Consider the following 57671-nt stretch of genomic DNA (forward strand, 5'->3'; position numbering starts at 1 on the left):
AATTACGACGTATGCGACATATGAATTTACAAAATTATCGATGGATACACCGTATAGCGTTATTATGACGGATTATATTATACGTTCAATTGGTATGTCATTCATTATGATGCCAATTATGACAGCTGGTATGAACGCGCTACCGATGAAATTAATTTCTCACGGTACAGCAACGCAAAATACGTCAAGACAAGTAGCTGGTTCAATCGGAACAGCGATTTTAATCACACTTATGACGCAACAAACAACTGCTCACGTAGCAGATTACGGCAACATGTTAACAACATCAAACCCAATTTTAGTTGATAAAGTACACGGCATGGGTCAAAGCTTAGCGGCCTTAGCTGGATCAGCTCAAGCAGGAGACGGGATGAGCACACAACTATTATATGGACAAATTTCAAAGCTATCTGCAATTAACGGTATTAACGATGCCTTCTTAATTGCAACGATACTTGCAGGGATTGCTTGGGTGTTATCGTTCTTCTTACCATCAGGCAATAAACCAAATAGAAAAGCAGGGAATTAATTTCCCTGCTTTTTTGCCTTTTTAAAGAGTGAGATATAAAAAATGATAACCAGTTACGGAGCACAGCCCTGTTATAAACAAAATTGTCCCCATAGAACAAATACTCGATATTTGCCTGCCGCTTATAATAGCTAATAGTCCAGCTAAAGAGAAGAAGCACCAATATAAAGTTCCCGAAATTGGAACCATCCCCTCTAAATCTATTCCAGAACCTATACAAACAATAGGAACAACGATGAGTAATATGCTAGTGAAACCAGCTATAATGGTAAGTAATTTACGATGTTTCATGCCAGCAATAATTAAAAAAATGCCGACGATGAATTCGCATAACATTAAAGTAAGAGCCAAAATCATCCAAGTTAATATTCCAAACACTTCTGTATTACCTCCGATTTGTGGGTTTCAAAAAATGTTATATATAGAATGAATCACCTACAGACATGAGTACCCAGAAAATAACCCCTAATATTCCAATGGTAAAAATAATGAATCCCGTATTACGTATACTTTTAATTTTGGCTTGTACTCCACTTACCCCTGCTAATAATCCAGTTAAAGAAAATAGGGTCCAGTAAAGAGCAGTTGGAATCGGGAAAATTGTATCGATATGAATCCCTACACTTAAAAGAACAAAAGGTAGTGTGACAAAGGATAGGCTAAGTAGCCCCATTAAACCAACGAGTAATTTCCGATATTTAATCCCCGTTACTATTAAAAAAATACCACCAGCAATCCCGCATAGTAAGAGAAGTGGCGTGAAAAGCATCCAAATAATACTGAACATATGTAAACTCCTTTATGTGAATTAAGTTATATTTTACTACATGAGGTTTATTTTGGATATTATTAATGAGTATATATAAATTGAAGGAAATGGGTAATAACGATACGGATTATCAAAAACGCTAACCGCAGAAGAGTTTGAAGTTATGATAAAAGAGTAAAGAGAGGTATCGCGATGATACCTCTTTTTAACTCAAGAATGCCAACATGTTATTCATAATATGAAATAACATAGCTGGAATAATGGACTTTGTTTTTTTACATAAAATGGCCATTAATAATCCCATAAAGAAAGTAATTACCATTACCCCAAGTGAGTATGTATGAGCGATACCGAAGAAGAAACTTGTTACGATGGCTGCAATCCAAAATGGAAAGCGTTCTGAGAAGAAGCGAAGTATAAAACCACGGAAAATAAGTTCTTCAAAAATGGGTGTGAGTATTGCAAAGCTGAGAAGTAATAATATTTGATATTGCTTAAAGACGTCTAAGCTTAGTGCGGAAGATTGCTGCTTTGTTGCGTCTTGGAACACATAATTTAACAAGATGTAATTGAGTATGATGTTGATAACGAAGAAAAGAAGTAAGTATACGTATGTGCGCCATTCTTTCAGTGTTTTAAAGTTAAAAGATTTTAGTAGTAATTTTTTTGCGGGTTCGAATTTAAAAATGAAGAATAACAATACAGCTAGTTGTAATACGGTACTTGCAGTATTTGCAATAGATTCATACAGGGCAACTTGTTTTTTATCTGTAAGACCTGCTGTATAAATTGTTAATGGCATTGCGAGGAACACAGTAATAAGTCCAGTTCCAAAAAAGGCGAATAAAACAGAGCTAATAAATTGTCCCCATGACATCGAGTGTTTTTGTTCATTAGAAAGCTGTGTAGCGGGTTGCATTTGTAAAATCACCTCTTTTATATTTGTATATTTAATTATAAAGTAAAATGTTTTTGAATGTAACATTTAAATATTACATATAAAGTGAAACTTTAATCATTGGGGAGGTTCATCCCCCACTGATTATCAGCCCTCACCAATCGGGCTTTTACGGGCAGTTGATTCTCCACCTAACTTCCTCGTCTTTGCTGAATTTCGAGGTGGGGGTCTTACTGCCCGTTAATGCGGGATAAAGGTTTATTTTCCATAAAATAATAAAAGAGGTATCACCCTGTAGTGATGCCTCTTTCTCATTGATAACTATGTTCTGCCTTGTTATTCAATTTTGCTTGCTCTATTTGCAATTCACGCTCTACCAATCGATCTAATTGCTGAATAGCTTTAAGTGCTTTTTCATAAGAAATCGTTCTATAATGATGAGCTCCGCCTGGTTCTTCATCTGCTTCGTCTGCCCATTTAATAATATTTTGAAGAGATGTTCTTTCAATTTCTTGTTCTACTAAGAAAGAATCTGTATGAAGAAGAATTGCGATAGAAATTTCTTTTGCTAGTTTTGGATGTTCTCCCAATCTAATAAGCAATTTATGTGCTCTTTCAGCACCTTTAATTGCATGGATATCATTCTTTTTATATAAGTCATAGTCCCATTCGCCGCCTGTGTACCACGTATGATGTCCGATATCATGAAGGAAACCGGCTTTTGTCGCAGCATCGACTGAGGCGTGATGCTTTTTGGCTAGGTGAAACGCATGGTAAGCGACAGCGATCGCGTGGACCATTCCAGAACGGTTTACGTATTTTTGTGTAATGTGATGTTTAAAAACTTGTTCAAGCGTAATACGGTGCATAAAACATTCACTCCTTTTATCTAATGATGTATACGAAGAAAAATCGATCGGTTTAAATGTATTTTGAACATTGTACTCCATCATAGTTCGTTAGTAAAGTAGAAATGTTTAGGAGAAGAAAAATTTTTTTCGTAAAAAAATCACCTTAGCTTATGCGAAGGTGATTTTCAAATTGCTTATTTTTTTAATCCTTGCTCTAGTGTTTCTAACATTTCGTGCTTTTCATTTTCATCAGCGTTTTTCCAAATGACTTCAAATAAAACGCCAAGACCTGGAAGCATTTTTTCTTCACCGCTTTGAATTGCATCGACAATTGTTTCTTGTAATTGATCTTGTGAATTACCAGATACATTCGCTAATACGGCACCGCGTAAATTAAAACTCATTGCTTTCACCTCTTCTTCAGAATTGAAACTGACGTTAGTTTTTGTTCTTTTTTATGTAAATATGTATGAAAAATAGGCTATAATGATAAGACAAGAAGAGAGGGAAATACATATTATGAAAAACATTGATTCAGTACAAAATCCGCGTGTAAAGCAGTGGAAAAAGCTGCAAACGAAAAAAGAACGCGATAAAAAAGGTTTATTTTTTGTAGAAGGATTTCACTTAGTCGAGGAAGCTCTGAAGGCAGGAATTGTAACAGAACTTATCGTTTCAGATCAGACAGACCTTCCGAAAGATTGGACAGTTAATGATGTGGAAATGTATATCGTGCCTGAGGCGATTGTAAAAATACTTCGTGAAACAGAAACGACGCAAGGTGTATTTGCTGTTTGTGAGAAGCATGAGAAAGAAGTAGCTCTTACTGATGGGAAATTCCTTTTATTAGATGGCCTGCAAGACCCAGGTAATTTAGGAACAATTATTCGTACAGCTGATGCAGCTGGTATTCACGCCGTTGTGCTTGGAGAAGGTTGTGTTGATGTTTACAATAGTAAAGTACTCCGCTCTACACAAGGTTCTATTTTCCACTTACCAATTGTAAAAGGGAACTTAGAAGAATGGGTAGACAAGTTAAAAGAAAATAACGTTCCTGTATATGGAACAGCTCTTGAAAATGGAGTTCCGTATGGTGAAGTAACACCGGCTGGTAGTTTTGCATTAATTGTAGGAAATGAAGGAAGCGGCGTAAGCCAAGAAATTCTTGCAAAAACGGATCAAAACTTGTATATTCCGATTTACGGCGGGGCAGAATCATTAAATGTTGCGGTTGCAGCAGGGATTTTAACGTATTATTTGCAAAGCCCGGTTGCGAACAAATAAAAAACTTCTTATAATAAGTTGAAGTACATTATATTAAAAGTTAAATAACGAAAAACGTTGATAGAGAAGAGTAGCTTACAAAATCGCCATATAGGGAGAGAATGCCGTAGACTGAAAGCATTCTTATGGTAGACGGAAGTGAATTCACCTCTGGAGTTGACGCCAGGACCATATATATGTAAAGGCGTTCCGGTCAGAATTGATCGTTATAACTAATGAGTGGGCAGACTTGTTCTGTCAATTTAGGGTGGTACCGCGAATTTACCTCGTCCCTTTTTGGGAGCGAGGTTTTTTTATTTTTAAAATTAGGAGGGTTCCAAAATGGAAGCACGTTTAAAAGAGCTAAAGCAAAAAGCGTTAGAGCTTATTGAAGAAGCGAAAGAGCTAAAGGGCTTAAACGACGTACGCGTAGCGTATTTAGGAAAAAAAGGTCCAATTACAGAAGTATTACGCGGCATGGGAAAATTATCAGCAGAAGAGCGTCCACGTATGGGAGCATTAGTAAATGAAGTACGTGAAGCGATTCAAACACGTCTAGAAGACAAAATTGGTAACTTAGAAAAAGCAGTAATTGAAGCGAAATTAGCTACGGAAACAATTGATGTTACATTACCAGGTCGTCCTGTTGAAACAGGTTGTCACCATCCGTTAACAGCTGTTGTTGAACAAATTGAAGATGTATTCATCGGTATGGGTTATGAAGTAGCTGAAGGAACAGAAGTAGAAAAAGACTACTACAACTTCGAAGCACTAAACTTACCGAAAGATCACCCAGCACGTGACATGCAAGATACATTCTACATTACAGAAGAAACGTTACTACGTACACATACATCTTCTGTGCAAGCACGTACGATGGAAAATAATAAAGAAAAAGGCCCAATCAAAATTATCTGTCCTGGTAAAGTGTATCGCCGCGATGATGATGATGCGACGCATTCACATCAGTTCATGCAAATTGAAGGTCTTGTAATTGATAAAAACATTCGTATGAGTGACTTAAAAGGTACACTGCAAGTATTTGTGAAAAAGATGTTCGGTGAAGATCGTGAAATCCGTCTTCGTCCAAGTTTCTTCCCATTCACAGAGCCATCTGTAGAGATGGATATTTCTTGTATGATGTGTCATGGCAAAGGTTGCGGCACTTGTAAAGGAACTGGTTGGATTGAAATTTTAGGCGCAGGTATGGTTCACCCGAACGTACTTGAAATGGCTGGTTATGATTCAAAAGAATATCAAGGTTTCGCATTCGGTATGGGCGCAGAGCGTATCGCAATGTTGAAATACGGCGTAGATGACATTCGTCATTTCTATACAAATGATGTACGTTTCCTACAACAATTCAAACGAGCGTAAGGGAAGGAGAGGATAAATATGTTCGTATCATATCGTTGGTTACAAGAGTATGTAGATATTAAAGATGTAACAGCACAAGAACTAGCAGACAAAATCACGAAAAGTGGTATTGAAGTAGAAGGTGTTGAAGTATTAAATAAAGGTGTAAAAGGTGTTGTAGTTGGTCACGTATTAGAATGTGAAAAACACCCAGAAGCTGATAAATTAAGCAAATGCTTAATCGATATCGGTGAAGAAGAGCCAGTTCAAATTATTTGTGGAGCTGCTAACATTGCAAAAGGTTTAAAAGTACCAGTTGCAAAAGTTGGTGCTGTACTTCCTGGTAACTTCAAAATTAAAAAAGCAAAACTACGTGGTGAAGCTTCTCACGGTATGGTTTGTGCTCTTCAAGAGCTTGGCATTGATGGAAAGTTAGTTTCAAAAGAATATGCAGATGGTATCTTCATCTTCCCAAGTGACGCTGAAGTTGGTGCAGATGCACTTGAAATTTTAAACTTACACGATGAAGTACTTGAGCTTGGCTTAACACCAAACCGTGCAGATTGCTTAAACATGTTAGGTGTTGCATATGAAGTGGCTGCTATTTACGGCCGCGAAGTAAAACTTCCAGCTATCGAATTACAAGAAACAGCAGAAAAAACTTCTGATTATATTTCTGTAAGTGTAGAAGCGAAAGAAGAAAACCCATTATACATTGCAAAAATGGTTAAAAACGTAAAGATTGGTCCATCACCAATGTGGATGCAAACTCGCCTTATGGCAGCTGGTATTCGCCCAATTAGCAACGTAGTTGATATTACAAACTACATTTTAATGGAATACGGTCAACCGTTACATGCATTCGATTACGATAAATTAGGTTCAAAAGAAATCGTTGTTCGTCTTGCAAAAGAAGGCGAAAAAATTGAAACGTTAGATGATCAAGAGCGTACATTACAAAGCCACCACCTTGTGATTACAAACGGAACAAAAGCTTTAGCTGTTGCTGGTGTAATGGGCGGAGCGGATTCTGAAGTTACAAATGAGACAGTAAACGTTCTAATTGAGTCTGCATACTTTGCAGGTCAAACAGTGCGTCGTACATCAAAAGACTTAGGTCTTCGTAGTGAATCAAGTGCACGTTTCGAAAAAGGAATCGACCCAACACGTACATTTGAAGCAATTCAACACGCAGCTGCTTTAATGGCGAAATATGCTGGCGGTGAAGCGCTTGAAGGTGTAGTAGAAGCTGACAACTTACAAGTACAAGAGCGTACAGTATCTGTTACTGCTGAAAAAGTAAACCGTGTATTAGGTACAAATATTTCTGCGAGTGAAATGGGTACAATGTTTACAAACTTGAAATTCCCATTCACAGAAGTAGAAGGAACATTCCATGTAAATGTACCAGCACGTCGTCCTGATATTACAATTTCAGAAGACTTAGTAGAAGAAGTGGGCCGTCTATACGGTTATGACCACATTCCAGTTACATTACCTTCTGGAACGATGACTCGTGGTAAATTAACATCAGCACAAACGAAACGTCGTAAAGTACGTCGCTTCTTAGAGGGTGCTGGTTTATATGAAGCAATCACGTATTCATTAACAAGCGCTGACAAAGCGAAACAATACATGGTTGAGCCAAACGAAAAAGCACCTGTAAACCTTGCGCTTCCAATGAGCGAAGAGCGTAGCCAACTTCGTTTAAGCTTAGTGCCACAATTGCTAGAAGCAGTTTCATACAATGTTGCTCGTAAAAACGACAGCGTTGCTTTATACGAAGTAGGTTCTATCTTCTTACCAACAGAAGCAGGAGAACTTCCGAAAGAAGAACAGCACCTTGCAGGTGTTATGACAGGTCTTGCTCTTCACCATGCATGGCAAGGTGAGAAGAAAGTAGTAGACTTCTTCGTTATGAAAGGTGTACTAGAAGGACTATTTGACGTACTTGGCGTTTCAAACCAAATCACATATGCACCAGCAAAACGTGAAGGTATGCACCCAGGCCGTACAGCTGACATCGTATTAGATGGCGAAGTAATTGGCTTCATCGGTCAATTGCACCCAGAAGCAGAAAAACAATTAGATGTGAAAAATACATTCGTATTTGAACTATCTCTTGTAAAAGTATTCGGTGCAGACGCTGAAGAAACTTACTACTCAGCAATTCCGCGTTTCCCATCTATGACACGTGACATGGCTGTTGTGGTAACAAAAGAAACAAAAGCTGGTGAAATGAAGCAAGTCATTGCTGAAGCTGGCGGAGAACTTCTGAAAGACGTAACACTATTCGACTTATACGAAGGTGAAAAAATGGAAGAAGGCAAGAAATCACTTGCATTTTCTATGACTTACTTCGATGCAGAACGTACGTTAACAGATGAAGAAGTAACAGAAGCGCATAACCGTGTATTAACAACGGTAGAAGAGAAATTTGGTGCGGAGTTACGTAAGTAATTAGAAAATTGCCGGATTCATTCCGGCAATTTTTTTTATTGCACAATCGTCGAAAGATGTCGGTAAGTCGATATATTACAAAAATCGCTTATATATTTTCTGGCATCTTGCATCTTTCTCTCGAATGTAGTACATTAATTTTAGTTTAACAAAATGAAAGACGATGATAAGGAAAAGTAGTATATACTATAATCCAAAGCGAGTCAGGGGCGGTGAGAGCCTGATGAGGCGGTATATGTGAAGAACACCTTGGAGTTGCTAACCGAAATTGAATTTTGTATTCAAGAGTAGACTTAGACGGGAAGCCGGCCTGTTACAAACCGGGAAGTATGTATTACATACGAGTTAAAGTTGGTCTTTATGACAAATTGGGTGGTACCGCGAAGTTTAACCTTTCGTCCCTTTATGGATGAAAGGTTTTTTTGTATTTAAATATATCAGCAAAGGAGAATTTCACTATGGAAAACACATTAGTAAAAAGTCTGTATAGAGATACAGAAAAGTATGCAGGTCAAACAGTACAAGTATCAGGGTGGATTCGTAACTTACGTGATTCAAAAGCATTTGGTTTCATCGAATTAAACGACGGTAGCTTCTTCAAAAGCGTTCAAATCGTTTTCGATACAGAATTAGAGAACTTTAAAGAAATTGCAAAGCTTCCACTTAGCTCTTCAGTGAAAGTAGAAGGTAAAGTAATTGCAACGCCTGGAGCGAAGCAACCATTTGAAATTAAAGCAGAAAAAATTGATATCGAGGGCTTATCAGATTCTGATTACCCACTTCAAAAGAAGCGTCATACGTTTGAATACTTACGTACAATCGCTCACTTACGTCCAAGAACAAATGCATTCTCTGCAACGTTCCGCGTACGTTCTATCGCAGCATTTGCGATTCACCAGTTCTTCCAAGAGCGTGGATTCGTACATGTTCACACACCAATCATCACTGGTAGTGATACAGAAGGTGCTGGCGAAATGTTCCGCGTAACAACGCAAGATTTAAACAACGTACCAAAAGGTGAAGACGGACAAGTTGATGAATCAAAAGACTTCTTCGGTAAAGAAACAAACTTAACAGTAAGTGGACAGCTGAACGCTGAAGCGTATGCATTAGCATTCCGTGATGTATATACATTCGGACCTACATTCCGTGCGGAAAACTCAAACACAACTCGCCACGCTGCTGAGTTCTGGATGGTTGAGCCTGAGATTGCATTCGCTGAGTTAGGCGATGTAATGGATCTTACAGAAGATATGCTGAAATATGCAATGAAATATGTATTAGAGCATGCACCAGAAGAAATGGACTTCTTCAACAGTTTCGTTGATAAAACAGTTCTAGAGCGTATGAACAACGTGATTAACTCTGACTTCGGTCGCATCACATATACAGAAGCAATTAAAGTACTTCAAGAATCAGGTGCTGACTTCAAATACCCAGTAGAATGGGGTATTGACTTACAAACAGAGCATGAAAGATACTTATCAGAAGAAATCTTCAAACGCCCTGTATTCGTAACTGACTACCCGAAAGACATTAAAGCGTTCTACATGCGTATGAATGAAGATGGAAAAACAGTAGCTGCTACTGACCTTCTAGTTCCTGGCATCGGCGAATTAATCGGCGGAAGTCAACGTGAAGAAAGAATGGACGTTTTAGTAGACAGAATTAAAGAATTAGGTATGAACGAAGAGGACTACTGGTGGTACTTAGAACTTAGAAAATACGGCGGTACAAAACACGCTGGATTCGGTCTAGGTTTCGAGCGCTTCCTAATGTACATCACTGGTATGGCTAACATCCGTGACGTAATTCCATTCCCAAGAACTCCAGGTTCTTCTGAGTTCTAAAATATGAAAAAAGCGAGAGGATTTCCTCTCGCTTTTTTGTTTGCATAGTTTATGACCCCGTAGCAAAAAGTAACGCGAAGGGGTGAGTATAAAATGAGTAAAAAAGTGAAAAAAGATCATTCAAGGTCAAGCCTTGGTTCTCCAGAAGTAGAAGGACAAGGAACGACGACACATGAAACAGGTTCTCATAAAGTACCTTCATCTAATAAGAAGCAGAAACGAAGCTAACATAACAAAGGAGAGTCTTAAGGGCTCTCCTTTGTTATGTGTTACATCTTATTATCGTTAATTTCTTTTGTAATCTTATTTATGTCTTTGTCTAATCGATCTAAATAGAAAAACCACAGTAAACTTATGAACACGTAATAGATGGCCATCACGCCAAGATTATCAGATATATTTTCAAATGTAGATTTAGTAGTGAAAAAAGCTCCCCAAATGGTAGAAATTGTGAGGTAAGAAAGAGGACCTACGATGTGTACGAAAGCATAAAGTACCTTTTTTATTTTTACAGCGTTCATATGAAAAACCTCCTTTTTCTAATCATACATTCAAGTTCCTCACAGAAGTGTTGTAGTTTTGCTGGATTATGTATTAACAAGCGGGCATCGTGTTTCCCGATAAACCTGCGGATCCGAAAGTTTAATAAAAAAGATCGACCATAACGCTCTATTAAATCGTTGAACTCTCGTTGTTCACTTAGTAGCTGAATGTTTTCCCTAATTTCGAACTGTCTTTCATGTGGATCACCTAGTAAAATATTTAGAATCATTTGTAGAAGTAGTAATGGGAATCTACTCCTATATTGGAATAATATGTACATTGTAATTGTAACAAAACTATAAGGACAATAGTAGGGTGAAACAAAAAACAGGAGTTTGTAGGCTCCTGTTTTTGTCGATACTATTTTAATAAGCGAAACGCCTTCTCCGTATTAGCGAAATGCAGTTTCACAAACTCGGGTAATCGTTCTTTACCAAGCTTTTGAATTAATTTAGCTGCAGCGATATCAACTTGTTTACCAGCACCTTTTGGAAGTGGCATACCAGCTTTTTTACTTAGTTCGTCAAACTGTTTTACGAATGAGTAGCGAGCTAAAATAGAAGCAGCGGCTACTGCTAAATGGACACTTTCGCCTTTCGTTGCGAAGTAAACATTCTCACGCTGTACCTGTTTTTGTTTTGCTAAATATTTATAGTATGTATCAGGTTGTGTGAATTGATCGATTAAGACGCCTTCAGGTTTTGTAGGTGCCATTTTAGCTAATAAGTTTGTAATAGCTTTATTGTGTAGTAAAGCTTTTAACTTACCTTGATTGTTTCCTTTATCAAATAGCTCGTTATATTTTTCATTATGAAGGACAAGAGAGCTGTAAGGAACAACGTGTAGAAGTTGTTTCGCAATGGCAGTAATTTGATCGTCATTTAAGTTTTTAGAGTCTTTTACACCAAGTTCTTTTAGCAGTGGGATTTGCTTTGCATCCACATATACAGCAACGACTGTCATCGGTCCAAAGAAATCTCCCGTACCAACTTCATCAGACCCTACAATAGACATTGTACCGATGGAAGCGGGCGGCGCATAAGGATGGGAATCGACAGATTTTTTTACAGCTGTTTTCGGTGTTTGAGAGACAGTTTGCCAACGAGAAGCTTCTGCTTCAGCGCGGCCTCCTTGGAACATTACTTTTCCAGATTTATACGCTGTAATTGTGCAAGATGGTACCTTTGCCATGAAGATTCCGCCTTGTGGAATTTTTGGGCTAAGCGAATGTTTATATTGTTGTTTCATGTCTTCAATTACTGTAGAATTTGTTTGAATTACGATAGAATTTGACATAATGGTCGCCCCTTTTTTTATATTGTTATTTTTATCATATCGGATTGTTCTTTCTGTTTCCATATTATGAAGGTTCATGGTATGATAAACTTTAGGATTCTGTACGTGATTGGAGGCCGGTGAGTTGTCACAACAAAAGGGAAAGAAAAGTCGAATTAATGTAGAAATCTATGGTCAGCAATATTCAGTTGTTGGCGATGAAAGTACAAGTCATATCCGCATGGTAGCAGCGATTGTGGATGATAAAATGCGCGAACTCAATGCCAAGAATCCTTCGCTTGACACGAGTAGACTAGCGGTATTGACGGCGGTAAACGTCATACACGATTACATAAAATTAAAAGAAGAACATGAGAAATTGAAAGAAAGTATGACAAAAAAAGGAATGGAATAACATGATTGATATTATTATCATTTTACTGCTTGTTATGGGATTTTTCCTCGGCTTACGCAGAGGGTTTATTCTGCAACTTGTAAAGTTAACAAGCTTTATTATCGCATACCTTGTTGCATACTGGTACTGTAAAGATTTAGCGCCAGCACTTGCGAAATTTATTCCGTATCCATTTGATAAAAACGTATCTGTTCCAGAATGGATTGATGCAAATAATATTGAGACAGTATTTTATCAAGCGCTTGCGTTTATCATATTGTTTATTATCACTAAAATTGCACTTTCATTACTTGGTAATTTGTTAAATATGTTTGCAGAAATACCGGTTTTAAAGCAAGTAAATGCGTTTGCGGGGGCAATCCTCGGATTTTTAGAAGTATATATTATTTTGTTTGTCTTAATTATCATTGGAAATATTCTTCCGATTGAACAAGTACAAACACCATTACAAAAATCATCAATTAGCAAAATAATTGTAGACGATACACCGATTCTATCTGAAAAGGTGAAGGAACTATGGCAGACAGGTAGCAGAGTATAACTTCTCTTTTTTCGGAAAGAGAAGTTTTTTTCTATGAAAGAAAGGCGGGGCAATGATGAAAGTAAATAAAAAACAAGTTATCAAATTATTAGAGACAATCGGGCTTTTTATGGAACTAAAGGGTGCGAATCCATTTAAAATATCTGCATTTCGTAAAGCGGCAGCAGCATTAGAAAGTGACGATCGTAGTCTTTCTGAAATTGAAGATTTTACAAAGATTCCAGGAATCGGAAAAGGAACAGCAGCCGTTATTCAAGAATATATAGAATCGGGAACATCTGAAGTATTGCAAGAACTTGAGAAAGAAGTACCAAGTAGCTTATTGCCGTTATTAAAACTACCAGGACTTGGTGGTAAAAAGGTGGCTAAGTTATATAAAGAACTTGGTGTTGTTGATATGGAATCGCTAAAAGCTGTTTGTGAGGAAAATAAAGTACAGGCTTTAGCAGGTTTCGGTAAGAAGACAGAAGAGAAAATATTAGAAGCAATCGATCAAGTAGGCTCTCGTCCAGAGCGTTTACCAATTGCGATGGTATTGCCTATTGCCGGGGAAATAGAGGAGAAATTGTCGAATATTGCTGAAGTAATTCGTTTCTCTCGCGCTGGTAGCTTACGCCGTGTTCGTGAGACAGTGAAAGATTTAGATTTTATCATTGCAACGACAGAACCAGCAGCGGTACGTGAGCATTTACTACAATTCGATAACATGATTGAAGTAATCGCGAGTGGAGATACGAAAGTTTCTGTCCGTCTTCAATATGAATATGATATTTCAATCGATTTTCGTTTAGTAAAACCAGAAGAGTTTATTACAACTCTTCACCATTTCACAGGATCAAAGGACCATAACGTAAAAATGCGTCAAATCGCAAAAGATAAAGGCGAGAAAATTAGTGAGTACGGTGTAGAGAACTTGGAAACAGGTGAAGTGAAAACATTTGAGACTGAAGAAGACTTCTTCGCTCATTTCGGTCTGCCATTTATTCCGCCAGAAGTGCGTGAAGATGGAAAAGAAATTGAATTAATTAAAGAGTATCCAAACTTAATTCAGTTTTCCGATATACAAGGTGATTTACATATGCATACAACTTGGAGTGACGGTGCTTTTTCTATTGAAGAAATGGTACAAGCGTGCCGTGCTCGTGGATACAAGTTTATGGCGATTACTGATCACTCGCAATATTTGAAAGTAGCGAATGGTTTAACGAAAGAGCGTCTTCGTGAGCAAGCGAAAGAAATTGAACGTATGAATGAAAAGTATCCAGACATTACAATTTTACGCGGAATTGAAATGGACATTTTACCAGATGCCTCTCTTGATTTTGATGATGAAGTATTAGAAGAATTAGACTATGTCATTGGAGCGATTCACTCTAGCTTCTCACAAGACCGTGAAACGATTATGAAGCGTCTGCGTACTGCACTTGAGAATAAACATGTCACAATGATTGCCCATCCGACAGGACGTCTTCTCGGGCGCCGTGAGGGTTATGATGTAGATACAGATTTATTAATTGAACTCGCAAAAGAGACAAATACAGTTTTAGAATTAAATGCGAATCCGAACCGTCTAGATTTAAGCGCGAAATTATTAAAACAAGCACAAGATGCTGGTGTAAAAGTAGCGATTAATACGGATGCTCATACACTTGAAATGTTAGAGGATATGGAAACAGGTGTAGCTGCAGCACGTAAAGGTTGGATTCAAAAAGATAACGTGATTAACACATGGGATATTGAACGTTTATTAGACTATATTAAACGTAATAAGTAACACAAGGGGGACCTGCAACATGTTAGAAAGAACGTTGCGTGTATTAGAATACAATAAAGTAAAAGAACAATTACTTGAACATACAGCCTCTTCACTTGGCCGTGATAAAGTGAAGAATTTAGTGCCGAGCACTGATTTTGAAGAAATTGTAGAAATGCAAGATACAACGGATGAAGCAGCGAAAGTCATTCGTTTAAAAGGTAGTGCACCATTAGGTGGCATTACGGATATTCGCTCGAATGTGAAGCGTGCAAAGATTGGAAGTATGTTAAGCCCGAATGAACTACTTGATATTGCGAATACGATGTATGGTAGTCGTAATATGAAACGTTTCATTGAAGATATGGCTGATAACGGTGTCGAGCTTCCGATTTTAGAAACTCATGTCGCTCAAATTGTATCTTTATATGAGTTAGAAAAGAAAATTACAAATTGCATCGGTGATGGCGGTGAAGTAGTCGATAGTGCGAGTGATAAACTGCGTGGTATTCGTACTCAAATTCGTACTGCGGAAAGCCGTATTCGTGAAAAGTTAGAAAATATGACGCGTTCTTCAAACGCGCAAAAGATGCTGTCTGACTCGATTGTAACAATTCGTAATGAACGTTACGTAATCCCAGTAAAACAAGAATACCGCGGCGTATATGGCGGTATTGTTCACGACCAATCTGCTTCTGGACAAACATTATTTATTGAACCACAAGTAATTGTAGAATTAAATAATGCACTACAAGAAGCACGAGTGAAAGAAAAACAAGAAATTGAACGCATCTTATTAATGTTAACAGAAGAAGTGGCAGTAGAAGCCGATATCGTTTTATCAAACGTAGAAGTAGTTGCAAATCTTGATTTCATCTTTGCGAAAGCTTTTTATGCGAAACGAATTAAAGCAACGAAACCAATTGTAAATAACGAGCGTTATATGGATTTAAGACAAGCTCGTCATCCACTAATCGATCCAGAAATTATTGTGCCAAATAACATTATGCTAGGTAAAGATTTCACAACAATTGTTATTACAGGACCGAATACAGGTGGTAAAACAGTTACGCTGAAAACAGTTGGTATTTGTGTATTAATGGCGCAATCTGGTCTTCACATTCCAGTAATGGATGAGTCCGAGATTTGTGTATTTAAAAATATCTTTGCTGATATCGGTGATGAGCAGTCGATTGAACAAAGCTTAAGTACGTTCTCCTCACATATGGTGAACATTGTAGATATTTTAGAAAAAGCTGATTTTGAAAGCTTAGTTTTATTTGATGAATTAGGTGCTGGAACAGACCCGCAAGAAGGTGCTGCACTAGCAATTTCGATTTTAGATGAAGTATGTAACCGCGGTGCTCGCGTTGTTGCTACGACGCATTACCCAGAATTAAAAGCATACGGATACAACCGTGAGCAAGTTATTAATGCGAGTGTTGAGTTCGATGTGAACACATTAAGCCCAACGTATAAATTATTAATCGGTGTACCAGGTCGTAGTAACGCCTTTGAAATTTCGAAGCGCCTTGGATTATCTGATCGCGTTATTGACCAAGCACGTAACCATATTAGTACAGATACAAATAAAATTGAAAATATGATTGCGAAGTTAGAAGAAAGCCAGAAAAACGCAGAGCGTGACTGGAACGAAGCAGAGGCACTTCGCAAACAATCTGAGAAACTTCATCGTGAGTTGCAACGTCAAATTATTGAGTTTAACGATGAGCGTGATGAAAAACTATTAAAAGCGCAAAAAGAAGGGGAAGAAAAAGTCGAAGCTGCGAAGAAAGAAGCAGAAGGGATTATTCAAGAACTTCGTCAATTGCGTAAAGCACAGCTTGTAAATGTGAAAGACCATGAGCTTATTGAAGCGAAGAGCCGTCTAGAAGGAACAGCGCCAGAGCTTGTGAAGAAACAAAAAGTAAACGTGAAAAACACTGCGCCGAAACAACAGTTACGCGCAGGTGATGAAGTAAAAGTATTAACGTTCGGTCAAAAGGGTCAATTACTTGAAAAAGTAAGTGATACAGAGTGGAGCGTACAAATCGGTATTCTGAAGATGAAAGTAAAAGAATCTAACATGGAATACATTAACACACCGAAGCAAACAGAGAAAAAAGCAGTCGCAAGTGTGAAGGGTAGAGATTACCACGTTTCATTGGAACTTGATCTTCGTGGTGAACGTTATGAAGATGCAATGATGCGCGTTGAAAAATATTTAGACGATGCCCAGCTTGCAAGTTATCCTCGTGTATCAATCATTCACGGTAAAGGAACAGGAGCGCTTCGCCAAGGTGTACAAGATTACTTGAAGAAGCATCGCGGCGTGAAGAATTACCGTTACGGTGACATGGGCGAGGGAGGCCTAGGCGTAACAGTTGTCGAATTAAAATAGCAAACAACGAAACAAAGGGGAAACCATTATATGTTTATGGACAAACTTGCAAAAGTATTGTTAGCTTGTTGTGGAATATTTTTGGTGATTGGGGTTATTTATTTAGTTGTTTTTGCGAAGTGAAAAAGCGTCAATCGTGGCATAATGATATTGCCATAGATTGACGTTTTTATTATATATGAAAAGGAATAAAACATGAAAATCAACCAATACATAAGCGAAGCAAAATCATGCTCAAGACGTGAAACAGACCGCCTTATTAAAGCTGGACGCGTGGCTATTAATGGCGAAATATGTACGCACGGTGCACTTGTGAGCGATGGTGATGTTGTAACGATTGATGGACAGGTTATTGCGAAAGAAGAGAAAGAAAAGGTGTATATCGCATTCCATAAACCAGTCGGAATTACTTGTACAGCAGCTGATCATATTGAAGATAATATTATTGATTATATCAATTACCCAGAGCGAATCTTTCCAGTTGGGCGATTAGATAAAGCATCAGAAGGACTTATTTTATTAACGAATGATGGCGCGATTGCCAATCAAATTTTACACGGTGATCACGAACACGAGAAAGAATATGTTGTCACAGTCGATAAACCTTTTACGGACTGGTTTATTGATGAGATGTCCAGCGGTGTAAAGATTAAAGATGGTATGACGAAGCCGTGCAAAGTGACGAGAGTCGATCAATCAACATTTCGTATCGTTTTAACGCAAGGAATGAACAGGCAAATTCGTAGAATGAGTCGTGCTTTCGGATTTACTGTAATAAAGCTAAAGCGAGTGCGCATTATGAATATAGAGCTAAATGAGCTTGGAGTAGGAAAATGGCGGAACATTGCAACTGAGGAATTAGAGATATTAAAAGGGCAGTTATAGGGAGGAAAAATTTTCTCCCTATATTTTTTTGTCAGAAAAAATAAAACTATTGATTTTTTAAAAAATAGCCCATATAATAAAAAACAACAAGTTTCGACAAGATATTTTATAAAAGTAATGATGAGGACATGAGTTGTATTTTACGATTCTCAGAGAGGGGAGCCTTAGGCTGTGAGCTTCCTAATACGAAAAGACAAGCTTACCACCTCTAAACTTCAAGAGTGAACTGCATACATGATGCATTGTAATTCTTGACGGATAAAACCGTTATCAATTTACACGAGCTATAAAATGAGCTTATTTTGCTATAAATTCATTTTATTAGAATAAGGGTGGAACCACGATTTCAACACTCGTCCCTTTGTTAGGGACGGGTGTTTTTTGCGTTCTTTTTACGGGGAAGTATGCTTGAAAGAGGATATGTGACGGATTTCAATTCAGAATATTTTGTCAATTGATTATTTTAGGAGGTTAGTAGAAATGAAATCATCTTTAAAGTTTTCAGAGATGTTTGCAATAAGTTTAATGTTATTTGCACTGTTTTTTGGTGCAGGCAATATGATTTTTCCACCAGCGTTAGGGCAAGGTGCTGGAACGGACGTATGGATCGCGCTGTTTGGTTTTATCGTAACAGGGGTTGGACTACCTTTATTAGGAGTAATTGTTATAGCTTTAAAGGGAGATATTAATGAGCTAGCAGGACGTGTACATCCTATATTCGCACTTGTTTTTATCACTGCAATTTATTTATGTTTAGGCGTATTCGTAAGTGTGCCGCGTACAGGAACAGTAGCTTATGAGATGAGTGTTGCACCGTTTTTACCAAGTGAGATAGCTGGTCAGTCATATCCACTTGTTATCTTTACACTTATTTTCTTTGCAGTCACTTTCTATTTAGCTTTAAATCCTTCGAAATTAGTGGGGCGTATTGGTAAAGTACTAACTCCAATATTATTAGCAGTTATTGCAATTATCGTAGGTAAAGCACTTATTACACCAATTGGAGAATTTGGTGCACCGACAGAAGCGTATAGTGCTCCTCTCTTCAAAGGATTTATTGATGGATATTTAACTTTAGATGGACTTGCAGCACTTGTTTTCGGAAATGTTGTAATTCATGCGTTAAAAGAAAAAGGCATTACAAATAAAAATAGTATTGCAAAAGTAACAATCTTTGCAGGATTTATTGCAGCACTTGGTTTACTACTTGTATATTTAGCGCTTGCGTATCTTGGAGCTTCTAGTGTATCGCTTGGAATGGGCGCAAACGGAGGAATTATTTTAACAAATGTCGTGAATCATTTATTTGGTAGCTACGGAACTTTATTACTAGGGATCGCAATTACAGCAGCATGTTTAACAACTTCTGTAGGTATTGTTGCAGCTTGTGGTGATTACTTCTCTTCCTTATTACCAAAGCTTTCTTATCAAAAAGTCGTTTTCATTTTCTGTGTATTAGCATTTATGGTAGCAAACCTTGGGTTAACTCAGTTAAATGCATTAGCATTACCAATCTTAATCGCCATTTATCCAATTGGAATCGTACTTATCGTATTATCACTTGTTGAAAACTACGTTCGTCTTCCATTAGCGATGTATGTGGGAGGGATTGTAGGAGCATTTGCAATAAGTTTCTTTGATGGGTTACACAATGCAAACCTTCAAATTGCAGCGCTAGCACCTATTTTAGATAAGATTCCATTATATAGTGTAGGAATTGGTTGGTTAGTTCCAGGCATAATCGGTATAGGATTTGGTTATATAATTTCTAAGTTTCAAAAGCAGGAAATTGCTGTAGAAAAATAGAGAAAAGAGGCTTTCTATAATAGAAAGTCTCTTTTTTTGTAGAAAAAGCCACATATAGAGAAATTCAGATATTAAAAATTTTATACGTAATATAGTTGACAAAAAATTTATGAGTAGGCTAAGATTGACTTAGTTGTGGAAATATTGGAAGGGAAGTGAGGGAAAAGGGTTTTCTATAACTAAAGTGTTGTTAGGGGGAAGAGGTGAAAGAAGAGGAGAAGAGATAGTTTATTTTTTTTGATTTATATTGAGAATGATAATCAATAAATAAGTTTTGAAATTTTTTCTCAGTTTCTATGCCTTCATATAAGGAATAGGGTGAGATATTATTTTTAACATTCAATGAGAATGATAATCAATAATGCTTATATTACATAAAAGAATGCTAATTAAATAATAGGTAGAAGAGATTATTTTTTTCTTATAAATTGAGAATAATTATCATTTTCAAAAAGTGAAGTGAAAGATAACAAAGGAGGAAACAAGAAAAATGAAAAAGGTTTCTGTATTACCCGCTTTTATTATAACGTTCGTATGTATGCTAGCTTTTCTTGTAATGCCATACGGGAATGCTTCAGCAAAACTAGCTGATGGTACTTACGATATTAATTACGTAATTCAAAAAGCGGAAAATGATTCAGCTTCAATGGCAAATGACTATTTTGAAAAGCCAGCAAAATTAATAGTGAAAAACGGTGAGATGAGAGTACAAGTTCCGATGAATCATAGTGCTTGGATTACAGAATTTAAAGCACCAGAGAACGGGAATTTTGTTGATGCGAAAGTTGTTAGTAAAGATGAATCGGCAGATAAAAGAACAGTAGAGTTTAAAGTAGATGATTTATCCAAACCAGCAGCTGTAAAAATTCATGTTGTTGTACCAAATGCAAACTATGACCACCACTACACAATTCGTTTTGCTTTTGATGCAAATGTAAAAGCTGTAGGTGGCGATAACGGCGTAGCTGCTACAACAAAAAATAATGATCAAGCGAAAACAGATACACAAGTAAAAGAAGAGAAAACAAAAGTAGAGAGTAAGGAAACAGCTAAAGAAGCGAACAAAGAAACAAAAAATGAAAATGGAAAAGCTGAAAAAACAGATAACCCAAAAACAGGCGATGAAGCACGTATTGGATTGTTTGCAGCGTTAATTCTTATTTCAGGTGCTTTCTTAATTCGTAAAGTGAAATTGAGTAAATAAATCTTTTGAAGGGTGATGAATATATGTTTAAACAATTTAAAATGATTATTGCCGTATTTGCTGTTTTATTTACATTTATCGCAACACTAGGTTTACAAGATGCAAAGGCTGCTACAAAACTAGCTGATGGAAAATATAATATTGCTTTTACTGTATGGAAAGGCGATAAAGATGAATCGTCTAGAATGAATAGTTATTTTGAAAGCCCAGCAACATTAACAGTTAAAAATGGAAAACAATATGTTTCATTTAAAGTGAAAGATAGTGCTTCTATTAAAAGTTTCCAAGTAGAAAAAGATGGTCAATTTGTAGAAACAACCGTGTTAAGTGAAAACAAAAAAGATAATACTAGAGTTGTAGAATTTGAAGTTGCTGACTTGTCAAAAAAACTAAATGGCAAGGTGAAAATTAATATTCCAATTATTAATTATAATGCTTCGTATGATATTCGCTTTGTATTTGATGGGAACAGTATTAAATAATTTTCAAAAGGGAGAGTCGTTCCATTGAACAGGTATACAAAAATTATTGTTGCTATGTTTTTAATGATATTTACATTCGTATCAACATTACAACCACTTGCAGTTCAAGCAGCTACCAAGTTGGCTGACGGTGAATATTCAATTGGCTTCAAAGTTTTAAAAGATACATCAGATGAAGAATCGATGATGAATCAATATTCAGTAAGCCCGGGAACTTTAAAAGTGAAGGATGGGAAAAAGAAAGTATCCTTTACATTAACGAATAGTTCATGGATTACGAAGTTTGAAACAGAAAAAGCAGGTAAGCTAGTTGCGACAAATGTAATTAGTGAAGATAAAGAAAAAGACACAAGAGTAGTAGAATTTGATGTAGAAGATGTAGAGAAGGTATTAAATGCAAAAGTAAAAGTAGATATTGATTTTTTAAATTATCATCATGAGTACGACGTTCGTATTGCATTTGATCAAAATAGCATTACACCAATTCATGTAGAAAAACCAAATGAAAAAGAGGACCCAGCTAATAAGCCAGATCCAAATGAAACTACCGATCCAGGTCAGAAGCCCGACCAAAAGCCTGACCCAGATCAACAACCAAATTCTAACACAATTACAGATGGTGCGTACAGCATTCCATTTAAAGTATTAAAAGATCAAACAGATGAAGAATCTAAGATGAATACTTACATGGTAAATCCAGGAGTATTAAAAGTAGAAAACGGTAAGAAAAAAGCAATTGTAACACTAAAAAGTAGCTCATTAATTAAAAATTTCCAAACGGAAAAAGATGGCGCATTTGTTGATGCAAAAGTAGTGAGTGAGGATAAGGAAAAAGATACAAGAGTAGTAGAGTTTGAAGTAAACGATTTATCTAAAAAACTAAATACAAAAGTATTTATCGAAATGGCATCAAGAAATTATAAGCAAACGCATGATGTACAACTTTTATTTGAACAAGATAAACTTGAACAAATTAAAAATGAAGAGAAACAACCAGAAGTAGAAAAACCGGAAGCAGAAAAACCAGAAGTAGAAAAACCAGAAGTAGAAAAACCAGAAGTAGAAAAACCAGAAGTAGAAAAACCGGAAGTAGAAAAACCAGAAGCAGAAAAACCAGATGAAAATAAAAAACCAGATGCTGAAACAATTAAAGATGGTGAATACAGCATCAATTTTAAAGCATTAAAAGATCAAACAGACGAAATTTCAATGATGAACACATATACAAAAAGTCCAGGTGTGCTAAAAGTAAAAGATGGTAAGAAGTATGTATCATTTACGTTAACGAGCAGTTCTTGGATTACAAAATTTGAATTTGAAAAAAATGGTTCGTTTGTTGATGCGAAAGTAATAAGTGAAGATAAAAAAGCTGATACACGCGTAGTGGAAGTAGAAGTACCAGATTTATCGAAAAAGTTAAATGCAAAAGTAAAAGTAGATATCGATTCAATGAATTATCACCATTTTTACGATATTCAATTTGCATTTGATAAAGGTAGCATTAAGCCGTTAGATAACCAAGGTGGAAATAACAACCAAGGTGGAAACGACAACCAAGATAATAACACAACAATTGATCCAAAAGCTCTTAAAGATGGTGAATACAGCATTGGCTTTAAAGTGTTAAAAGATCAAACAGATGAAATCTCAATGATGAACACATACACAAAAAGCCCAGGTGTATTAAAAGTAAAAGATGGTAAGAAATACGTATCGTTTACATTAACAAATAGTACATGGATTACGAAATTTGAATTTGAGAAGAATGGTTCTTTCGTTAATGCAAAAGTGTTAAGTGAAAATAAAGAACAAAATACAAGAGTAGTAGAAGTAGAAGTAAACGATTTGTCTAAAAAATTAAATGCAAAAGTAAAAGTAGATATTGATTCAATGAATTATCACCATTTCTACGATGTTCAATTTGTATTTGATCAAGACAGTATTAAAGCTTTAGGGAACCAAGGTGGAAACGACAACCAAGGAAGAAACGACAACCAGGGTGGAAATGACAACCAAGGAGGAAATAATAACCCGAAAGTAATAGTTGATCCGAAAAATTTAGTAGATGGCCAATATGATATTACATTTAAAGTATTAAAAGATAAAACAGATGAGATTTCAAAGATGAATGACTATGTTGTAAATCCAGCGAAATTAATCGTAAAAGATGGTAAAAAATACATTGAGATGACGCTGAAAAATAGTGCGTGGATTACGAAATTCCAAACGGAAAACAAGGAACTATTCGCTGATGCGAAAGTAGTAAGCGAAGATAAAAATGCAAATACGCGAGTAGTACAGTTTGAAGTAGAAGATCTATTTGAAAAATTAAACGCAAAAGTAAAGGTAGACATCGATGAGATGAACTACCATCATTTCTACGATGTACAAATTCAATTTGATACAAATAATATCGGCGCGTTAGGAACTATTAAAGAGGAACCGAAAAATGAACCGAAAAATCCAGTGACTACACCGAAAGTAGATAATGTAAAAACAGTAGGTACTCCTGATTTTAACCGAAATGCAGATGGTCAGAAGAAAAAAGAAGATACAAAAAATGATTCGAAAAAAGAGAAAAACTCAAAAACTGCAGATACAGCACAACTTGGTTTATACATGGTGTTACTGCTAGGTTCACTTGCTTTACTAGTTCGTAAATATAGAGCAGGTAGATTGTAATTTTTGGAGTCTTGATGCATGTGCGCGTGCATCAAGACTTGTTTCATATTGTATGGAAGGGAGTGGTGATTGAGAGTGAAGAAAATCGTAAGTGTACTAATGGCTATCATTTTGTTAATGAGTATAGCCGGGTGCTCATCACAAAAAAAAGAAACAGCAAAGCAGGTAAAGAGTGAGAGTAAGGAGCGCGTTGTTGCAACAACAGTGGCTGTTACTGAAATTATGGATGCGTTAGAAGTAGATTTAGTCGGCGTTCCAACAAGTTCTAAAACTTTACCGAAGCGATATAAAGGTTTACCTGAAGTTGGGAATCCAATGAGTCCAGATATGGAAAAGGTAAAGTCATTAAAGCCTTCAGAAGTGTTATCTGTGACAACACTTGAATATGAATTAAAGCCAGTTTTTGATGGTGTGGGTATGAAAGCAAACTTTTTAGATTTAACGAGTTTAAAAAATATGCAAAGTTCTATTAGCGATTTAGGTAAGAAATATGGACGTGAAAAACAGGCTGAAGCAGTAGTAACTAAGTTAGACAAAAAGGTTGCTAGCATTCAAAAGGAAGTAAAAGGAAAGAAAGAACCGACAGTGCTAATTTTATTAGGTGTGCCGGGCAGTTATTTAGTAGCAACAGAGCATTCTTATATTGGAGATTTAGTGAAACAACTAGGTGGTAAAAATATTGTACAAGGTGAACAAGTAGAATATTTAGCTTCTAATACAGAGTATTTAAAGAAAGCTGATCCAGATATTATTTTACGAGCAGCTCATGGTATGCCTGATGAAGTTGTAAAAATGTTTGATAAAGAATTTAAAACAAATGACATTTGGAAACACTTTGCTGCGGTTAAAAATAACCGTGTTTACGATTTAGAAGAGCGTTTATTTGGAACGACAGGCAATTTAGCAGCAATTGAAGCGTTAGATGAATTGAAAAAAATGATGTATCCGTGATGCATTTTAATATAAAGGAAGAGCAGAATGAATAAAAAAACTTGGAGTTTCCTCATTGTTACTGCATTGCTCATTGTTATGACATCATTGTCAGCGATGAAAGGGAGTTTAGAAGTAGGTATTGTTGAACTTGTGCAAGGGATATTTACAGGTGGGAATGAAGATGTTGAAGTCATTAAAGATTTACGTTTCCCGCGTATTATTATTGCGCTGTTCACTGGAGCGGCTCTTGCTGTTTCAGGGGTGCTTTTTCAAGCTGTTATGAAGAATCCACTCGCTGATGCTGGGGTAATCGGTATATCTTCAGGAGCTAGTTTTATGACACTCGTTATTATTACATTGTTCCCGCAATTCTTTTTCTGGACACCCGTATTCGCCTTTTTAGGTGGTGCGTTTGCGTGTTATCTCGTTTATTCGTTTTCATGGAAGTCAGGGTTAAGCCCGCTTCGCATTATTTTAATTGGTATTGCCATTAATGCGATGTTTACTGGATTAAATGAATCATTCGTTACGATTTGTGGGTATTTTATTAAGAGTATTAAGCAAACGACGACTTCTAACATAACAATGAAGACGTGGGGCGATGTAGAAATAATGGTGACTTATGGAACGATTGGTCTTATTCTTGCTCTGTTCGTAGGAGCTTGGTGTAACTTATTATCGCTACAAGATAAGACTGCGAAAAACTTAGGCTTGCACGTGACGAGAGTTCGTCTTATTATTTCTGCCATTGCAGTACTCTTAGCGGCAGTATCAACAGCGATTGCAGGTGTTATTGCTTTTGTAGGATTACTAGTTCCGCATATTTCAAGACAATTAGTCGGTTCAGACCATAAAGTACTAATTCCATTTTCTGCTCTTGCAGGCGCGTTATTAATTTTGACGGCGGATACGATTGGAAGGTTAATTGTGCCACCTAACGAAATTCCAGCAGCAACAATTATGGCGGTTATTGGTGGTCCATTCTTAATATTCTTGCTTAGAAAGAGTGATAAAGTTCATGGAAATTAAAAATGTAACCTTTTCATACGATAACGTAACAAATCGTTTAAAGTCTGTTAGTAGTGAAATAGAAATTGGGAAAATTACAACAATCATCGGCCCGAATGGATGCGGGAAATCAACATTACTTAGTGTCATGTCTAGAAATCACGTTCCTAGCAGTGGAGAAGTAATACTTGATGGGAAAGCGATTAGTGAATATAAACCGAAAGAGTTTGCTAGAAAGCTAGCAGTTGTCCATCAACAAAATGAGGCTCCAGCAGATATTACAGTGGAAAAGCTAATAAGCTTTGGGCGTATGCCATATAAAAATATTTTCTCTCCGCAAACAGATGAAGATAGAGAAGCGATAGAGCGCGCACTAGTATGCACGAATTTACAAAGTAAGCGTGATAAGCCAATCTATGCTTTATCTGGTGGAGAGAGGCAGCGAGTTTGGATCGCAATGACATTAGCTCAAAATACACCAATGCTTTTCTTAGATGAACCGACAACATATTTAGATATTTACTATCAGCTAGAAATATTAGAGTTAGTGAAAGAGTTAAATGAAGTGTATGGACTAACGATTGTAATGGTATTACATGATATTAATCAAGCCATTCGTTATAGCGACCATATTATCGTTATGAAAGATGGAGAGATCATTACGAAAGGTAATCCTAATGATGTAATAACAGAAGAAATGGTTAAAGCAATATATGGTGTAGATGTCATTGTAAAGCAGGATGAAGATACCGGATTGTACATGGTACCTATGGGAATCTAAAGGCTGAGCATAATCCGTTTTGAGGTGATAATTTGAATAGCAAGAAAGGACGGAAAAAGAATTCTTTTTTTCAACGCATACTTACAATTGCGTTTTTAGGAATCTTTTTCTATTCAATGTATGAGTTGGGCGGAATTTTCATGGATTATTATGAAAATCGTAAAGTAATGGCTGAGGCACAACATATTTATAAAAGAAGTCCAATGGAAGAAAAATCGGAAGACGGAGAGGTACGTAAACAGTTTCAGGATCTCCAGAAAATTAATCCAGAGATAGTCGGATGGATTACGATGGATGATACACAAATTAATTATCCAATCGTTCAAGCAAAAGATAATGATTACTATTTATTTCGTAATTATAAAGGTGAAGATATGAGAGCGGGAAGCATTTTTATGGACCATCGTAATGATGTGAAATCTCAAAATCGAAATACGATTTTATATGGTCATCGTATGAAAGACGGTTCTATGTTTGGGAGTTTAAAAAAGATGTTGGACGAAGACTTTTTCATGTCCCATCGTAAATTATATTACGATACATTATTTGAAGGATACGACGTTGAAGTTTTTTCAGTATACACGACAACAACGGACTTTTATTACATTGAAACGGATTTTGAAAATGATGCAGCATATACATCGTTCTTAAAGGAAATTCAAGAAAAATCACTGTACAAAACGGATACGGAATTGACGGCTAATGATGAAATTGTAACACTTTCTACTTGTGACTATGCGCTTGATCCAGAGGCTGGAAGGCTAGTTGTACATGCAAAATTAGTAAAAAGAAATTAAAGAAAAAAGTATAGAATATGAGAAGTGATAGATAACGCTTCTCATATTCTATACTAAAAAAAAGAACTGTTTTTACTGTGCTGCAGCCATTGGCATACGTACAACTTTTACATCATAGTAAGCAATTTTATTATCAAGAATATATTCTGGCATCCCGCCTTGATGTGAGTGAGCATCTTTAAATGCGGCGCTCTTTGTCCAACCTTGGAAATCTTCTTTTGCATTCCAGCGAGTGCTAATTGTTACTTCATCATAATCAACTGTATTTTGCGTTAAAAGAACTTCTAGACCTAAAAAGCCTGGCATCGTTTCAACTTTACCTACTTTATTAAAACGCTCAATTAATTTATGTCCATTTCCCTTTGTAATTTTAGCTGTATTTGTAACAATAATCATGTTTATTCCTCCTATAAATGTAGCTATATTTTCAAGAACTCATATACATTAAATGATAATGAAAATCATTATCAATGTCAATGGTAAATGTGAAATATATAATTTTTTCTATTATTTTGGACAGTGAGAGTTCCATTTCAAAACGTAGTAAATATGTGGCGGTTAAGTGTGAGAATGAGCGAGTTGTACTAGCAAAGCAATAATATGGTATAGTGAAACGAGGCTGTTTTTTCAGGCTCGTTTTTTAAATGCTTCCTATAGAGAAAGCATGCAAATGGAAAGGAAGTTATTATATGCGATCAGAAGTAACTATAAAAATAAAACCGAAATTTATAAAAGAAATTAAAAGTGGATATCCACTTATTTTAAAAGATGCAATTCAAAATTTAAACGATGTTCGTGAAGAAGGGACAATCATCAAAGTAGTAGATGAGAAGAACAACTTTGTCGGAAAAGGTTATTATGGAAAACAAAATAAAGGATACGGCTGGATTTTAACGAGAAAAGAGAGTGAACAAATTAATCAATCTTTCTTTGAAAGTAAAATCAAATCTGCCTTACATAAACGAAAACAATTTTATAAATCAAGTGATACGACAGCATTCCGTGTGGTGAATGGTGAAGGTGATGGTCTTGGTGGATTAATTATCGATTACTATGACGGCTACTACGTAGTAAGTTGGTATAGTGAAGGGATTTACACTTTCAGAGATGAGATTATAGCAGCTCTTCAAAAAGTAGCAAACTTTAAAGGCATTTATGAGAAAAAGCGTTTTGATACGAAAGGGAAATACATTGAAGGTGATGATTTCGTAGCAGGAGAGCGCGGTGAGTTCCCGCTTATCGTAAAAGAGAATGGTGTGAACTTCGCTGTATATTTAAATGACGGAGCGATGGTTGGTGTATTTTTAGATCAGCGTAACGTGCGAAAACAAATTCGTGATAAATATGCAAAGGGAAGAACCGTGTTGAATATGTTCTCTTATACAGGTGCTTTCTCTGTATTTGCAGCGCTTGGCGGAGCGAGCAAAACGACGAGTGTGGATCTTGCAAATCGTAGTTTAAGTAAAACGATTGAGCAGTTTAGTGTAAATGAAGTTGATTATGAAGCACAAGATATTATTGTAGAAGATGTCTTTCTGTACTTCAAATATGCAGCGAAGAAAAAGATGAAATTTGATATGGTCGTACTTGATCCTCCAAGCTTTGCACGCTCAAAGAAATATACATTTAGTGCAGCGAAAGATTATAAAAATTTATTAAAAGAAACAATTGCTATTACAGAAAATAACGGGATTATCGTTGCTTCTACAAATTGTAGTGCGTTCGATATGAAAAAGTTTAAAGGCTTTATCGATACGGCATTTAAAGAAATGAATGGCAAATATAAAATATTAGAAGAACATTCTTTACCAGAAGATTTCCGTACCATTGATCAATTTAAAGAAGGAGACTATTTAAAAGTAGTTTTCATCGAGAAAATTAAAGGGTAATAAAGAAAAGGAGCTCGAGTTTACTTGAGCTCCTTTTCTTATTGAACGATATTTTGTACTCTACCGACTTGCCCGTCTTGCAATCGTACTTTAATGCCATGCGGATGGGAAGGGGAGTTTGTTAAAATATCTTTTACAATTCCACGTGTTAATTTGCCGGTGCGTTGATCTTGTTTTAATACAATATCAACTTCAAGGCCGGGTGCGATATTAGAACGTTTTTGTCCGTTCATTTATACACCTGTACGTCTACGTTGGTTGTTTGTTTTCTTCGTTTGTTGGTTTTGTAATTTTTTTGTTTCTTGGCTTTGGTTTTTGGCATTCTGACCATTACCGTTACCTTGCTTTTTCTTTGCAAGTTGTTCGCGCATTAAATCAGCTAAGCTTACTTTTTTGTTTTCTGACATGATAAGTCTCCTTTATATAAAGTTAATTATGAACTATCGTAGTAAATTTCATCATATCATTGTTATGGAAGGAAGGGAAGTTGGTTTGAAAATTCATATTATTCTTCACAGTGTTCATTCGTTACGATACAATTAGCATGTTAATGTTTGTAAAAAGGGGATAGACATATGTCACATCATATTTTATTAGTGGAAGATGATATTTCAATTCAAGAGATGGTGGAAAAGTATTTAATAAAGGAAGGCTTTCAAGTTACGATTGCGTCTGACGGAGAAGAAGGGGTGCAAGCCTTTTTTAAATCATCTTTTGATTTAGTAATCCTTGATATAATGATGCCAAAGTTAGACGGATTAGAGGTTGTACGTATTATTCGTGAAAAAAGTGCAGTTCCGATTTTAATGATGTCGGCAAAAGATACAGATGTTGATAAAGCTGTTGGATTAGGACTTGGAGCAGATGATTACATTTGTAAGCCGTTTTCTATGATTGAATTGGCTGCACGTGTAAAAGCAGGTATTCGGAGGTCTACGAAATACTCGGCTACAGAAACAATAGAAAAAATGATTCAAATTGGTGATTTAACAATTGATCCAATTAATTTTACAGTTGAAAAAAACGGGAAGCCTCTCAAACTTACTTTAAAAGAATTTGAGATTTTAAAGCTATTCGTAAAGAACCAAAATCGTGTATTTACAAAAGCGCAAATATATACGTTAGTTTGGAATGAAGAGTATTACGGTGATGATAACGTTATTAATGTTCATATGAGAAGATTGCGTGAGAAAATCGAAAGTGATCCATCTAATCCAGAATATATTAAAACGTTATGGGGCATCGGCTATAAGTTGGAAGTGATGTAATATGGTCAATTTGTTAATAGGTATTATTTTTATATTGTTATGTGTTATTTATATGCAATATAGAATGAGAAAAAATAGTAGTAAAAATTTACGATACACATATGAAAAGTTAGAAAGTATTGTAAATGACAAAACAGGCGAGACGTTACTCGTTATGACAGATGATCTAGAATTGCAAAAATTATTAGTGGCAATTAATCAATTATTAGATGCAAAACAGAAAACGAATGCAGATCATGCAAAAGTAGAAATTTCGATGAGAAAAATGCTTTCAAATATTTCGCATGACTTGAAAACACCACTAACAGTTATTCTTGGATATACAGAAATGTTAAATAAGGATAAAACGATAAATAAAGAAGAACAACAAATATTACTTGAAAAAGTGCATACGAAAACACTAGAAGTGATGGAGTTAATTCATAAGTTTTTTGACTTGGCAAAATTAGAATCTGGTGACAAAGCAATTGAAATGACAAAAGTAAATATGAATGAAGTTTGCCGGGAGAAGATTTTATCTTTTTATGATTTAGTGACGACGAAAGGTTTTCAGGTTCATATTGATATACCAGAAAGAAATATATACGCACTTGGAAATGTAGAAGTATTTGGTAGGGTATTGAATAATTTAATATCAAATGCGATTACATATGGAGACGATGGAAAGGCACTTGGTATGACGTTAAGAGATGATGAAACGAGTGTGTATATAGACGTATGGGATAAAGGAAAAGGGATTGATGAATCTCATATTGATAAAGTATTTGAGCGTATGTACACACTTGAAGATTCAAGAAATAGATTGTACCAAGGGAGCGGTCTAGGATTAACGATTACGAAACGGCTTGTGGAAGCGATGGACGGAAAAATTCACCTTTCTAGTAAACCGTATGAAAAAACAATTTTTACAATTGTATTAACAAAGATGCAGTTTTAGCTTGTAGAGCAGTAGATTCTACAAGCTTTTTTTCAGCGTAAGGAATTTGTAAGAAACGGGTAAGAAAAAAGAGATTTCCGTTGTCTATTATAGAAATATAGAGTATTGCGAAAGGGGAAAGTAACATGACATATATATTAAAAACAAACCAGTTAACGAAAGTGTTTAAAGGGAAAGAAGTTATTTCCGGTGTTAACATGCATGTGAAAAAAGGAGAAATTTACGGTTTTTTAGGACCAAACGGTGCTGGTAAAACAACGATTATGAAAATGATTACAAATTTAATAAAACCGACGAGTGGTGATATTGAAATCTTCGGTGAGAAATTAACAGATACATCTTATGAAGTATTAAAAAGAATGGGGACAATTATTGAATACCCAATCTTTTATGATAAATTAACGGCGAAAGAAAACTTAGACCTGCATTGTGAATATATGGGCTACTACGATAAAAATGCAATTGACCATGCTTTACATTTAGTGAAACTACAAGGGATAGATAATAAAAAAGTAAAAGATTTTTCATTAGGAATGAAACAACGACTCGGTATTGCAAGGGCAATCGTGACAAAGCCAGAATTGCTCATTTTAGATGAACCAATTAACGGTTTAGATCCAATTGGTATTAAAGAGTTACGAGACTTATTTAAAATGCTCTGCAAAGAATACGGTATTACATTATTAGTTTCTAGTCATATTTTAGGTGAGATGGAACTAATGGCGGATACAATTGGTGTTATTCAAAATGGAAAACTAATAAAAGAAGTTTCAATGAAGAGTATTAACGGAAAACAAACAGAGTACATTGAAATCACTGTTCCTGATGTGAAACGTGCAGTTTATATTTTAGAAGATAAACTTGGTATAAAAAACTACAAAATAATGAGTGGAACCATGATTCGTGTGTATGATACGTCAGCGTCTCAGCAGGCCATTTCAAAAGCACTTATTATGAACGATGTGGAAATTGAAAGTATTAATAAGAAACATAGTTCCTTAGAAGAATATTTCTTAAATGTAATGGATGGAGAAGGTATTCATGCTTAATGGACTGTGGCTGAACCTGGTAAGTGGATTTATCGTAATGCTAATAAGTGGAATTTTATATTATAGAAAACCAGAGCGGAAATGGTTGTTCAGTGTACTAGTGATAGGAATGTTAAGCTTCGTTACTGCTGGAATTAGAATGTTAGCAGCGTAGAGACAGGTATATAAAGAATGGAGGCGTAATTTATATGTTTAAATTAATGAAGCTCGAATGGAAGAAACATAAATTATCTAGTTACTTTAAAAGTGTAGCAATTTGTATTATAGCAATTTTCGCTGCAGTAAGCCTTATGGCATTGGGAATGAAAGCCGAGGAAGACATGCTCTTCTCTGACTTCACACAGAATATGGCTTTAGTAAATATTTTTATTAGGATAACATTCATTATTTTTAGTTCGGTCATTTTATCACGTTTAGTAATTGATGAGTATAAGAATAAAACGATACAACTATCATTTATGTATCCGCTTCAAAGGAAAATGCTAATGAGTGCGAAATTAACAATTGTTTTTTGTTTTTGTTTTGTGAGTACCATTATTGCGACTTTCATTATTAGTTTGCTCGTATATTTTGTGAGTCCAATGATGGGACTGATTGAAGCACCTGCTACGATAGGTGAAATAATAGCTATCGTTCCAGGTACTATTATAAGTGCATTTATGATATCTGGTATAAGTTTAATTCCTTTGTTTTTTGGAATGAGAAAGAAATCGACACCGACAACAATTACTTCGGCAGTAATAATTGGTATGCTGATTAGTGGTAACTTTGGTCCTGGAAACGGTCAAGTAAGTATGTTTGATTTTATAGCTATCCCCATCGTCCTCTGTTTATTAGGAATTTTCATTAGTTATCTATCGTTTCGTAAAATCGACAAGATCGATGTGGCGTGAAGCAAGCTTAAAACAAAAAACGAACTGGGGTATGAATGGTGAAAAAAATAATAGTAATTGCAATATTATTCATTACAATTGCTAGTGTAGTTTTTGGTATTAAGGTATTTCAGGGGAAAGATTTTAAGAAAGAAAAGTCTTTTGAGATAAATAATATAAAAGCAATAGAAGTAGACATTGAAAACTGGAATCTTGAATTTAAAAGTACAGACGCTAATAAAATAGTAATTTCCGCTCAAGGTGAACAAGCAGATAAAGAGATAGATCCCGTCAAAATAGAAAATGATGAAAATAAACTTGTGATTAAGCAAAAACAAAAGGTGAACAGATTTTTTTATGGTTTTACGTTTAGGAAGAAAAATAGTATATCTATAGCTATTCCGAAGAAAGAAATAGATAAAATTGTATTAAATAATAAATCGGGTGATGTGAAAATAAACGATATAGTAGTAAAAAGCATCGTGACAAGAGGAAAATCTGGAGATGGAATGATTACAGGACTATCGGCAGAGAAGGGTGAATTTACATCCGAAAGTGGAGATTTAATGTTAAAAGATAGTTCATTACAAGAAGTAAATATAACTTCCACTACTGGTGATAATTATGTAAAAAATGTAAAAAAAGAAAATATGAACATCACTTCAACATCTGGGGAAGTATTACTGAAAGATATGACAGAAGGAAAATCATTATTTGTAGAAACAAAATCAGGGGATATTGGCGTACGGTATAAAGGTGTCCCGGCATCATTGAAGCTTATGGCTAAAAGTAATTCGGCTGACGTAATAGTGGATTTAAAAGAATTTAAGAAAGATAAAAGTACAGAAAAAATAAAAGAAGGAACTATTGGTGATGCAAAAAACGAAGTGAAGATTTTAAGTAAAACAGGGGTCATTTATATTGATTAAGTCTTAGGAGGAGGGAGGACTATCATGTTACGTTTAATGAAGCTAGAAATGAAGAAGTTTAAGCTTGGATGGTATGTAAGGAGAGCGATTATTGCAAATATCGCTATACTGGCATTAATGATCTTTACGAGCATCGTTGCTCAAGTAGAAGGGGATCCGGAAATAAGGGATCCACAGATGATGTTGTTAACGGCTAGTACATTAGTAAGAGCAACATTTATTATTTTTGGTAGCGTGTTAATCGCAAGGTTAATAATTAGTGAATATAAAAACAAAACAATACTACTTATGTTTTCTTATCCTATTAATCGGAAGAAAATGATGATTAGTAAGTTGGTTATTACAGCAACATTAACATGTATAACAGTTATTGTATCTAACATTTTAGTAGTAGGAGTTTTCTTTGGGATAGATAGCTATTTTTCAATTCTTCCTAATCCATTTACAGTAGAGCAATTGACGCAAGAAGGAATAAAACTGGTTCCTTTAGCCATTGCCACTGCGGGAATAAGTTTAATCCCAATATATTTCGGAATGCGTAAACGTTCAGTGCCAGCTACAATTGTTTCGTCTCTTATCGTTGTATCAATTGCAATGAATACCAACCCAGCGTTTTCTACAGCAACTTTTCTTCCCCTTCAACTAGCACTTGCAGCAATTGGAGTTGTGATTGCATATTACGGCATTAAAAATATAGAGAAGGAAGATATAACTGTATGATAAGAATATACAAAAAAGAGTTGGCGTTACACCAACTCTTTTTTGTATATGTACGCTTCGTTACTACTCTGTAAATTTAGAGTGTGTGCTTAAATACTTTTGCACTTCTGGAGAAATGTTAAAGTTATTAGGACTTTTATATTCGATAGTAAACTCGCCGTCGGTACTTGTTTCAAAGGAGATTGCATAGCTATTCATTTTAGCATCGTAAGAAGTGTTTTTGACTTCTGCATCTAGATTAAAATATTTTGTAATATATTCTTTTGATTCCGTAATTGCTGCTTGTTTTCCCCAAGGGGTACCATAATAGGTGAAATAAAGAGATACACTAATAACTCCAATAATAGAAGTTAGTAAAATAGTTCCCATAACTATTTTTTTATTTTTTGTATTCAATTTGGTTACTCCTTTTCGTAATATGTATTCATTTTAACCTATCTTTTCCATAAAACAACCATTAAGAAAAAATAGTTTCACATGAAACAAGTTACAGAAAAAGACAAGATATGTAAACATCTTGTCTTTTTTGTCGTTACATTTTAGGAGCTTCCATTCCAGCCGCAGCCCATTCTTCTTTTGCGGGGCCATATACGCCAGGAACTGTTAAGCCAGCTTGTCGCATTAAAACCGTCATTTGTCCGCGGTGGTGATTTTGATGATTAATGAGTGTCATTAAAAATATAGAATTCGGCATAGGGCGACCAAAGAAGTCATTAATAGTAGCTAAGTCTTTATCAGTCCATTTACTTTGAAGTGTTTCAACAAAAGCCGCGTTTACTTTACGGTATTCATCTGCAATTGTTTTTGCAGAAGTTGGAACAGGATAATCTTTCGATTCTCCTTCAAACTTTAGCCCTGTGCCAGATAGTATAACAGGAATTGCCGTCACGATGTGCCAAGCAACTCTACCTAACGTCCAATGTTCAGGTGCAATTTCCTGTGATAAAGATGCATCGGTTAATGAATCAAGCATTTTCTGAGTAGACTCTGCTTCGTATGTCCATGATTGCAAGAAGCCTTCAATTGTTTGGTACATTATTGTTATCCCCCTCTACTTATGTTCATAGATTAAGTTCGAGAAGAAATGACAAGTTCCCTTTATGTTTTAATGATGGTATTTAAAATTTTATATATAAATTTTATGATACTATTGAGTGGATATAGAATTATATTAATTTAGGGGGATATTATGAAAAGATTGATTTTAGGAATCATAATTTTATTTTTAATGGTAGGATGTAGCAATGAAACCTATAAAAAAGCAATGGATCAAGGGAAATTGGCGTTAGCGAGTAAAGAATATGACACGGCAGTAGCATCATTTGAGCTAGCATTAGAAGAGAAAAAGGATGATAAAGAAGCAAAGGTATTAAAAGACCAAACTACTAAGATGATAAGTTCGATAAAAGAGAAATCGAGTGGAAATATAGAACAAGCAATAGGTTTGTTTCAAGAAGTAGAAAAGATGAAAGATGGTTCCGCAATCCTTCAAAGTCAAGCGAAAGAACAAAAAGATTCGCTCATAGAGCATAAAGAGTTAAAAGGTCAATATATAGGTCAATTGGAAAAGGCAGAGAAGTTAAAGAATGATAAAAAGTATGAAGAGGCTAAAGGGATAGTAAATAAAATTGTTAACGATACTGGCCAAAATCAACAATTTATTTCGGAAAATCAACGGGCCGAAGAGCTGAATAAGCAAATAGATGGCTTACTAACTCAACAAGCAGAAGTTAAGAAAAAAGAGGAAGAGTTAAAAAATGAAAAGAAAAAAGAGGAAGAGTTAAAAAATGAAAAGAAAAAAGAGGCTGATATTGGAAAGTTAAAGGGGTCTTGGATGTCATCAGAAAGTACAGACAGGCCAGTTGGGTTGGAAATAGAATCTATTAATAGTGAGAAAACAGGCGGAGAATTTATGGAACATAATATTTTTGGGAAAGGGACTACTATAGGAGACTTTCGAATATTAAGTGTGGACCAAGGGATTATTTCCATAGAGCTTGTATTTTTAATGGGAGAAAGAAAACAGAAGGTTGATTTGAAACTCGAGGAGAACACATTAACTGTACATCATGAGTTTATGGGAGGGACTAAATCTGTGAAATTAGTGAGATCAGAGTAATTTATCCCGCTATTCACCTGCAGTAAAATTCCCACCTCAAGATTAGGCTGGAGCAAAGAAGTTGGGTGGGAGATCCACTGCTCATAAAAGCCCAATTGGTTTGGGTTAATAATCAGTGGGGATGAAGAACCCCCCACTAATTAAAGTTTCACTTTATTTAGTATATAAAAAGGAGGCTTCTAAAACGAAGCCGTCTTTTAATTAACCTTCTTCCCACTCTTCCTCATCAACCATAAGAAATAAGGCGCTCCAAGTACAGCGACGACAAGGCCAGAAGGGATTTCTTTCGGATATGCGATTGTACGTCCAAGTAAGTCAGCAACAGAAAGAAGGATTGCTCCAAATAGTGCTGAACAAACGAATAGTCTTTGATGGTTCATACCAACAACAATTCTTGCTAAGTGAGGTGCGACAAGGCCTAAAAAGGCAATTGTACCGACAGCAGCGATATTTACTGATGCAAGTAGTGTCGCTAGCACAATTAGAGCAAGACGTGTTTTATTTACTGGTTGCCCAAGTCCAGTTGCTAGATCGTCTCCCAGTACGAGAACGTCAAGTTGTTTTATTAAGAAAAAGATAATGAATACAAGAATTAGAGATGGATATAGAATGATATTTTCTAAGTGATTCCACCCTCTTGCATACGTACTGCCAGATAACCATGTTAAAGCAGCGGCAACATTCAAATTGGCTCTAACGATAAAGATTTGAATAATTGCTGAGCCAAGTGCAGAAATACCAATCCCTATTAAAGCAAGAGCTGTGGGGCTAAACCCTGATTTCCATGAGAAGAAGAGGACAATTCCTACTGCAAGTAGTCCACCAATAAATGCACCAATTGGTAGGAAGAAACCAGGAAGTGCAGGAAAGACATACATAACAGTTAAAGCACCGACACCAGCTCCCGATGAAATACCAATAATAGAAGGATCGGCAAGTGGGTTTCGTAATATACCTTGGAAAACAAGCCCACTTATTGCAAGGCATGCACCAGCAATAGCGGCAACGAGCATTCTTGGTAATCGAAGATTCATCATCATGTTTTTGTCAAATTGTGTTAATTGACCTGATATAACATTTGTAATGCTTTCGATATAAGTGTTACTACCGATTGTAACACCAAGAGCAATCGTCACAATACAAAGTGTGATAGATATAATGATTACCTTTTTATAAGAGTAATAGCGGGAACTAGCTCCAGCTGCATTCGCACCGTTATCATTCATATATTGTTTCGACTTCATCATTCGATAAACTAAGTAAATAAGCCAAGGAGATCCAATCATTGCTGTGACTGCCCCAACAGGAAGTTCTGCACCGGTTGGATCTATTAATCTACCGACAACATCTGCTCCAAGCAATAATACTGCCCCCCATAAGAAAGAAGAGAGAAGAAGAGTAAAGTGTTGACGGTATCCGATAAGGCGCATTAAATGAGGTGCAACTAAGCCGACAAATCCAATTGGTCCAACAACAGTAACAATTACTGCTGTTAAAAAGATTGCAGCAATGAAGGCGATAAGACGTGTTACTGCTGTTTTTTCACCAAGAGAAACAGCAACATCATCACCAAGTAAGAGAATGTTGAGTTTACGAGATATAAATAGTAAAACTAGGAAAGAAATAATGATAAATGGAAAAGCAAATTGAACGCCATCCCAGTTATTTTGAATAAGAGATCCAGCTCCCCATAAAAATAAACCAGCTGTTTCATTTTCATAGAAAAGCTGCATCGTTCCGGTAAAGGCAGAGAGCATTAATGTAACGACCATACCAGCTAATGCCATTCTGAGTGGGGTTCCCTTTTTTCCACCAGAAATACGGTATACAAATAAAGCAGTAATAGCACCGCCGATAAATGTGAACAGAAGAGAATTAATTTGTAAACCTTTCGGTAAGAAAATTGTAGCCGCTACTAGAAAGAAATATGCGCCAGAGTGAATACCCATTGTACTGGATTCAGCAAGTGGATTTTTCGTTAACGTTTGTAAAATAACCCCTGATGCAGCAAGAGCGCCTCCAGCTAAAATGGCAATTACGGCTCTAGGTAATCGAAGCATGATTAAAGTTTGATGTTCTAGCGATTGGTTCGGTGAGATAAGAGCATCAATAATCATACTATAGGAAATGTTTGCTTGACCTTGTCCGATATGAATAAAGAAAAGGAGGAGCAAGAGAGCTGCTCCTCCTCCGAATACAAGACTTGCTCGAAGTGTATGTTGTAAGCTATTCATTGTGTAATCACTTCTTCGCTGTCATTACATCTGCTACTTGTGTTGCTAAAGATGTTGCAGACTCAGGACCACCGAAAATCCAAGTGTCGCCTTTTAATTTATACATTTTGTTTTCTTTTTTGAACTTTAATTCTTCCCAAGCAGGGTTGCCTTTTAGTTGCGTGTCAAAAATGTTATCTTCATCCGCTACAATGTAAATGAAGTTTGAATCTTGTACACTTTGTAATGATTCTACAGTTGTTTGTTTGAAACCATCTGGCTCAGATTTTCCTGCTTCAAAAGTATTTGTTAAACCTAATTTTTTTGTAACTTGTAAAGCTAAAGAATTGTCAGTTAAGATACGGAATGTTGGTACGTTTTTAGCAGTAAATGCTTGTGCCATTGCGATGTTTTTATCTTTTAAGTCTGCTTTCTCAATTTTTGCTTTTGCATCAGCGAATGCTTTATCCATATCAGCTAATACTTTTTTACCTTCTTCTTCTTTTCCAACTGCTTTTGCAATTTGTTTAAATGTTTCTGTCATTTCAGCAAAGTGATCGTTATTGCTTGTTGATGGATCAAACATAACTGTTGGTGCAATTTGCTCTAATTCATTTTTAATTGCTTTACCACGGAATGAAGCTGTGATAATTAAGTCTGGTTTTAAACGGCTAATTTCTTCTAAGTTTGGTTGTTGACGTGTCCCTACATCTACAACATCTTTACTTGGTTTTGTTTTTGTATTTACCCATTTATTATAATTCTTAATGTCTGCCATCCCTACTGGCTGAACACCAAGTGCTAATAAGTCTTCTGAATATACCCACTCAAGTACAACTACTTTTTTCGCTGGTTTATCTAACTTCGTTTCCCCTTCAGCGTGTTTAATTGTTATAGCTTGATTTTTATTGTCCGCTTTTGTTTCTTTTTTCTCCTCTTTTTGCTGTCCGCATCCAACAGCGAATAGAAGAACTACTATGAAAATACTGAGAATTTTCTTCATCTTCTGCCCCCAAATTAAGTGTTTTTGTAACTAGTACCATAAGTGAAAATGGTTATCAATTACAACACCCAAATCATACTATGAGGGTATTTTAAGTGTCAATATATTTTTAAAATTTTGACGAAAAATAACAAATTATATGAATTTTTATATATTATAGTCGTTATTTATCCCGTTATTTGCCCGGCTGTAAGATTCACATCTCAAAATTTGGATGGAGCAAAGAAGTTAGGTGGGAGTCGGGCTGATTAAAGTTTCACTTTATGGAGAGTAAGTCTCTTTACTAAAAAGATTGGCGAATGTGAAAAGTTTAAATGGGAACTTGGCTGTACGAAAGTGTAATGTGTATGGTTAATAATCTGTGGAGATGGGGCGAAAGTACAAGCAAAAGGAGTGAGAATCGCATGTAATAATTACTAGAATGTATGGAATAAACCTGTGTTTATCCCTAATAGGTAAAGTATTTCTTTGTTATTTAGATAGATGTTTTCTAACTCGGTGATTGTACTTAAAAGATTGCATGTAAAGGAAGTGATCAACATGTCTTCATGGAGCAATAACGTAAATGGATATTGTGGGTGTAATAATCAAAATGGTGTACATGTTGATTCATGCTGTTTTAGTTGCGATGGGACAGTTCCTAAGGTTGGTCCAACCGGTCCGACGGGGGCAACAGGTGGCACAGGCCCAACGGGGGCGACAGGAGTAACAGGCGACACAGGTCCAACGGGAGCAACGGGAGTAACAGGCGACACAGGTCCAACGGGAGCGACGGGAGTAACAGGCGATACAGGGGCAACGGGTCCAACAGGAGCAACAGGCCCAACAGGAGCAACAGGCCCAACGGGAGCGACAGGAATAACAGGGGCAACGGGTCCAACAGGAGCAACAGGCCCAACAGGAGCAACGGGTCCAACGGGAGCAACAGGCCCAACAGGAATAACAGGCCCGACAGGGGCAACGGGTCCAACGGGGGCAACAGGAATAACGGGCGACACAGGTCCAACAGGAGCGACAGGAATAACAGGAGCAACAGGTCTAACGGGGGCGACAGGAGTAACAGGAGCAACGGGAGCAACAGGCGATACAGGTCCAACAGGAGCAACAGGCACAAGTATAACGGCAACATACGCATTTGCAAATAATACGTCGGGTACAGCAATATCGGTACTACTAGGTGGAACAAATGTCCCGCTTCCAAACAATCAGAATATTGGTCCAGGTATTACAGTGTCTGGGGGGAACACAGTATTTACGGTTGCAAATGCTGGTAATTATTATATTTCATATTCAATTAATATAACGGCTTCATTATTAGTTAGTTCACGAATTACAATTAATGGGGCACCGCTTGCTGGGACTATTAATTCTCCTGCATTAGCAACGACATCATTTAGTGCGACAATTATTACGACTCTTGCGGCGGGGAGTGCAATTAGTTTGCAATTATTTGGTTTGTTAGCTGTTGCGACATTATCAACAACTACCCCAGGAGCGGTATTAACAATTATAAGATTAAGTTAATGACAAACTCTCTTACTCTTTTAAGATTAAGAGAGTTTCTACATATAATAAGAAGTTAATGAAGTAAAGCATAGTTATATAAAAGTCAGAATATTATGATTGTAACGTTATGGTGACTATAATATAATGAAAATAACCATCATGAATGAACATTCATTTATTTTTTATGTATTTGAAGGGGGAATGAAGGTGGAAAAACCATGGTTGAAAAGTTATCCAGAGGAAATTCCGAGTACGATTTCTTATGATATTCAGCCGCTTCATAGATATGTAGAACAGATGGCTTCTCGCTACCCAGAAAAGAAAGCGCTTCACTTTTTAGGGAAGGATATTACGTTTTCGGACTTCCATGATAAGGTGAAGCGGTTTGCAAATTATCTTCAAAAACTCGGTGTGGAAAAGGGTGATCGAGTTGCTATTATGTTGCCGAATTGTCCGCAAGCTGTAATTGGTTATTACGGTACATTACTTGCGGGAGGTATCGTAGTACAAACCAATCCACTGTATACAGAAAGGGAATTAGAATATCAGCTTCATGACTCGGGAGCAAAAGTAATTCTTTGTCTCGATTTAGTGTTTCCAAGAGTAACGAATGTTCAATCTGCTACAAAAATTGAGCATATTATCGTAACTCGTATTGCAGACTTTTTACCATTCCCTAAAAATCTATTGTATCCATTTGTGCAGAAAAAACAGTCGAATTTAGTTGTGAAAGTATCAGAGAGTGAAACGATTCATCTTTGGAATTCAGTAGAAAAAGAAGTGAATACGAATGTTGAGGTGCCTTGTGATCCTGAAAATGATCTAGCTCTTTTACAGTACACAGGAGGAACAACCGGATTTCCGAAAGGAGTTATGTTAACGCATAAAAACCTCGTCTCTAACACGTTAATGGGAGTTCAATGGTTATATAATTGCAAAGAAGGAGAAGAAGTCGTTCTTGGGGTTCTTCCATTTTTCCATGTTTATGGTATGACAGCTGTTATGAATTTAAGTATTATGCAAGGATACAAAATGGTCCTTATTCCAAAGTTTGATATGAAAATGGTTTTTGAAGCGATTAAGAAGCATAAAGTGACATTGTTTCCAGGGGCACCAACTATTTATATCGCTCTTTTAAATAGTCCGCTTTTAAAAGAATACGATATTTCTTCTATTCGTGCTTGTATTAGTGGATCAGCACCACTGCCAGTAGAAGTACAGGAAAAGTTCGAAAAAGTTACAGGTGGTAAACTAGTAGAGGGATATGGTTTAACAGAATCCTCTCCGGTTACACATAGTAATTTTTTATGGGAAAAGCGAGTGCCAGGTAGCATCGGAGTTCCGTGGCCAGATACAGAAGCAATCATTATGTCGCTTGAAACTGGTGAGGCATTACCGCCAGGAGAAATAGGTGAAATTGTAGTGAAAGGCCCTCAAATTATGAAAGGATATTGGAATAAGCCAGAGGAAACAGCGGCTGTATTGCAAGATGGCTGGCTCCATACAGGTGATGTTGGCTACATGGATGAAGATGGATTCTTCTATGTAAAAGATCGCAAGAAAGATATGATTGTCGCGAGTGGATTTAATGTGTATCCTCGTGAAGTTGAAGAAGTATTATATGAGCATGAAAAAGTGCAAGAAGTAGTGACAATTGGAGTTCCAGATCCGTACCGAGGAGAGACAGTTAAAGCATTTGTTGTGTTAAAAGAAGGTACGGAATGCTCTGAGGAAGAATTAAATCAGTTTGCACGTAAATATTTAGCGGCTTATAAAGTTCCGAAAGTATATGAGTTTAGAGATGAATTGCCGAAAACGACAGTAGGGAAAATTTTGCGCCGTGTTCTAATAGATGAAGAGAAGAGAAAGAATGAGGATGAGCAAACGGGCTAAGGCCCTTTCTTTTTGAAAAAATAGGATTGACACTTTTCTAAATAGTCAGTATTATAAGAATATGAATGACTATTCATTCAGTCATCTTCTTGAAGGGGACAGTAAAGTGAAGAAAAATAGACCGAAATACAATCAAATTATTGATGCGGCAGTCATTGTGATTGCGGAGAATGGGTACCACCAAGCGCAAGTTTCTAAAATCGCAAAGCAAGCTGGGGTAGCTGATGGCACGATTTATTTATATTTTAAAAATAAAGAAGATATATTAATATCCTTATTCCAAGAGAAGATGGGAGAATTTGTCGAAACAATTCGTCAAAAAACAGCAGGAATTGAAAGCGCTGTATCGAAGTTATTCATGTTGGTAGAAACGCACTTCTTGCTGTTGTCGCAAAATGATCCGCTTGCTATCGTTACGCAATTAGAGCTAAGGCAGTCCAATCAAGACTTGCGCCTTAAAATAAATGAAGTATTAAAAGGCTACTTACAAGTTATGGATGAGATTTTAGAGACTGGTATAAAACAAGGTGAATTTCAAGCAGATTTAAATGTTCGCGTGGCAAGACAAATGATCTTTGGAACAGTAGATGAAGTTGTGACCAATTGGGTAATGAGCGATCATAAGTATGATCTGGTCGCACTTTCAAAAACGGTACACGGGCTACTTATTGCAGCTTGTGGTTATCGTCAATAATGGGAGGGATCATGTTGAAATTCCTATCTGTAAGAGTTGAAGATCATATCGCGGTGGCGACGTTAAATCACGCACCAGCGAATGCGATGTCTTCACAAGTTATGCATGACGTTACTGAATTAATTGATCAAGTGGAAAAGGATGATAACATTCGTGTTGTTGTTATTCACGGTGAAGGACGTTTCTTCTCAGCAGGAGCAGATATTAAAGAATTTACATCTGTTACTGAAGCGAAGCAAGCAACAGAATTAGCACAGCTTGGACAAGTTACGTTTGAGCGTGTTGAAAAATGTTCAAAACCAGTTATTGCGGCAATTCATGGAGCGGCACTGGGCGGCGGCCTTGAGTTTGCTATGTCTTGCCACATGCGCTTTGCAACTGAAAGTGCAAAACTTGGTTTACCTGAATTAACACTTGGATTAATTCCTGGCTTTGCAGGTACACAGCGCTTACCACGTTATGTTGGGAAAGCGAAAGCTTGTGAAATGATGTTAACAAGTACACCAATTACTGGTGCAGAAGCATTAAAGTGGGGACTTGTTAACGGATTGTTCTCTGAAGAATCATTTTTAGATGATACGCTTAAAGTTGCAAAACAAATTGCTGGAAAAAGTCCAGCAACAACTCGTGCTGTACTAGAGTTATTGCAAACGACAAAATCGTCTCATTACTATGAAGGTGTACAACGTGAATCACAAATTTTTGGTGAAGTATTTACGAGTGAAGATGGAAGAGAAGGTGTAGCCGCATTTTTAGAAAAGCGTAAACCTTCATTTAGTGGCAGGTAGTTCAATTATTTTTTAATATAAATTAACAGAAAATTAAAATTGATAGAATCTTTCTGAAAAACAAGGGGGTAAATGGAATGAACATCTACGTACTCATGAAACGAACATTTGATACAGAAGAAAAAATCGTAATTAAAAACGGTGCAATTTACGATGGCGAAGCGGAATTCATCATCAACCCTTACGATGAATATGCAATTGAAGAAGCAATTCAAGTAAGAGATGCACAAGGTGGAGAAGTTACAGTTGTAACAGTCGGTGGCGAAGATAGTGAGAAAGAACTTCGTACTGCATTAGCAATGGGCTGTGATAAAGCGGTATTAATTAATATTGAAGATGATGTAGAAAATGGTGACCAGTTCACGACAGCAAAAGTACTTGCTGAATATTTAAAAGATAAAGATGCAGATTTAATTTTAGGCGGAAACGTTGCAATTGATGGTGCATCTGGACAAGTAGGGCCACGCGTAGCTGAAGCGTTAAATATTCCATATGTAACGACAATTACAAAACTTGAAATTGACGGTACAAATGTGAAGATTGAGCGTGATGTTGAAGGTGATACAGAAGTGATTACAACCTCATTACCAGTTTTAGTAACAGCACAGCAAGGTTTAAATGAACCTCGTTACCCATCGCTTCCAGGTATTATGAAAGCGAAGAAAAAGCCACTAGAAGAATTAGAATTAGATGATTTAGATTTAGAAGAAGATGATGTGGAAGCAAAGACAAAAACAATTGAAATCTATTTGCCTCCTAAGAAAGATGCAGGAAAAGTGTTACAAGGCGAGCTGCAAGATCAAGTAAAAGAACTTGTATCGTTGCTCCATACAGAAGCGAAAGTAATCTAATAAAATACGAAATTATATATGCAGGAGGGAAAATCTATGGCTCGTAAAGTATTAGTAATGGGTGAAGTTCGTGATGGATCGCTACGTAACGTTTCGTTTGAAGCGGTAGCAGCAGCAAAAACAATTGCAGAAGGCGGTGAAGTAGTAGGTCTTCTAATTGGAGACAGCGTTGCCTCTTTTGCAAATGAATTGATTCATTACGGTGCAGATCGCGTTGTGACAGTTGAAAATGATAAATTAAAATCATATACATCTGATGGTTATGCACAAGCGTTTTTAGCTGTACATGCTGAAGAAAATCCAGAAGGTATTGTCTTTGGACATACGGCACTTGGTAAAGATTTATCACCAAAATTAGCAGCGAAGCTTGAAGCTGGTTTAGTTTCTGACGTAACTGCTTTAGAGGTTGAAGGTGGAAATGTTATCTTCACTCGTCCAATTTACTCTGGTAAAGCATTCGAGAAGAAGATTGTAACAGACGGCATCTTATTTGCGACAGTGCGTCCAAATAACATTGCAACTCTGGAAAAAGATGAGTCTCGCAGCGGTGACGTATCTTCTATTACAGTTGATGTGAAAGATTTACGTACAATTATTCAAGATGTTGTCCGTAAAACAGCAGAAGGTGTGGATCTTTCTGAAGCAAAAGTTATTATCGCTGGCGGACGCGGTGTGAAGAGTGAAGAAGGATTTAAACCATTAAAAGAGTTAGCTGACGTACTAGGCGGCGCTGTTGGGGCATCTCGTGGTGCTTGTGACGCTGAATACTGTGAGTACTCATTACAAATTGGTCAAACTGGTAAAGTTGTTACGCCAGACTTATACATTGCATGTGGTATTTCTGGTGCGATTCAGCATTTAGCAGGTATGTCTAACTCAAAAATAATCGTTGCGATTAATAAAGATCCAGAAGCAAGTATCTTCAAAGTAGCTGACTACGGTATTGTTGGTGACTTGTTCGAAGTTGTACCTCTTTTAACAGAAGAGTTTAAAAAGTTAAAAGTACATTCATGATTTAAGTACCCTTGAGTTCCAAGTGAAGTACCCCTATATATAGAAAAAGGTGAGAGATCCCCTGTCTCTCATCTTTTTAGTATTTAATCCATATTTTTATATAGTATAAAGGAACATTTTTTTGTTACAATACATAACGATACATATTATTCGCCACGTATATAAGTTAATGATATACTCTTGGTAGAATATACTTGAAGGAGGAAATAAAATGGCAATTGTAAACGCAAATGACCAAAGCTTCGCAGCTGAAACTAGCGAAGGTGTTGTATTATTAGATTTCTGGGCACCTTGGTGTGGACCTTGTAAAATGATCGCTCCTGTATTAGAGGAAATCGATGCAGAACTAGGCGAAAAAGTAAAAGTAGTAAAAGTAGATGTTGATGAGAACCAAGAAACTGCTCGTCAATTCGAAGTAATGAGCATTCCAGCTCTTTTCGTATTAAAAGACGGTAAAGTAGTTGATCAAACGTTAGGTTACAAACCGAAAGAAGCGTTAGTAGAATTAGTTTCTAAACATTTCTAAAATAAAAAAGCTACCAGTTGGTAGCTTTTTTTATTTTCTTTTTTACAGTCTTTCCGTTACAATAAAAGAACGTATGTTGGGTGTTTGAGCATAGTATGTTTTCAAGGGAAAATAAAAATGCTAAGTATGTAGAAATGGAGGGAGACGAGTGCACGAACATTTGAAAGAGAAGTTGGCTATTTTACCAGATCAACCTGGTTGTTATTTGATGAAAGATAAGCAAGGAACGGTTATATATGTTGGAAAGGCAAAAGTGCTTAAAAATCGTGTGCGCTCGTACTTTACTGGTTCACATGATGGGAAAACACTACGGCTTGTAGGAGAAATTGTTGATTTTGAATATATTGTAACCTCTTCGAATTTAGAAGCACTTATTTTAGAGTTAAATCTAATTAAAAAATATGATCCGAAATATAATATTCAATTAAAAGATGATAAAACATATCCTTTTATTAAAATTACGGCGGAGAAGCAACCGCGCTTACTCATTACTCGAAATGTAAAAAAGGATAAAGGAAAGTATTTTGGTCCTTATCCAAATGCACAATCTGCTCATGAAACGAAAAAACTGCTAGATCGTATGTATCCACTTCGGAAATGTACGAATATGCCAGATAAAGTTTGTTTGTATTATCATATGGGTCAATGCTTAGCGCCGTGTGTGAAAGAAGTGACAGAAGAACAAAATAAAGAAATTGTAGATGAAATTATTAAGTTTTTAAATGGTGGACATAAAGAAGTTCGTTCAGAATTAGAAGTGAAAATGTATGAGGCCTCAGAGAAACTAGAGTTTGAACGTGCAAAAGAGTTGCGTGATCAAATTGCTCATATTGATGCGATTATGGAAAAACAAAAGATGATTATGAGTGACTTAGTGGATCGTGATGTGTTTGGATATGCAGTGGATAAAGGATGGATGTGTGTTCAAGTTTTCTTCGTTCGAAAAGGAAAGCTAATTGAACGTGATGTTTCTATGTTTCCAATTTACGATGAACCAGAAGAGGGCTTTTTAACGTTTATCGGCCAATTTTATGAAAACAGTAGTCATTTTAAGCCGAAGGAAATTGTCGTTCCAGGAAGTATAGACTCGGAATTAGTAGAGCGCTTTTTAGAAGTAGAAGCGACACAGCCGAAACGTGGTAAGAAAAAAGACCTTGTAGAATTAGCAAATAAAAACGCGAAAATTGCTCTTGAAGAGAAGTTTTACTTAATTGAACGTGATGAAGAACGAACGATTAAAGCAGTAGATCATTTAGGGAAGCAGCTTGGGATTGAAACGCCGTATCGTATTGAAGCGTTTGATAACTCAAATATTCAAGGAACAAATCCTGTTTCTGCAATGATTGCTTTTATCGATGGGAAACCGGCGAAGAAAGAGTATCGAAAATATAAAATTAAAACGGTTCAAGGACCAGACGATTATGAGTCTATGAGAGAAGTTGTGAGGCGCCGTTATACAAGGGCCCTTAAAGAAAATTCACCTTTACCTGATTTGATTATTATTGATGGAGGAAAAGGCCATCTAGCGGCTGCAAGTGATATTCTAGAGAATGAGCTCGGATTATATATTCCGATGGCAGGTCTTGTGAAAGATGATAAACATAAAACCTCCCATTTAATTATTGGGGACCCACCGGAACCTGTGATGCTTGAGAGAAATAGCCAAGAATTTTATTTATTGCAGCGTATTCAAGATGAGGTGCATCGATTTGCGATTACATTCCATCGTCAATTACATGGGAAATCTGTCATTCAATCAGCATTGGATGACATTCCAGGAATAGGTGATAAACGGAAAAAGGTATTGTTAAAACATTTTGGTTCATTAAAGAAGATGAAAGAAGCTTCTATAGAGGAATTTGTCGAAGCGGGTATGCCGAAAAATGTCGCGGAGACGATTTATACGTATTTAACAGATAAGAAGACGTTGTAGTTTACAATGTCTTCTGTTTTTTGGTATAATTTCTGAAGATTTAAAATAAATGCATCTGAATGAAAATACAAAAAAGTCAACTAAACTGATATGTCTAGTTGACTGTAGGTAATGCTTACACTTCAATGAGATCTTTTATATCCCATTTTACAAGAAATGTAATAGAGTCAGAACGTTTTTTCTTTTCTTCGTATGACTCTGCAACGACGTTCCGTTGCTTTTGAATTTGTTCAGCGATGAATCCAGCTTCTAGTTGATAAGAAGAATGTCGTTTTTGTTTTTGACGTTCTGCAATGAGTGTGCCTTTAAGTTGGAACTGCATTTCACGACGCTTATGTTCAATAATGCTTAAAGTGCCCCAGCCAGCTTTTTCAAAGAACTGAATGACTTCTTCAATTGTTTCTAGCGGATATTTTCTTGCAAGGTTTCTACCAGACCAGTATAAAATACCATCTAAATCGTTGCCGATTAAATCAGGTAGTAATTCTTCACGTAGCAATTCATAAGCGAAGGCGTTCAATGAAACATCTTCTAAAGATGTTATATCGATTGTATTTTTACTCACAATATTCCCCTCTTTCTATAGGGATTATTATATAACATTTTTCATTTATAAAAACAGATTTTTCTTTAGGGAAATCTGAATATATAAGAAGAAAAAAAGAATTGCCAAATTATATGCAAATTATGTATACGTTTTCTTGACGCTTCGACAAAAATAGGGGTAAAATGAACTTGTTATCAAATTATGCTGAAATATTTCGAATAATTTTTTCAGTTTTTCTTATGCCAATAGTGAAAAAACATTATTGTTATAAATTAATCTGAAAACAGCAGTCAAACATTCAAGGGGGTAATGGGGACATGAAAGGCCGCGAGTATACGTTTCGTAAGTGGCACTCATTAATGGGGGTCATCCCGGTTGGTGTCTTTTTGACGCAACATCTAATTGTAAACAACTTTGCAACAAGAGGAGCAGAGGCTTTTAACAAAGCTGCAGGCTTTATGGAGCTCCTTCCATTCCGGTATGCGCTAGAAATTTTCATCATCTTTTTACCGATACTGTACCATGCTATATATGGCTTATATATTGCATTTACAGCTAAGAACAATGCGGTTTCTTACGGTTATTTCCGTAACTGGATGTTCGTTTTCCAAAGAATTTCAGGTATCGTTACGCTGATTTTCATTTCTTGGCACGTCTGGGAAACTCGTATTCAAGCAATGTTAGGTAAAGAGGTAAACTATGATATGATGGCAGATATTTTAAACAATCCAGCTATGTTTGCATTCTACTTAGTTGGTGTTGTTTCAACAATTTTCCACTTTGCAAATGGACTATGGACATTCTGCATCAGCTGGGGAATTACAGTATCTCCACGTTCACAAAGAATCTCTACTTATGTAACATTAGCTATTTTCTTAGGTCTATCTTATGTAGGTGTGAGTGCATTATTAGCGTTCATCGATCCACAGCTAGCAAATCAGTAAGGAGTGGGAGAGCATGAAAGGGAAACTTATAGTAGTCGGCGGTGGCTTGGCTGGCTTAATGGCAACGATTAAAGCGGCAGAAGCAGGAGTAAATGTTGAACTGTTTTCTTTAGTACCAGTAAAACGTTCACATTCTGTATGTGCTCAGGGCGGAATTAACGGTGCCGTAAATACGAAAGGTGAAGGGGATTCTCCATGGATCCACTTTGACGATACAATTTATGGTGGGGACTTCTTAGCGAACCAACCACCAGTTAAAGCAATGTGTGAAGCAGCACCTGGTATCATTCATTTAATGGACCGTATGGGTGTTATGTTCAACCGTACGGAAGAAGGACTTCTTGATTTCCGTCGATTTGGTGGAACGCAACATCACCGTACAGCATTTGCTGGTGCAACAACTGGACAGCAATTACTTTACGCATTAGATGAGCAAGTACGTCGTCACGAAGTAGCAGGACTTGTAACGAAATATGAAGGCTGGGATTTCTTACGAGCTGTTGTTGATGATGAAGGTGTGTGCCGAGGAATCGTTGCACAAGACTTACAAACTATGGAGATTAAAAGTTTCGGAGCTGATGCCGTGATTATGGCAACAGGGGGCCCTGGTATCATTTTCGGAAAATCAACAAACTCCATTATTAATACAGGTACAGCAGCTTCTGCTGTATATCAACAAGGTGCATATTATGCAAATGGTGAGTTCATTCAAATTCACCCAACGGCAATTCCTGGAGACGATAAATTACGTCTTATGAGTGAATCTGCACGTGGTGAAGGTGGACGTGTTTGGACATATAAAGATGGTAAACCATGGTACTTCTTAGAAGAAAAATATCCGGCTTACGGAAACCTTGTACCTCGTGATATCGCAACGCGTGAAATCTTTGATGTTTGCGTAGAGCAAAAACTAGGTATTAACGGTGAAAACATGGTGTACTTAGATCTTTCTCATAAAGATCCGAAAGAACTAGATATTAAACTTGGTGGAATTATTGAAATCTATGAGAAATTTACAGGGGATGATCCTCGTAAACTACCAATGAAAATCTTCCCAGCTGTTCACTATTCAATGGGTGGACTATGGGTTGACTATAAGCAAATGACGAGTATTCCAGGTTTATTTGCAGCAGGTGAGTGTGATTATTCTATGCACGGTGGTAACCGCCTTGGTGCAAACTCACTATTATCAGCAATTTACGGTGGTATGGTAGCAGGGCCAAACGCAATTGAATATATGAAAGGTCTTTCTAAATCATCAGATGCTGTTTCATCTACTGTATATGAGCAAAATGAATTAATCGAAACAGAGAAATTTAACAATATTTTAACGATGGATGGTAATGAAAATGCATATGTTCTTCATAAAGAGCTTGGAGAATGGATGACAGATAACGTTACAGTAGTTCGTGAAAATAAAAAGTTATTAGAAACAGATGCGAAAATTGAAGAGTTAATGGATCGTTACAAACGTATTAACATTAACGATACAGCGAGATGGAGTAACCAAGGTGCTTCATTTACACGTCAACTTGCAAATATGTTTGAGTTAGCACGTGTTATTACAATTGGCGCATATAACCGTAATGAGAGCCGCGGGGCGCATTACAAACCTGAATTCCCAAATCGTGATGATGCAAACTTCTTAAAAACTACTATGGCAAAATTTGAAGGAGAAGGAAATGCACCAGCATTCCATTACGAAGACGTTGATGTTTCATTAATTAAACCGCGTAAACGTGATTATTCTTCAAAACATGATGTAGCTGCTAAGGGTGAAGAGAAGGGGGATAAACAACATGTCTGAGAAAACAATCCGCCTCATCATTACGAGACAAGATGGACCAGATGCACAAGAGTTTGACCAAGAGTTTGAAATTCCATATCGTCCTAATATGAATATTATTTCGGCGCTTATGGAAATTCGTCGTAATCCTGTTGATTCAAAAGGAAACCAAACAACTCCGATCGCATGGGATATGAACTGCTTAGAGGAAGTATGCGGTGCATGTTCGATGGTTATTAACGGAAAGCCACGTCAATCATGTACGGCTCTTATTGACCAATTAGAACAGCCAATTCGCTTAAAGCCGATGAAGACATTCCCAGTTGTACGTGATTTACAAGTTGACCGCAGTCGCATGTTTAATGCTCTAAAACGCGTTAAAGCTTGGATTCCAATTGATGGTACGTATGACTTAGGTCCAGGACCAAGAATGCCTGAGAAAAAGCGTCAATGGGCTTATGAGCTTTCAAAATGTATGACATGTGGTGTTTGCTTAGAATCATGTCCAAACGTAAACAGTAAGTCTGACTTTATTGGACCAGCGCCGTTATCACAAGCTCGTTTATTCAACTCACATCCAACGGGTGAAATGCATAAAGCAGATCGCTTACGTGCAATTATGGGAGATGGAGGACTAGCAAACTGTGGTAACTCTCAAAACTGTGTGCAATCATGTCCGAAGGGTATTCCTTTAACAACTTCAATTGCGGCATTAAACCGTGATACAACAATTCAATCGTTCAAAGATTTCTTTGGTAGCGATAATAACTATTAATAAATATTGCCTCTTCATTTTGAAGGGGCAATATTTATAACTGTATTTTTCAGTTTATTCTGTTTTTTTGGTAGGAAGGGGAGATAGCGTTGAAGAGAATTTCTTATATTGAAGACTTCGAGAAATGGGAAAGTGGTTTTTCATTTTACAATCCTGTAAAGGTTCGTTTTGGTGAAGTAGATATGTTTGGACATGTAAATAATGTCGTTGCTTTTACTTATTTTGAAGAAGCTCGTATCGCGTTGTTTAAAGAACTTGGATTTATGCAAGAGTGGACACATGCATCATCAGAAACGATGATCGTTGTTGCGGATTTACAATGTAATTTTATTAAGCAAATATATTTTGATGAACAGTTGAAGGTGTATGTAAAGGCAGGATCGGTTGGGAACTCTTCTTTAGATCTACATTATATGGTGAAGAATGCAGAAGGAGAGGTTTGTTTAGTAGGTCGCGGAATGATGGTTCAAGCGTCGAAAAAAACAGGAAGAGGCGAACCATGGCCTGAAGAATGGAAGAAGAAATTACTACAATGATAGAGTGAAAGAAAAATAAGAGAGCAATTTGCTCTCTTATTTTTTGTCTTCCATCGCTTCTTCTAATGTTAAGTGATGTTTATATAGGTATGTAGCGTATGGATTACCAACGTAGCGTAAGTGCCATGGTTCATATGCATATTCTGTTGTATCTGTTTTATCTTCTAAGTAACGAATGACAAAGCCGAATTCATGAGCGTGTTCCGCGACCCATTTTCCTTCTGCTGTCTCCCCGAAAATAGGCTCTAATTGAAATTTAGCTGTTTTTGAACTAATATCCATTGCTAAACCCGTTTGGTGTTCACTCGTACCAGGAATTGCGCTTACTGAATTAGCCTCAGCTTTTCCTTGACGTCTAACGTATGTATCATGCAACGATTTTTGGCGTTTGTATGAACGATAACCAGATACAGCTGTAAGATCAAGCCCTTCTTTTTTCGCAGCTTTGAACATGTTTTCAAGTGCCTCTGCAGCATCTTTGCGTAGCAATGTTTTTTCTTTATCTTTTGGACTAGCAAATGGTACGTTTGGTCTCGTTAAGTCTTCAGGAATGTATCCATCTGGTAGTTTTCGATGTTTATTAATTAAGACAAGATTAGATTTTGGATTTGTTACAACTGAAAAGTCATTGTCTATTTTCTTTGCATTATGATCAGCTTTTGGAAAAGCAGGAATCTCTTCTTTTGGGTGGTTAGTATGTTTTTGACTTTCGACAGCTTTCGCTTCATTATGTAGTGGTGATTTAGAACCAAAGTAAGTGAAAGATGTGATACCGATTACAATAGTAGTGGCAGAAATAATTATTATCTTTTTCATAATGCCTTGTAATCACAGTCCCTTCTTAATAAAATGTGTAGCGTTTTTTTATTATAAGTCTAGTTTGTTGGAAAAGGAATATAAGAGTCATAACGTAATAGAAATGCAAAGAAAATGTCAGAAAATGTGTGAATTTGTAGTATTTTTTTATATAATTCATTTCTTATCTTTCATGAATTGCATTTTTTATGTAATATATATACATAAGAAGATGTAGCGATTATCGAGAATAAAGAACTTCTTGTATAGACTAGGAGTGAATGGGAATGGATTTTGCAACAATTATTGGACTTGTTTTAGGATTTTTAGCAGTGGTAGTAGGGATGGTCGTCAAGGGCGCTGACGTAACAGCCTTATTAAATCCTGCCGCAGCATTAATTATTTTTATCGGTACATTTGCTGCAGTATGTATTGCATTTCCGATGAATCAACTAAAAAGGGTTCCAAAACTATTTAAAGTTCTTTTTGGTTCAAATAAAAAGGATTTAAGTTATGAACAGTTGCTAGAATTATTTGTTCATTGGACATCTGAAAGTAGAAAATACGGTATTTTGTCTTTAGAGCAACAATTAGACAAAATTCAAGATGAATTTCTTTTGCGCGGTATGAAATTTGTGATTGATGGCGTATCCGCAGAAGATTTAGAGCAGATTTTGGAATCTGAATTAGAGGCAATTGAAGAAAGACATGCAAAGGGAGCTGCTATTTTTTCACAAGCTGGTACGTATGCACCGACATTAGGAGTTTTAGGTGCTGTTATCGGTCTTGTAGCTGCGCTTGGTAACTTAACTGATATTGAAAAGTTAGGTCATGCTATTTCGGGTGCGTTTATTGCAACGATTTTTGGTATTTTTTCAGGTTATGTATTATGGCATCCATTTGCAAATAAGTTAAAGCAAAAATCTTCAGCTGAAATTGAGAAAAAACGTTTAATCATTGATTGTTTATTAATGTTACAAGAAGGTACATATCCGTTTATTATGAAGAACCGCATTTTAGGTGCACTTTCTGCAACTGAGCGTAAAAAGCTAGAAAAAGGAGCAGAAAAAAATGCGGAGTAAGAAAAATAGAAGAGGCAAAAAGAAAAAACATGATGAGCATATCGATGAAACGTGGTTAATTCCATATTCTGATATGTTAACGTTGTTATTTGCATTGTTTATCGTTTTATTCGCAATGAGTAGTATAGATGCTGCGAAGTTTAAACAGATGGCAGTTGCTTTTCGAAGTGAATTAGCTGGGGGAACAGGTAACAAAGAATTTTTAAGTGATCAAAAGCCAAATGAGGAAAAAGAATTATCAGCAAGTAGCCTTGAGGCAGAACAAGCAAAAAAACAAGAAGAAGCTAGAGCTAAAGAAAAAAAAGAGATGGATGAATTGAAAGCATTACAAAAAAAGATTGATCAATATATTAATGAAAAACAATTATCCTCTTCTTTTCAAACTAAATTAACTGAAAAGGGATTAATGGTGACAATATTAGAAAATATACTGTTTGATTCGGGGAAAGCAGATGTGAAATTAGAATCTTTAGGGATTGCGAAAGAGATGTCTAGCTTACTTGTTTCAGCGTCACCTCGTGAAATTACAGTATCGGGTCATACGGATAATGTCCCTATTGCCAATGCGCAGTTTGCGTCGAATTGGGAATTAAGTACGCAGCGGGCAGTTAATTTTATGCAAGTATTACTGCAAAATAAAGAATTACAACCAGAAAAATTTAGTGCGATTGGATACGGAGAATACCGTTCAATTGCTCCAAACGATACACAAGAAGGAAAGGCAAAGAATAGACGTGTGGAAGTGTTTATCTTGCCTTTAACAGAGAAAGTAAAATAAAAGAGGATGGCGAATGCCATCCTCTTTTATTTTACTTCAAATGATTTTAAGTTGTCGCGACGGATTTTATCTTTTTCTGCATCTGATTTTTTGAAATCATAATCATATAAAGCGCCTTCCCAATCGCCATACATTGGATTCGGGAAAATAATGAATTTCTCACCAAATTGTGCTTTTGAATCTTCTACTGTTTGGTTACGATCTTTTACAGATTTTCCATCAAAACCTGTGAAATCAGATAAGTTATCACCGAAGAATAAGACAATATCATGGGTTTGAGAAACGAGTTCACGGCGTTTTTCTTTTCCTTTTTCTTTCGGATCTTGTAGTAATATATGTTCTTTCGTTGCTTGAGGAGCACCTACACGCTCAAGATTTTTAATTGTTGCATCTAGTTGGTTCGTTTTACGATTTGAGATGTAGTAAATATCTACACCTTTAGACTCTGTATATTTTAAGAAATCAATTGCGCCTGGAAGGGATTCAGCCTCAGCTTTATTAATCCAATCATCCCATTTGTAAGGATAGCCTTTGCCTGTTTTTACGCTCATTGCTTGATGAGGACTGTTATCTAAAACAGTTTCGTCTAAATCAAGTACGATAGCAGGTTTTTTCTCTGTCCCTTTTGCAAGAATTGTATCAAGCTTTAATTGACCAATGTTGTACCCTTGGTAGTAAAGTGCTTTCGTTTCACCGGCTGTTTGATACCATAAATCAGCCATTAATTGTTGTTCTGTTAATT

The 57671-nt window shown here is 36.3% G+C and carries 60 protein-coding genes and 3 other annotated features (2 of these 63 running past the window's edge); of the genes, 42 read left to right on the plus strand and 18 right to left on the minus strand.

The window, feature by feature from the left end; translation table 11 throughout:
• A protein-coding gene (locus IBT51_RS17130) for a DHA2 family efflux MFS transporter permease subunit (RefSeq protein WP_069356282.1) crosses the window boundary here: on the plus strand, window positions 1-529 show its 3' end. The gene continues 1271 nt to the left of window position 1, outside the view; only the last 529 of its 1800 coding nucleotides appear in the window; its start codon lies off the left edge, out of view; its stop codon occupies window positions 527-529.
• A gap of 21 nt (window positions 530-550) precedes the next feature.
• On the opposite strand, the gene IBT51_RS17135 is transcribed toward IBT51_RS17130, so the two are convergent.
• The 5 genes from IBT51_RS17135 to sspI all read right to left on the minus strand — a co-directional run bounded on the left by IBT51_RS17135 (window position 551) and on the right by sspI (window position 3451).
• Window positions 551-907: a hypothetical protein gene (locus IBT51_RS17135; RefSeq protein ID WP_000467059.1), complete on the minus strand. Its 357-nt coding sequence runs from the start codon at window positions 905-907 to the stop codon at window positions 551-553.
• A gap of 37 nt (window positions 908-944) precedes the next feature.
• Entirely contained in the window at window positions 945-1316 is a 372-nt protein-coding gene (locus IBT51_RS17140; protein WP_088024390.1) for a DNA-binding protein, read from the minus strand.
• 187 nt (window positions 1317-1503) lie between these two features.
• Complete coding sequence (locus IBT51_RS17145; RefSeq protein WP_001182112.1) at window positions 1504-2217, minus strand: CPBP family intramembrane glutamic endopeptidase; 714 nt, start codon at window positions 2215-2217, stop codon at window positions 1504-1506.
• 290 nt (window positions 2218-2507) lie between these two features.
• Window positions 2508-3065 carry an HD domain-containing protein gene (locus tag IBT51_RS17150; RefSeq protein WP_000554803.1) on the minus strand — a complete coding sequence of 186 codons (558 nt, stop codon included), beginning with the start codon at window positions 3063-3065 and terminating at the stop codon, window positions 2508-2510.
• Window positions 3066-3241: 176 nt separating this feature from the next.
• The gene (sspI, locus tag IBT51_RS17155) at window positions 3242-3451 is read right to left on the minus strand and encodes a small acid-soluble spore protein SspI (protein ID WP_000009509.1); all 210 of its coding nucleotides are present in this window, start codon (window positions 3449-3451) and stop codon (window positions 3242-3244) included.
• 82 nt (window positions 3452-3533) lie between these two features.
• On the opposite strand from sspI, the gene IBT51_RS17160 reads away from it, so the two are divergent.
• The 5 genes from IBT51_RS17160 to IBT51_RS17180 all read left to right on the plus strand — a co-directional run bounded on the left by IBT51_RS17160 (window position 3534) and on the right by IBT51_RS17180 (window position 10204).
• The gene (locus IBT51_RS17160; RefSeq protein WP_200458497.1) at window positions 3534-4331 is read left to right on the plus strand and encodes a TrmH family RNA methyltransferase; all 798 of its coding nucleotides are present in this window, start codon (window positions 3534-3536) and stop codon (window positions 4329-4331) included.
• Window positions 4332-4379: 48 nt separating this feature from the next.
• Window positions 4380-4608, plus strand: a binding site (T-box leader).
• Window positions 4609-4652: 44 nt separating this feature from the next.
• Window positions 4653-5687 (plus strand): phenylalanine--tRNA ligase subunit alpha, encoded by a 1035-nt coding sequence (pheS, locus tag IBT51_RS17165; protein ID WP_000388220.1) that lies wholly within the window; start codon window positions 4653-4655, stop codon window positions 5685-5687.
• Between the two features lie 18 nt (window positions 5688-5705).
• The gene (gene pheT, locus IBT51_RS17170; protein WP_000498195.1) at window positions 5706-8126 is read left to right on the plus strand and encodes a phenylalanine--tRNA ligase subunit beta; all 2421 of its coding nucleotides are present in this window, start codon (window positions 5706-5708) and stop codon (window positions 8124-8126) included.
• Window positions 8127-8280: 154 nt separating this feature from the next.
• Window positions 8281-8532: a binding site (T-box leader), on the plus strand.
• A gap of 52 nt (window positions 8533-8584) precedes the next feature.
• On the plus strand, window positions 8585-9976 hold the full coding sequence (gene asnS / locus IBT51_RS17175) for an asparagine--tRNA ligase (RefSeq protein WP_000432189.1): 1392 nt from the start codon (window positions 8585-8587) through the stop codon (window positions 9974-9976).
• A 93-nt stretch (window positions 9977-10069) separates the two neighbouring features.
• Window positions 10070-10204, plus strand: coding sequence for a YuzL family protein (locus IBT51_RS17180; protein WP_000039592.1), 135 nt, complete (start codon window positions 10070-10072; stop codon window positions 10202-10204).
• A 41-nt stretch (window positions 10205-10245) separates the two neighbouring features.
• Here the strand turns inward: IBT51_RS17180 and IBT51_RS17185 are convergent, their stop codons facing one another.
• From IBT51_RS17185 to rnhC, 3 genes are all read right to left on the minus strand, one after another.
• Window positions 10246-10497, minus strand: a complete 252-nt coding sequence (locus IBT51_RS17185) for a hypothetical protein (RefSeq protein ID WP_053563576.1) — start codon at window positions 10495-10497, stop codon at window positions 10246-10248.
• Window positions 10494-10748: a hypothetical protein gene (locus tag IBT51_RS17190; protein ID WP_033659778.1), complete on the minus strand. Its 255-nt coding sequence runs from the start codon at window positions 10746-10748 to the stop codon at window positions 10494-10496. The genes IBT51_RS17185 and IBT51_RS17190 overlap by 4 nt, the downstream gene beginning before the upstream one ends.
• A gap of 131 nt (window positions 10749-10879) precedes the next feature.
• Window positions 10880-11815, minus strand: coding sequence for a ribonuclease HIII (gene rnhC / locus IBT51_RS17195; protein ID WP_098127765.1), 936 nt, complete (start codon window positions 11813-11815; stop codon window positions 10880-10882).
• Between the two features lie 124 nt (window positions 11816-11939).
• On the opposite strand from rnhC, the gene zapA reads away from it, so the two are divergent.
• The 13 genes from zapA to srtB all read left to right on the plus strand — a co-directional run bounded on the left by zapA (window position 11940) and on the right by srtB (window position 27482).
• Entirely contained in the window at window positions 11940-12209 is a 270-nt protein-coding gene (gene zapA / locus IBT51_RS17200) for a cell division protein ZapA (RefSeq protein ID WP_000082701.1), read from the plus strand.
• Between the two features lies 1 nt (window position 12210).
• Window positions 12211-12750, plus strand: coding sequence for a CvpA family protein (locus IBT51_RS17205; protein ID WP_000565409.1), 540 nt, complete (start codon window positions 12211-12213; stop codon window positions 12748-12750).
• A gap of 55 nt (window positions 12751-12805) precedes the next feature.
• On the plus strand, window positions 12806-14524 hold the full coding sequence (polX, locus tag IBT51_RS17210) for a DNA polymerase/3'-5' exonuclease PolX (RefSeq protein ID WP_000867533.1): 1719 nt from the start codon (window positions 12806-12808) through the stop codon (window positions 14522-14524).
• Between the two features lie 19 nt (window positions 14525-14543).
• On the plus strand, window positions 14544-16904 hold the full coding sequence (locus IBT51_RS17215; protein ID WP_000893743.1) for an endonuclease MutS2: 2361 nt from the start codon (window positions 14544-14546) through the stop codon (window positions 16902-16904).
• Window positions 16905-17099: 195 nt separating this feature from the next.
• Entirely contained in the window at window positions 17100-17789 is a 690-nt protein-coding gene (locus tag IBT51_RS17220; protein ID WP_000700737.1) for a 23S rRNA pseudouridine(2604) synthase RluF, read from the plus strand.
• Window positions 17790-17897: 108 nt separating this feature from the next.
• Window positions 17898-18153: a binding site (T-box leader), on the plus strand.
• A gap of 116 nt (window positions 18154-18269) precedes the next feature.
• The gene (brnQ6, locus tag IBT51_RS17225; protein ID WP_071731434.1) at window positions 18270-19595 is read left to right on the plus strand and encodes a branched-chain amino acid transport system II carrier protein BrnQ6; all 1326 of its coding nucleotides are present in this window, start codon (window positions 18270-18272) and stop codon (window positions 19593-19595) included.
• 490 nt (window positions 19596-20085) lie between these two features.
• Window positions 20086-20799 (plus strand): heme uptake protein IsdC, encoded by a 714-nt coding sequence (gene isdC, locus IBT51_RS17230; RefSeq protein WP_023523143.1) that lies wholly within the window; start codon window positions 20086-20088, stop codon window positions 20797-20799.
• Between the two features lie 23 nt (window positions 20800-20822).
• A complete protein-coding gene (locus tag IBT51_RS17235) occupies window positions 20823-21281 on the plus strand; it encodes an NEAT domain-containing protein (RefSeq protein ID WP_000476164.1) in 459 nt (152 codons plus the stop codon).
• Between the two features lie 24 nt (window positions 21282-21305).
• On the plus strand, window positions 21306-23963 hold the full coding sequence (locus IBT51_RS17240; RefSeq protein ID WP_200458498.1) for an NEAT domain-containing protein: 2658 nt from the start codon (window positions 21306-21308) through the stop codon (window positions 23961-23963).
• Window positions 23964-24032: 69 nt separating this feature from the next.
• Entirely contained in the window at window positions 24033-24914 is an 882-nt protein-coding gene (gene isdE / locus IBT51_RS17245; protein WP_140155672.1) for a heme ABC transporter substrate-binding protein IsdE, read from the plus strand.
• Between the two features lie 27 nt (window positions 24915-24941).
• The gene (locus IBT51_RS17250) at window positions 24942-25925 is read left to right on the plus strand and encodes a FecCD family ABC transporter permease (protein ID WP_001036841.1); all 984 of its coding nucleotides are present in this window, start codon (window positions 24942-24944) and stop codon (window positions 25923-25925) included.
• Window positions 25915-26685 carry an ABC transporter ATP-binding protein gene (locus tag IBT51_RS17255; RefSeq protein ID WP_000403765.1) on the plus strand — a complete coding sequence of 257 codons (771 nt, stop codon included), beginning with the start codon at window positions 25915-25917 and terminating at the stop codon, window positions 26683-26685. Before IBT51_RS17250 ends, IBT51_RS17255 begins: the two co-directional genes overlap by 11 nt.
• Before the next feature lie 32 nt (window positions 26686-26717).
• The gene (srtB, locus tag IBT51_RS17260; protein ID WP_016080128.1) at window positions 26718-27482 is read left to right on the plus strand and encodes a class B sortase; all 765 of its coding nucleotides are present in this window, start codon (window positions 26718-26720) and stop codon (window positions 27480-27482) included.
• 72 nt (window positions 27483-27554) lie between these two features.
• Here srtB and isdG read toward each other — a convergent pair whose 3' ends face one another.
• Window positions 27555-27878 carry a heme oxygenase gene (isdG, locus tag IBT51_RS17265; RefSeq protein WP_000587818.1) on the minus strand — a complete coding sequence of 108 codons (324 nt, stop codon included), beginning with the start codon at window positions 27876-27878 and terminating at the stop codon, window positions 27555-27557.
• Window positions 27879-28171: 293 nt separating this feature from the next.
• Here isdG and IBT51_RS17270 point away from each other — a divergent pair, with 293 nt between their 5' ends.
• Complete coding sequence (locus IBT51_RS17270) at window positions 28172-29371, plus strand: class I SAM-dependent rRNA methyltransferase (RefSeq protein WP_053563583.1); 1200 nt, start codon at window positions 28172-28174, stop codon at window positions 29369-29371.
• A gap of 38 nt (window positions 29372-29409) precedes the next feature.
• Here the strand turns inward: IBT51_RS17270 and IBT51_RS17275 are convergent, their stop codons facing one another.
• Entirely contained in the window at window positions 29410-29604 is a 195-nt protein-coding gene (locus IBT51_RS17275; RefSeq protein ID WP_001014310.1) for a YwbE family protein, read from the minus strand.
• Window positions 29605-29778: a hypothetical protein gene (locus IBT51_RS17280; RefSeq protein ID WP_001293578.1), complete on the minus strand. Its 174-nt coding sequence runs from the start codon at window positions 29776-29778 to the stop codon at window positions 29605-29607. It lies immediately after the preceding gene.
• Window positions 29779-29946: 168 nt separating this feature from the next.
• Here IBT51_RS17280 and IBT51_RS17285 point away from each other — a divergent pair, with 168 nt between their 5' ends.
• From IBT51_RS17285 to IBT51_RS17315, 7 genes are all read left to right on the plus strand, one after another.
• Entirely contained in the window at window positions 29947-30639 is a 693-nt protein-coding gene (locus IBT51_RS17285) for a response regulator transcription factor (RefSeq protein WP_075719095.1), read from the plus strand.
• Between the two features lies 1 nt (window position 30640).
• Complete coding sequence (locus tag IBT51_RS17290) at window positions 30641-31576, plus strand: HAMP domain-containing histidine kinase (RefSeq protein ID WP_098679999.1); 936 nt, start codon at window positions 30641-30643, stop codon at window positions 31574-31576.
• A gap of 125 nt (window positions 31577-31701) precedes the next feature.
• Entirely contained in the window at window positions 31702-32625 is a 924-nt protein-coding gene (locus IBT51_RS17295; RefSeq protein WP_088024405.1) for an ABC transporter ATP-binding protein, read from the plus strand.
• A complete protein-coding gene (locus IBT51_RS17300) occupies window positions 32618-32779 on the plus strand; it encodes a hypothetical protein (RefSeq protein ID WP_075719099.1) in 162 nt (53 codons plus the stop codon). Before IBT51_RS17295 ends, IBT51_RS17300 begins: the two co-directional genes overlap by 8 nt.
• A gap of 34 nt (window positions 32780-32813) precedes the next feature.
• Entirely contained in the window at window positions 32814-33518 is a 705-nt protein-coding gene (locus IBT51_RS17305; protein ID WP_200458499.1) for an ABC transporter permease, read from the plus strand.
• Window positions 33519-33553: 35 nt separating this feature from the next.
• On the plus strand, window positions 33554-34426 hold the full coding sequence (locus tag IBT51_RS17310; protein ID WP_140155671.1) for a DUF4097 family beta strand repeat-containing protein: 873 nt from the start codon (window positions 33554-33556) through the stop codon (window positions 34424-34426).
• A 24-nt stretch (window positions 34427-34450) separates the two neighbouring features.
• Entirely contained in the window at window positions 34451-35146 is a 696-nt protein-coding gene (locus IBT51_RS17315) for an ABC transporter permease (RefSeq protein WP_200458500.1), read from the plus strand.
• A gap of 63 nt (window positions 35147-35209) precedes the next feature.
• On the opposite strand, the gene IBT51_RS17320 is transcribed toward IBT51_RS17315, so the two are convergent.
• Entirely contained in the window at window positions 35210-35542 is a 333-nt protein-coding gene (locus tag IBT51_RS17320; protein WP_088024417.1) for a YfjL-like protein, read from the minus strand.
• Window positions 35543-35678: 136 nt separating this feature from the next.
• Window positions 35679-36182, minus strand: coding sequence for a DinB family protein (locus IBT51_RS17325; RefSeq protein ID WP_000284973.1), 504 nt, complete (start codon window positions 36180-36182; stop codon window positions 35679-35681).
• A gap of 153 nt (window positions 36183-36335) precedes the next feature.
• Here IBT51_RS17325 and IBT51_RS17330 point away from each other — a divergent pair, with 153 nt between their 5' ends.
• Window positions 36336-37265 carry a tetratricopeptide repeat protein gene (locus IBT51_RS17330; protein ID WP_200458501.1) on the plus strand — a complete coding sequence of 310 codons (930 nt, stop codon included), beginning with the start codon at window positions 36336-36338 and terminating at the stop codon, window positions 37263-37265.
• Between the two features lie 197 nt (window positions 37266-37462).
• Here IBT51_RS17330 and fhuB read toward each other — a convergent pair whose 3' ends face one another.
• Both fhuB and IBT51_RS17340 read right to left on the minus strand, forming a co-directional pair.
• Window positions 37463-39499, minus strand: coding sequence for a Fe(3+)-hydroxamate ABC transporter permease FhuB (fhuB, locus tag IBT51_RS17335; RefSeq protein ID WP_200458502.1), 2037 nt, complete (start codon window positions 39497-39499; stop codon window positions 37463-37465).
• A 7-nt stretch (window positions 39500-39506) separates the two neighbouring features.
• Window positions 39507-40481 (minus strand): ABC transporter substrate-binding protein, encoded by a 975-nt coding sequence (locus IBT51_RS17340; protein WP_000722821.1) that lies wholly within the window; start codon window positions 40479-40481, stop codon window positions 39507-39509.
• Window positions 40482-41021: 540 nt separating this feature from the next.
• Between IBT51_RS17340 and IBT51_RS17345 the strand changes: the two genes are divergently transcribed.
• From IBT51_RS17345 to uvrC, 8 genes are all read left to right on the plus strand, one after another.
• Window positions 41022-42005: a BclA C-terminal domain-containing protein gene (locus tag IBT51_RS17345; protein ID WP_200458503.1), complete on the plus strand. Its 984-nt coding sequence runs from the start codon at window positions 41022-41024 to the stop codon at window positions 42003-42005.
• A gap of 189 nt (window positions 42006-42194) precedes the next feature.
• Complete coding sequence (locus tag IBT51_RS17350) at window positions 42195-43880, plus strand: long-chain-fatty-acid--CoA ligase (RefSeq protein WP_000414744.1); 1686 nt, start codon at window positions 42195-42197, stop codon at window positions 43878-43880.
• A gap of 106 nt (window positions 43881-43986) precedes the next feature.
• Window positions 43987-44574, plus strand: coding sequence for a TetR/AcrR family transcriptional regulator (locus IBT51_RS17355; RefSeq protein WP_000742223.1), 588 nt, complete (start codon window positions 43987-43989; stop codon window positions 44572-44574).
• 11 nt (window positions 44575-44585) lie between these two features.
• The gene (locus IBT51_RS17360) at window positions 44586-45362 is read left to right on the plus strand and encodes an enoyl-CoA hydratase (protein ID WP_000911291.1); all 777 of its coding nucleotides are present in this window, start codon (window positions 44586-44588) and stop codon (window positions 45360-45362) included.
• A 77-nt stretch (window positions 45363-45439) separates the two neighbouring features.
• Window positions 45440-46213, plus strand: a complete 774-nt coding sequence (etfB, locus tag IBT51_RS17365; protein WP_200458504.1) for an electron transfer flavoprotein subunit beta — start codon at window positions 45440-45442, stop codon at window positions 46211-46213.
• Between the two features lie 36 nt (window positions 46214-46249).
• On the plus strand, window positions 46250-47227 hold the full coding sequence (gene etfA, locus IBT51_RS17370) for an electron transfer flavoprotein subunit alpha (protein WP_000101946.1): 978 nt from the start codon (window positions 46250-46252) through the stop codon (window positions 47225-47227).
• A gap of 211 nt (window positions 47228-47438) precedes the next feature.
• Window positions 47439-47753 (plus strand): thioredoxin, encoded by a 315-nt coding sequence (trxA, locus tag IBT51_RS17375; RefSeq protein WP_001018944.1) that lies wholly within the window; start codon window positions 47439-47441, stop codon window positions 47751-47753.
• A 148-nt stretch (window positions 47754-47901) separates the two neighbouring features.
• Window positions 47902-49686, plus strand: coding sequence for an excinuclease ABC subunit C (gene uvrC / locus IBT51_RS17380; RefSeq protein WP_000544300.1), 1785 nt, complete (start codon window positions 47902-47904; stop codon window positions 49684-49686).
• Between the two features lie 115 nt (window positions 49687-49801).
• Here the strand turns inward: uvrC and IBT51_RS17385 are convergent, their stop codons facing one another.
• Window positions 49802-50251 (minus strand): YslB family protein, encoded by a 450-nt coding sequence (locus IBT51_RS17385; RefSeq protein WP_000042214.1) that lies wholly within the window; start codon window positions 50249-50251, stop codon window positions 49802-49804.
• Window positions 50252-50550: 299 nt separating this feature from the next.
• Between IBT51_RS17385 and sdhC the strand changes: the two genes are divergently transcribed.
• The 4 genes from sdhC (at window position 50551) to IBT51_RS17405 (ending at window position 54274) form a co-directional block, all read left to right on the plus strand.
• Complete coding sequence (gene sdhC / locus IBT51_RS17390; RefSeq protein ID WP_000678354.1) at window positions 50551-51177, plus strand: succinate dehydrogenase cytochrome B558; 627 nt, start codon at window positions 50551-50553, stop codon at window positions 51175-51177.
• A gap of 13 nt (window positions 51178-51190) precedes the next feature.
• Window positions 51191-52984 carry a succinate dehydrogenase flavoprotein subunit gene (gene sdhA / locus IBT51_RS17395; protein ID WP_000676743.1) on the plus strand — a complete coding sequence of 598 codons (1794 nt, stop codon included), beginning with the start codon at window positions 51191-51193 and terminating at the stop codon, window positions 52982-52984.
• Window positions 52977-53738: a succinate dehydrogenase iron-sulfur subunit gene (sdhB, locus tag IBT51_RS17400; RefSeq protein ID WP_001291830.1), complete on the plus strand. Its 762-nt coding sequence runs from the start codon at window positions 52977-52979 to the stop codon at window positions 53736-53738. The genes sdhA and sdhB overlap by 8 nt, the downstream gene beginning before the upstream one ends.
• 89 nt (window positions 53739-53827) lie before the next feature.
• A complete protein-coding gene (locus tag IBT51_RS17405) occupies window positions 53828-54274 on the plus strand; it encodes an acyl-CoA thioesterase (protein ID WP_000822727.1) in 447 nt (148 codons plus the stop codon).
• Between the two features lie 36 nt (window positions 54275-54310).
• On the opposite strand, the gene IBT51_RS17410 is transcribed toward IBT51_RS17405, so the two are convergent.
• Window positions 54311-55090, minus strand: a complete 780-nt coding sequence (locus tag IBT51_RS17410; protein ID WP_071729561.1) for a M15 family metallopeptidase — start codon at window positions 55088-55090, stop codon at window positions 54311-54313.
• Between the two features lie 266 nt (window positions 55091-55356).
• Here IBT51_RS17410 and motA point away from each other — a divergent pair, with 266 nt between their 5' ends.
• Both motA and motB read left to right on the plus strand, forming a co-directional pair.
• Window positions 55357-56151 carry a flagellar motor stator protein MotA gene (motA, locus tag IBT51_RS17415; RefSeq protein WP_000344862.1) on the plus strand — a complete coding sequence of 265 codons (795 nt, stop codon included), beginning with the start codon at window positions 55357-55359 and terminating at the stop codon, window positions 56149-56151.
• Window positions 56141-56929: a flagellar motor protein MotB gene (motB, locus tag IBT51_RS17420; protein WP_001256741.1), complete on the plus strand. Its 789-nt coding sequence runs from the start codon at window positions 56141-56143 to the stop codon at window positions 56927-56929. The genes motA and motB overlap by 11 nt, the downstream gene beginning before the upstream one ends.
• 26 nt (window positions 56930-56955) lie before the next feature.
• Here the strand turns inward: motB and IBT51_RS17425 are convergent, their stop codons facing one another.
• Window positions 56956-57671, minus strand: partial view of a 5'-nucleotidase, lipoprotein e(P4) family gene (locus IBT51_RS17425; protein ID WP_200458505.1) — the 3' portion only. 112 nt of this gene lie beyond the right edge of the window; the window shows 716 of its 828 coding nt (coding positions 113-828); its start codon lies off the right edge, out of view; the stop codon is at window positions 56956-56958.

Origin of the sequence: Bacillus sp. S71 (assembly GCF_016625265.1) — a bacterium.
GTDB classification, from domain to species: domain Bacteria; phylum Bacillota; class Bacilli; order Bacillales; family Bacillaceae_G; genus Bacillus_A; species Bacillus_A cereus.

Bases quoted from the DNA above. Each gene is read 5' to 3' on its own strand.
- IBT51_RS17140 (WP_088024390.1), bottom strand. From the start codon at position 1,316: ATGTTCAGTATTATTTGGATGCTTTTCACGCCACTTCTCTTACTATGC.
- IBT51_RS17145 (WP_001182112.1), bottom strand. From the start codon at position 2,217: ATGCAACCCGCTACACAGCTTTCTAATGAACAAAAACACTCGATGTCA.
- IBT51_RS17150 (WP_000554803.1), bottom strand. From the start codon at position 3,065: ATGCACCGTATTACGCTTGAACAAGTTTTTAAACATCACATTACACAA.
- sspI (WP_000009509.1), bottom strand. From the start codon at position 3,451: ATGAGTTTTAATTTACGCGGTGCCGTATTAGCGAATGTATCTGGTAAT.
- IBT51_RS17160 (WP_200458497.1), top strand. From the start codon at position 3,534: ATGATAAGACAAGAAGAGAGGGAAATACATATTATGAAAAACATTGAT.
- pheS (WP_000388220.1), top strand. From the start codon at position 4,653: ATGGAAGCACGTTTAAAAGAGCTAAAGCAAAAAGCGTTAGAGCTTATT.
- pheT (WP_000498195.1), top strand. From the start codon at position 5,706: ATGTTCGTATCATATCGTTGGTTACAAGAGTATGTAGATATTAAAGAT.
- asnS (WP_000432189.1), top strand. From the start codon at position 8,585: ATGGAAAACACATTAGTAAAAAGTCTGTATAGAGATACAGAAAAGTAT.
- IBT51_RS17180 (WP_000039592.1), top strand. From the start codon at position 10,070: ATGAGTAAAAAAGTGAAAAAAGATCATTCAAGGTCAAGCCTTGGTTCT.
- IBT51_RS17185 (WP_053563576.1), bottom strand. From the start codon at position 10,497: ATGAACGCTGTAAAAATAAAAAAGGTACTTTATGCTTTCGTACACATC.
- IBT51_RS17190 (WP_033659778.1), bottom strand. From the start codon at position 10,748: ATGATTCTAAATATTTTACTAGGTGATCCACATGAAAGACAGTTCGAA.
- rnhC (WP_098127765.1), bottom strand. From the start codon at position 11,815: ATGTCAAATTCTATCGTAATTCAAACAAATTCTACAGTAATTGAAGAC.
- IBT51_RS17205 (WP_000565409.1), top strand. From the start codon at position 12,211: ATGATTGATATTATTATCATTTTACTGCTTGTTATGGGATTTTTCCTC.
- polX (WP_000867533.1), top strand. From the start codon at position 12,806: ATGAAAGTAAATAAAAAACAAGTTATCAAATTATTAGAGACAATCGGG.
- IBT51_RS17215 (WP_000893743.1), top strand. From the start codon at position 14,544: ATGTTAGAAAGAACGTTGCGTGTATTAGAATACAATAAAGTAAAAGAA.
- IBT51_RS17220 (WP_000700737.1), top strand. From the start codon at position 17,100: ATGAAAATCAACCAATACATAAGCGAAGCAAAATCATGCTCAAGACGT.
- brnQ6 (WP_071731434.1), top strand. From the start codon at position 18,270: ATGAAATCATCTTTAAAGTTTTCAGAGATGTTTGCAATAAGTTTAATG.
- isdC (WP_023523143.1), top strand. From the start codon at position 20,086: ATGAAAAAGGTTTCTGTATTACCCGCTTTTATTATAACGTTCGTATGT.
- IBT51_RS17235 (WP_000476164.1), top strand. From the start codon at position 20,823: ATGTTTAAACAATTTAAAATGATTATTGCCGTATTTGCTGTTTTATTT.
- IBT51_RS17250 (WP_001036841.1), top strand. From the start codon at position 24,942: ATGAATAAAAAAACTTGGAGTTTCCTCATTGTTACTGCATTGCTCATT.
- IBT51_RS17255 (WP_000403765.1), top strand. From the start codon at position 25,915: ATGGAAATTAAAAATGTAACCTTTTCATACGATAACGTAACAAATCGT.
- isdG (WP_000587818.1), bottom strand. From the start codon at position 27,878: ATGATTATTGTTACAAATACAGCTAAAATTACAAAGGGAAATGGACAT.
- IBT51_RS17270 (WP_053563583.1), top strand. From the start codon at position 28,172: ATGCGATCAGAAGTAACTATAAAAATAAAACCGAAATTTATAAAAGAA.
- IBT51_RS17275 (WP_001014310.1), bottom strand. From the start codon at position 29,604: ATGAACGGACAAAAACGTTCTAATATCGCACCCGGCCTTGAAGTTGAT.
- IBT51_RS17280 (WP_001293578.1), bottom strand. From the start codon at position 29,778: ATGTCAGAAAACAAAAAAGTAAGCTTAGCTGATTTAATGCGCGAACAA.
- IBT51_RS17285 (WP_075719095.1), top strand. From the start codon at position 29,947: ATGTCACATCATATTTTATTAGTGGAAGATGATATTTCAATTCAAGAG.
- IBT51_RS17290 (WP_098679999.1), top strand. From the start codon at position 30,641: ATGGTCAATTTGTTAATAGGTATTATTTTTATATTGTTATGTGTTATT.
- IBT51_RS17295 (WP_088024405.1), top strand. From the start codon at position 31,702: ATGACATATATATTAAAAACAAACCAGTTAACGAAAGTGTTTAAAGGG.
- IBT51_RS17300 (WP_075719099.1), top strand. From the start codon at position 32,618: ATGCTTAATGGACTGTGGCTGAACCTGGTAAGTGGATTTATCGTAATG.
- IBT51_RS17305 (WP_200458499.1), top strand. From the start codon at position 32,814: ATGTTTAAATTAATGAAGCTCGAATGGAAGAAACATAAATTATCTAGT.
- IBT51_RS17310 (WP_140155671.1), top strand. From the start codon at position 33,554: ATGGTGAAAAAAATAATAGTAATTGCAATATTATTCATTACAATTGCT.
- IBT51_RS17315 (WP_200458500.1), top strand. From the start codon at position 34,451: ATGTTACGTTTAATGAAGCTAGAAATGAAGAAGTTTAAGCTTGGATGG.
- IBT51_RS17325 (WP_000284973.1), bottom strand. From the start codon at position 36,182: ATGTACCAAACAATTGAAGGCTTCTTGCAATCATGGACATACGAAGCA.
- IBT51_RS17330 (WP_200458501.1), top strand. From the start codon at position 36,336: ATGAAAAGATTGATTTTAGGAATCATAATTTTATTTTTAATGGTAGGA.
- fhuB (WP_200458502.1), bottom strand. From the start codon at position 39,499: ATGAATAGCTTACAACATACACTTCGAGCAAGTCTTGTATTCGGAGGA.
- IBT51_RS17340 (WP_000722821.1), bottom strand. From the start codon at position 40,481: ATGAAGAAAATTCTCAGTATTTTCATAGTAGTTCTTCTATTCGCTGTT.
- IBT51_RS17345 (WP_200458503.1), top strand. From the start codon at position 41,022: ATGTCTTCATGGAGCAATAACGTAAATGGATATTGTGGGTGTAATAAT.
- IBT51_RS17360 (WP_000911291.1), top strand. From the start codon at position 44,586: ATGTTGAAATTCCTATCTGTAAGAGTTGAAGATCATATCGCGGTGGCG.
- etfB (WP_200458504.1), top strand. From the start codon at position 45,440: ATGAACATCTACGTACTCATGAAACGAACATTTGATACAGAAGAAAAA.
- etfA (WP_000101946.1), top strand. From the start codon at position 46,250: ATGGCTCGTAAAGTATTAGTAATGGGTGAAGTTCGTGATGGATCGCTA.
- trxA (WP_001018944.1), top strand. From the start codon at position 47,439: ATGGCAATTGTAAACGCAAATGACCAAAGCTTCGCAGCTGAAACTAGC.
- sdhC (WP_000678354.1), top strand. From the start codon at position 50,551: ATGAAAGGCCGCGAGTATACGTTTCGTAAGTGGCACTCATTAATGGGG.
- sdhA (WP_000676743.1), top strand. From the start codon at position 51,191: ATGAAAGGGAAACTTATAGTAGTCGGCGGTGGCTTGGCTGGCTTAATG.
- sdhB (WP_001291830.1), top strand. From the start codon at position 52,977: ATGTCTGAGAAAACAATCCGCCTCATCATTACGAGACAAGATGGACCA.
- IBT51_RS17410 (WP_071729561.1), bottom strand. From the start codon at position 55,090: ATGAAAAAGATAATAATTATTTCTGCCACTACTATTGTAATCGGTATC.
- motA (WP_000344862.1), top strand. From the start codon at position 55,357: ATGGATTTTGCAACAATTATTGGACTTGTTTTAGGATTTTTAGCAGTG.
- motB (WP_001256741.1), top strand. From the start codon at position 56,141: ATGCGGAGTAAGAAAAATAGAAGAGGCAAAAAGAAAAAACATGATGAG.